The organism is Streptomyces sp. NBC_00878, assembly GCF_026341515.1.
In the GTDB taxonomy this organism is placed as follows: Bacteria; Actinomycetota; Actinomycetes; order Streptomycetales; family Streptomycetaceae; genus Streptomyces.
In genome coordinates, this window is the sequence record NZ_JAPEOK010000001.1 from 7,329,627 (window position 1) to 7,387,297 (window position 57,671).

Here is a 57,671-nt window from a genome sequence, read left to right on the forward strand (position 1 = left end):
GTCCCTCCTGGACCCCGCGAACCGGGCCAGCCCCTGGAACATGGCGCCCTGGGACGCGATCAGCCACCCCGACCACACCCGCTGACTCCGTACGCGAGAATGGGCCCATGAGTCTGTTCCGCGACGACGGCATCGTGCTGCGCACCCAGAAGCTGGGTGAGGCGGACCGGATCATTACCCTGCTCACTCGCGGTCACGGGCGCGTACGCGCTGTCGCCCGGGGTGTCCGGCGGACCAAGTCCAAGTTCGGGGCGCGGCTCGAACCCTTCTCCCACGTCGACGTGCAGTTCTTCGCGCGGGGGAGCGAGCTGATCGGGCGCGGGCTGCCGCTCTGCACACAGAGCGAGACGATCGCTCCGTACGGTGGCGGGATCGTCGCCGACTACGCGCGGTACACCGCCGGGACGGCCATGCTGGAGACCGCCGAGCGGTTCACCGATCACGAGGGCGAGCCGGCCGTGCAGCAGTATCTGCTGCTGGTCGGCGGGCTGCGCACGCTCGCCCAGGGCGAGCACGAGCCGCATCTGATCCTCGACGCCTTTCTCCTACGCTCCCTCGCCGTGAACGGCTACGCGCCGAGCTTCGGCGACTGTGCGAAATGCGGCATGGCCGGACCGAATCGGTTCTTCTCGGTCGCCGCGGGGGGTTCGGTCTGCGTCGACTGCCGGGTGCCCGGCAGCGTCGTACCCTCGGCGGGGGCCCTCGAACTGCTCGGCGCGCTGCTGACGGGAGACTGGGCGACCGCGGACGCGTGCGAGCCGCGGTATGTCAGGGAGGGCAGCGGTCTGGTGTCGGCCTACCTGCACTGGCACCTGGAGCGCGGACTGCGCTCGCTGCGTTACGTAGAGAAGTGACAAGAAGTAAGAAGAAGTAAGAAGAAGCAAGCGACCGGGCAGAGATCAGAGGGAGACGAGAAGCAGATGGTGGTACGCGGGATTCTGGGGCGCCAGCGCCGCGAGTACAAGACGCCGGAGCCGCACCCGTCCGGCGCCCGCTCGCCCAAGCTCCCCGGCGAGCTGATCCCGAACCACGTGGCGTGCGTGATGGACGGGAACGGCCGCTGGGCCAAGGAGCGCGGTCTCCCGCGCACCGAGGGGCACCGGGTCGGCGAGGGCGTCGTCATGGACGTCCTCAAGGGCTGCCTGGAGCTGGGCGTCAAGAACCTCTCGCTGTACGCCTTCTCGACGGAGAACTGGAAGCGGTCGCCCGAGGAGGTCCGCTTCCTGATGAACTTCAACAAGGACGTCATCCGGCGCCGCCGCGATGAGATGGACGACCTCGGCATCCGGATCCGCTGGGTCGGCCGCATGCCCAAGCTGTGGAAGTCCGTCGTCCAGGAACTCCAGATCGCCCAGGAGCAGACACAGAAGAACGACGCGCTGACCCTGTACTTCTGCGTCAACTACGGCGGTCGCGCCGAACTCGCCGACGCCGCGAAGGCGTTGGCCGCCGACGTCGCCGCCGGGAAGCTCGACCCCGCCAGGGTCACCGAGAAGACCATCCAGAAGTACCTCTACTACCCGGACATGCCGGACGTGGACCTGTTCCTGCGCCCGAGCGGCGAGCAGCGCACGTCCAACTACCTGATCTGGCAGTCCAGTTACGCGGAGATGGTCTTCCAGGACGTCCTGTGGCCCGACTTCGACCGCCGTGACCTGTGGCGTGCGTGTGTCGAGTACGCCTCCCGCGACCGCCGCTTCGGCGGAGCGGTCCCGAACGAGCAACTGCTGGAGATGGAACGGGACATGAAGGGCAACACCGAGGTCTGAGGGCAGCCCGTCCGAGGCAGCACAGCGGCACCCGGCGTTCCCACGCCGGGTGCCGCTGCAGTACCGGGAGGGATCAGCTGGTTGTCACCGCCGTGTCGTCGATCACGAAGCTCGTCTGGAGCGAGGAGTCCTCGACACCGGTGAACTTCAGCGCGACGGTCGTTCCGGCGTAGGCCGACAGGCTCAGCGACTTGGCGACATACCCGCTGGCCGCGTTCAGGTTCGAGTAGGTGGCCAGAGTCGTCGACCCGGCGGTCACCGTCAGCTTGTCGTACTGCGTGCTGGTGGTGGTCTCCGCCGTGTCGACGTGCAGGTAGAACGTGAACGTGGTGCCCGTGCAGCCGCTCGGGATCGTCACCGACTGGGACAGCGTGTCGGTGTGCGTCGAGCCGTAGCCGTCCAGCCATGCCTTGTACGAGCCGGTCCGGGCCGCCTGGTCGGTGTCACTGGTGATGACGCCGCTGGTGGCGGTCCAGGTGGTGTTCCCGGACTCGAAGCCGGCGTTGCCGAGCAGCTGGGCCGAGGTGCAGGAGCCGCCGGTCGCGCTGACCGTCCAGGTGAAGGACGCCGTGCCGGTGGCGCCCGTGCTGTCGGTCACCGTGACCGTGGTGCTGTAGGTGCCCGCCGTGGTCGGGGTGCCGGAGATGGTGCCCGTGGAGCTGCTGATCGACAGGCCGGTGGGCAGACCGGTCGCGGCGTACGTCAGCGTGCCGCTGTTGGTGCTGCTGGCCGTGATCGCCAGGCTCACCGCCGTGCCGACCGTGGACGACTGGCTGCCCGGGTTGGTGACCGTGACACCCGTGGTCGGCACGGTGATGTGGCTGCCGACGTTGATACCGGCGAAGGCGTTGCCGACCCCGGCATACTGGGTGGAACTGCTGCCGTAGAGCGCCGCGGCGGCGTTCAGCGCGGCGGTGCGGGCCTGGGCGTACGTGGTGCTGGACGTCATGTACGTCGTCAGCGCCTTGTACCAGATCTGCAGGGCGGCGGCCCGGCCGATGCCCGCGACGGCGACACCGTCGGAGGTCGGGCTGTTGTAGGTCACGCCGTTGATGGTCTTGGAGCCGCTGCCCTCGGAGAGCAGGTAGAACATGTGGTTCGCCGGGCCCGAGGAGTAGTGGACGTCCGCACTCCCGATGCCGGAGTACCAACTGTCGTAGGAGGAGCCGTCCTTGTCGGGCTCGTCCATGTAACGCAGCGGCGTGCCGTCGCCGTTGATGTCGATCTTCTCGCCGATGAGGTAGTCGCCGACGTCGGTGCTGTTGTTGGCGTAGAACTCCACACCGGTACCGAAGATGTCGGAGGTCGCCTCGTTCAACCCGCCGGACTCACCGGTGTAGTTGAGGCCCGCCGTGTTGGAGGTGACGCCGTGCGTCATCTCGTGCCCGGCCACGTCCAGCGAGGTGAGCGCGTGGGTGCTGCTCGTGCCGTCGCCGTACGTCATGCAGAAGCAGTCGTCGTCCCAGAACGCGTTGACGTACGCGGTGCTGTAGTGCACGCGCGAGTAGGCCGCCACCCCGTCGTTCTTGATGCCGCTGCGCCCGAAGGTGTTCTTGTAGAAGTCCCACGTCGTCTGCGCGCCGAAGTGGGCGTCGACACCGGCGGTCTGGGTGTTGGAGCCGGAGCCGGTGCCCCAGGTGTCGTCGGCGTCCGTCATCAGGGTGCCGGTGCCGGACGTGCCGTTGTTCAGGCTGTACGTCTTGTGGGTGCCGCGCGTGGTGTCGTTCAGCTGGTACGTCGAACCGGACAGCGTGGTGCCGATGGTGACCGTTCCGCTGTACTGGCTGTTGCCGGTACCGGTCTTGATGCCCTGGTACTGGTAGAGCTTCGCGCCGGTGGTGGCGTCGGTGATGACGTGCAGCCTGCTGGGCGTGCCGTCGTCCTGGAGACCGCCGATCACCGTCTCCCAGGCGAGCTTCGGGGTGCCGCTGCCGGCCCAGATCACCTTGCGGGCGCTGTCGGTGGTGGCCTTCTCGGCGTCCAGGGCCTTGGCCGCGCCGAGTGCCTTGGTCTCGGCGGACGCCTTGCTGAAGGTCGGGGTGACGGAATCGACCTTGATGGTCTGCTTGGTGTTGAAGGTGCTGCTCACCGTGCCCGAGGCCTGTGAGGCGGGCGGGGTGTGCACCACGACGTCGCCGCCGAGCACCGGCAGCCCGGACCAGGTGCGCTCGTAACGGGTGTGCAGCGTGCCGTCGTTGTCCTTGACGACATCCCTGACGACCAGCTTCTCCTTGGCGCCGAGGCCGAGCGTGGTGGCGGTCTGTGTGGTCTTCTGCGTCGCGCTCTTGATCAGCGCGGTGCGCTGGGTGGGCGTGAGCTTCGCTTCCTGGGCCCCGGGGCGCAGGGGACTGGGGCTCGGCGGCGTGGGCTTGGCGGCGGCCGGGACCGTCTGGACGCCGAGGGCAAGGAGGGCGGCGGTGGCGACCAGTGCGCCGGCCGCGGTGGCTCTGCGGGAGGGTCTCGCGGATCTGGCGGATCTGTGGGGGACGTTGCCGGTGGATCGTCTCACTCGGGACTCCTATGAGGGGCGGGGTGCGCGAGACGTGGGGGATGGCTGGGGGAAGACTGGCACTTTGATGAGGTCATGTCATTAGGGCCTGGAGAGGTCAAGGGTTATCCCTCTGTGACGGGACGTTACTTTACGTTGCCTTGGTGAGGGCTTGGCGTCCCTGAAACATGACCGAGCGCAGCTGGACATCACTCAGCCGGTCGACATCATGGATGTCGACCGGCTGCTTTGCTTTAGGGGCGCGGGGAACGGCGCAGTCTTTTAGGGGCGCGAGGAACTGCGCGACAAGCCCCCACCGGCCCGCACCCGAAAACGACCCGCAGACCCCTACCCCTTGGCGCGCGCAGCGCACTCCGCGCACGTGCCGAAGATCTCCACCGTGTGGGCGACGTTCACATAGCCGTGCTCGGCCGCGATCGCCTCCGCCCACTTCTCCACGGCGGGCCCCTCCACCTCCACGGCCTTGCCGCACACCCGGCACACGAGGTGGTGATGGTGATCGCCACTGGCACAGCGGCGGTACACCGACTCGCCGTCCGACGTGCGCAGCACGTCCACCTCACCGGCGTCGGCAAGGGACTGCAGCGTGCGGTACACCGTGGTCAGCCCGACGGAGTCGCCCTTGTGCTTGAGCATGTCGTGCAGGTCCTGGGCGCTGCGGAACTCGTCGACCTCGTCGAGCGCCGCCGCCACGGCGGCGCGCTGCCGGGTGGAACGGCCCCGAACGGGCGGTCCAGCGGTCGTCACCGTTGCCTCCAAACGTCTGCGGCTTGCCGGGCCATTGTGCCAGCCCGGACAGGGCGCGGTCAGACGCCGACCTTTCCGGTGGGTGGGCGCGTGGCCGGAATCGCGCACTCCGCCGGATCGACGGCCTCCTGCGCCGCGGCCTGCGCGGCGGCCCGCGCCCGGCGCCGGGCCAGTGGCGTCGCCAGCACCGTGAGCAGGATGAACATGCCGATCGTCAACAGGACAATCGTCGCACCGGGCGGCACATCCTGGTAGTACGAGGTCACCGTCCCCCCGGTGGTCACGCTCACCCCGATCGCCACCGAGATCGCGAACGTGGCGGCGAAACTACGGCTGAGCTGCTGCGCGGCGGCCACCGGGACCACCATCAGGGCCGAGACCAGCAGCAGGCCGACGACCCGCATGGCGACCGTGACGGTGACCGCCGCGGTGACCGCCGTGAGCAGGTTCAGGGCGCGCACCGGCAGCCCGGTCACCCGCGCGAACTCCTCGTCCTGGCTCACCGCGAACAGCTGCCGCCGCAGCCCGACCGTGACGAGGACGACGAAGGCCGCGAGCAGACAGATCGCCGTCACGTCCTCGTCGGAGACCGTGGAGAGCGAGCCGAAGAGGTACGAGGTCAGGTTGGCGTTGGAGCCGCCGGGCGCGAGGTTGATGAACATCACACCGCCCGCCATGCCCCCGTAGAAGAGCATCGCCAGCGCGATGTCGCCGCGCGTCTTGCCGTACCAGCGGATCAGCTCCATGAGCACCGCGCCGAGTACGGAGACGGCCGTCGCCATCCACACCGGGGACCAGGAGAGGAGGAAGCCGAGGCCGACGCCGGTCATCGCGACGTGGCCGATGCCGTCGCCCAGCAGGGCCTGGCGGCGCTGGACGAGGTAGATGCCGACGGCGGGCGCGGTGATGCCGACGAGGATGGCGGCGAGCAGGGCCCGCTGCATGAAGGCGTAGTCGAGGAATTCGAGATTCACGGCGATGTCCATGGAGATGTTCATGGCGATCAGCTCAGCAGTCCCGTCCGGATCGGTTCGGCGTCGTGAGCCGCGTGCGGGTGTACGTGGTCGTGACCGGGCAGGGCGTGCTGGCCGACCGCGTGCGGGGGCGGGCCGTCGTGCAGTACGCAGCCGTCGCGCAGGACGACCGCGCGGTTGATCAGCGGCTCCAGCGGGCCCAGTTCGTGCAGGACGAGCAGGACGGAGGCGCCCTGGACGACCACCTGCTCGCGCAGGGTCTCCGCGAGGACCTGCTGACTGGCCAGGTCCACCCCCGCCATCGGCTCGTCCATGATCAGCAGCTCGGGCCCTGCGGCGAGGGCGCGGGCGATGAGTACGCGCTGGTGCTGCCCGCCGGACAGCGCGTTCACCGAGTCCTTGGCACGGTCCGCGAGACCGACCAGGGCGATGGCCCGCTGGACCGCCTCGCGGTCGGCCTTGCGCAGGACGCCGAAGCGGGTGCGGGACAGCCGCCCGGAGGACACCACCTCGGTGATCGTCGCGGGCACCCCGCCGGCGGCGGTCGTGCGCTGCGGTACGTAGCCCACGCGCGACCAGTCGCGGAAGCGGCGCCGCGGGGTGCCGAACAGCTCGATCTCGCCGCCGGTGACCGGTACTTGGCCGATGATCGTGCGGACGGCCGTCGACTTGCCGGAGCCGTTGGCGCCGAGCAGCGCGACGACCTCACCGCGCTTCACGGTGAGGTCGATACCGCGCAGGACGGGGCGCGAGCCGAGCTCGGCCGTCACGCCCCGCAGGGAAATGACGCTCGATGCGCCGGCCTCGTCCCTCATACCGCCGTCCTTCATGCCGCCACCCTCCGGGGTTCGGTCACTTCGCGCCCAGTGCCGACTGCAGCGCCTTGAGGTTGGACTCCATGACCTGGAAGTAGTCGTCGCCGCGGGACTTCTCGGTGATGCCCTCGATCGGGTCGAGCACATCCGTCTTGAGGTTCGCGTCCGCGGCGATGGTCTTCGCGGTCTTGTCGCTGACGAGAGTCTCGTAGAAGACCGTGGAGACGCCGTCGGCCTTGGCCATCTTCTCAAGGTCCTTGACGCGGCCCGCGCTGGGCTCGCTCTCCGGGTCCAGGCCGTTGATGGCCTCCTCGGTGAGGCCGTAGCGCTCGGCGAGATAGCCGAAGGCGGCGTGCGTGGTGATGAAGACCTTCGTCCTCGTGTTCTTGAGGCCGTCCTCGAACTGCGTGCCGAGGGCGTCCAGTTGCTTGACCAGGGCCGCGGTGTTCTTCTTGTAGTCCGCCGCGTTGTCCGGGTCGGCCTTCTCGAAGGCCTTGCCCACACCCTCGGCGACCTCGGCGTACTTCACGGGGTCGAGCCAGATGTGCGGGTCCTCGCCGGAGCCTTCCTCGCCCTCGTGGCCGTCGTGCTCGGCCGCGTGGCCGCCGACCTCGTTGCCGTGCTTCTCCAGGCTGGTGAGGGTCGCCGCGTCGATCTTCGTCCCGATCTCGGACTGGCCGATCGCCTCGTCGACGGAGGGCTGGAGATTCTTGAGATAGAGGGCCACGTCCGACTCCTGGAGCTGCGCGGTCTGCTTGGCGCTGATCTCCAGGTCGTGCGGCTCCTGGCCGGGCTCGGTGAGTGTGGTCACTGCGACGTGGTTCGCGCCTATTCGCTCGGCGAGGAACTGCAACGGGTAGAACGACGCCACGACGTCGAGCTTCCCGCTGGTGCCGTCGGCCGCGGTGGACGCGGACGTGCAGGCGGAGAGCAGCCCGAGACCCAAGGCGGTGGCCGCGGCGACCGCGGTGCCGGATAGAAGACGTCGTCGTACGTTCATGACACCCATTTTCAACAACCTTGGAAACGGTTGTCAATAAGCCGCCTTGTGATCTGGACTTCATCCCGGTATGGGACGGGTGAAGGACAGGTCTAGGGGCAGGCGCGGCGACGAGCGGGCGAGGCCTGTGCGGTCCGGACCCCAACCGATTTGATCCGAGGGCAGGGACCGCCGGTAATCTGAAGCATTCGCTCTGAAGCAACCGCTGTGAAGCAACCGCCCGCCCGTCTCCCGACCACCACCCCCATCGAGGCTCCCCCAGAGCTGAACGCCTGGGGGCACCCCCATCGCACCGCAGCAGTCAAATTTCGCCCGTCGTCGTAATGAAGAGAGCACCGTGGCCGCCGACAAGATCGACACCATCGTCAGCCTGAGCAAGCGCCGTGGCTTCGTCTACCCGTGCAGTGAGATCTACGGCGGCCAGCGAGCCGCCTGGGACTACGGGCCGCTGGGTGTCGAGCTCAAGGAGAACATCAAGCGTCAGTGGTGGCGCTACATGGTGACGTCGCGCGAGGACGTGGTCGGTATCGACTCGTCCGTGATCCTTGCGACGGAGGTCTGGGTGGCCTCCGGTCACGTCGCCACTTTCACCGACCCGCTCACCGAGTGCACCTCGTGTCACAAGCGCTTCCGCGCCGACCACCTTGAAGAGGCGTACGAGGCCAAGCACGGCAAGCAGCCCGAGAACGGCCTCGCGGACGTCAACTGCCCGCACTGCGGCAACAAGGGCCAGTTCACCGAGCCCAAGCAGTTCTCCGGCCTGCTCTCCACGCACCTCGGCCCGACCCAGGACAGCGGCTCCGTCGCCTACCTGCGCCCCGAGACCGCGCAGGGTATTTTCACCAACTTCGCCCAGGTCCAGCAGACTTCGCGCCGCAAGCCGCCGTTCGGCATCGCGCAGATGGGCAAGTCCTTCCGCAACGAGATCACGCCCGGCAACTTCATCTTCCGTACCCGCGAGTTCGAGCAGATGGAGATGGAGTTCTTCGTCAAGCCGGGCGAGGACGAGAAGTGGCAGGAGTTCTGGATGCAGGAGCGCTGGAACTGGTACACCGGCCTGGGCCTGCGCGAGGAGAACATGCGCTGGTACGACCACCCGGCCGAGAAGCTCTCCCACTACTCCAAGCGCACCGCCGACATCGAGTACCGCTTCCAGTTCGGCGGCAACGAGTGGGGTGAGCTGGAGGGCGTCGCCAACCGCACGGACTACGACCTCTCCGCCCACTCCAAGGCCTCCGGCCAGGACCTCTCCTACTTCGACCAGGAGGCCGGCGAGCGCTGGACTCCGTACGTCATCGAGCCGGCGGCCGGTGTGGGGCGCGCGATGCTCGCGTTCCTCCTTGACGCGTACGTCGAGGACGAGGCGCCCAACGCCAAGGGCAAGATGGAGAAGCGGACCGTTCTGCGCCTCGACCCGCGTCTCTCGCCGGTGAAGGTCGCGGTGCTTCCGCTGTCGCGCAACCCGGAGCTGTCGCCGAAGGCGAAGGGGCTCGCCTCGGCGCTGCGCCAGCACTGGAACATCGACTTCGACGACGCCGGTGCCATCGGCCGCCGCTACCGCCGTCAGGACGAGATCGGTACGCCGTTCTGCGTGACGGTGGACTTCGACACGCTCGACGACAACGCGGTGACGGTGCGCGAGCGCGACTCGATGAAGCAGGAGCGGGTGTCTCTCGACCAGATCGAGGGCTACCTGGCCAGCCGCCTCATCGGCTGCTGACTGGTCGCACACAAGCGAAAGTGCCTTCCCGTCGCGGGAAGGCACTTTCGCTTTTCTGGCGGTGGCGAGGCTGAAGTCGAGCGCCGGGGTGTTGACTCCTTACTGCCGCCAGGCCGCGACGAGGTTCTGTACGGGGTCGCCGCCTTCGCGTGCGAGGTAGAGGGCGTGGGAGCTGACCCAGAGAACGGTCGGGCCGATGTGGTCGGGGTAGCGGTCGAGCATCGCCCGGAAGAACGCCTCCGGGGTGTCGTGCGCGGCCAGCGCGGCCTCGGCGTCGTCGAGGTACCGGCGGGTCTCGGCGAGGAGACGCGCGGCGTCGTCGTCGAGGTTCTTGTTCTGGTGGCTGGCCACGATGTGGCGCGGTGCCGGCGCGGCCACGGTGTCGATGGCCTTGCGCCAGGGGCCGAAGTCGCCGTCGGCGGACTCGCCGAGGTAGACGTGGACGCCGTTGTAGATGGCGTCGCCGGCCACCACGAGGTCCAGGTCCGGCACGTGCACGACCGCGCTGTCGTCGCTGTCCGCGTGCCCCACCTCCACGAGGTGGACGTCGTGGCCTTCGAGGGTGAGGCGGTTGCCGGGAGCCGCGACGGCCGTGACGGGGGACGGGGGGATCTGGCCCGGCCACAGGACGTCCCAGAGGACCTCCCGGGCGCCCACGTTGTTGTGCATCTGCGCGATGGCACCCGCGGTGGCGACCACCTGGGCGCCGAAGCGCTCGGCCAGCACCCCGGCGGTGAACCAGTGGTCACCGTGCCCATGGGTGACGACGATGTGCGTCAGCCGTTTCCCGCTCGCCCCGACCCGGTCGCCGACCGCCCGCGCCTGGTCGAGGGTGAGCGGCGGATCGACGAGTACGGCGTCCTGTGTGCCGTGGATCAGGGTGACCGCGATGGGCTGGAAGGCGCGGGGTGCTCCGTTCGGGAGCGGTCCGGGGCCGGCCATGGGCAGCGGGTCCGCGACGAACACGTCATAACCGAGGCCGGAGTTGGCGTTGGTGGACATGACTTCTCCTGTGAATCAGTGCATGTGGTGGGTTAGCTGGTGTTGTCGTCGGGTTGTTCACGCGCGGTCGAGGAGCTGCTCATGCGCGGTCGAGGAGCTGCTCATGCGCGGTCGAGGAGCTGCTCATGCGCGGTCGAGGAACTCCGTGACGTCACCCGCGAACTCCTCGTGGTGCTGGAAGAGGAAGCCGTGTGCCGCGTCCGGGTAGATCTTGATCTCCGCGTCGGGGATGAGCCCGGCGAGCAGGTGGGAGTAGCGGGGCAGGACCATCGGGTCGCTGTCGCCGTTCGCGACGAACACGGGTGCCTGGATCGCGCTCACCCGCTCCAGGAGCGCGATGTCGGGGATGCCCCAGGCGGTGATCGCGTCGTACTGCGCCTGGCGCGTCTGCCAGCTGGTGGGTGCGTCGAACTCGGCCCGGGTGAACATGCGTTGCATGGCCTTCTCGCCGGTGGACCGGCTCTCGGCCGAGCGGGTGTAGAAGACGTCGAGCACGAGTGACGGGACGACCTCGGGCTCGCCCACCGCGTCGATGACCCACTTCGCCCACCCGTGCATACCGGGGGCGCCCTGGGGTGCTGCCGAGGCGAGCACGAGGCGCCGTACCAGCGAGGGCCGGATCAGCGCGATCTCCTGGGCCACGAAGGAGCCCAGGGAGAAGCCGAGGATGTCGGCCCGCGCCAGCTCCAGGGCGTCGAGGAAGGCGATGGCGTCCAGCGCCATCTGCGCCACCGTGCTGGGCGTGGTGCCGCTGGATCCGCCGACGCCGGTGTTGTCGAAGGCGATGACGCGCCGGCCCTGGGCCAGGGCATCGGCCAGAGCGGGATCCCAGAAGTCGAGGTTGCCCCGGAAGTGCATGAGCAGCACCAGCGGCACCCCGCCCTGGCTGCCCCCGCTGCCCTCGCTGCCCCCGCTGCCCTCGCCGATCTCGCGGTACGCGTACTCGATGCCGTTGCCGGCGGACACCGTCTTGACGGGTGCCTCCGCGTAGAGCTGTGTCATCGGGCTCTCCCTTCGGGGCCGGCCCCACGGGGCCGGGATGGATGCCTGTCCGGCGGTCGATGCATGCGATGATGTATAGCGATCGCTTTACTTCGATGACGCCGAAGCTACTCCCTCCCCCGGCGGATGTAAAGCGGTCGCTATACTTGCGGCCATGGAGACTGGGGCAACGACCACCGGAGCCGCCCGCGGCGGACGCGGCGCGCGGGAGCGCATCCTGCGGGCGGCGGGAGAGCTCTTCTATACGCGCGGTATCCACGCCACCGGCGTGGCGGCGCTCATCGAGGCCGCACACGTCTCGCCGCGGACCTTCTATGTGCACTTCCCGACCAAGAACGCGCTGGTGGAGGAGTATCTGCGCCGGTTCGAAGGGGAGACGCCGCTCTTCGCCGAAACCGAGCTGGAGCGCACCGATCTGCCCCCGGTTCAGCGGCTGCTGGCGGTCTTCGCGCCGATCGACGGGGGCCCGGGGGCGGTCATCCGTGGCTGCCCGTTCCACAACGCGGTCGTCGAAGGTGCCGGGGCACTGCCCGAGATCGCCCAGCTCGCGCAGCGGCACAAGCGGGCCTTCCGCGACCGCCTCGTGGCCACCGCCGCGGAGGCCGGAGCAGCCGACCCGGAGGCCCTGGGCCGGCAACTGGCCGTGCTCTTCGAGGGCGCCAACGCGCTCGCGGCCTCCTGCGACGACGCGGAGGCATTCACGGACGCCCGGCATGCGGCGGAGGCACTGCTGGACCTGGCGTTGGCGAGACAGGGAGGCCGGCGGGGCGCAGTCCCGTCCGAATAACTCGGTTCCGTCACGTACGTAACGGATGTAATGGAACCGGGGTTTTTGCAATCCGGGGGGCCGGGCGTTCCGAAGGAGGGGCAGGCGGCCCGCAGGGGGTGGGCCGGCACCTTCTACGGGGGTACGGATGCGCAAGCAGGCAGTCATGGGCGTACTGGCGATGGCGGTGGCGATCGCGACCGTCGGGGCCGTCGGCGCCGGGGCGCTGGGCGGGTTGTCGGAGAACGGGGCCTCCGGGGCCGGGGTCGAGGCCAAGGGCGGCGGGGGCGGGCTGCCGGGGGCGCTCGCGCCGAGCGGGCTGCGGGCCGTCGGGCTCACCGCGGACCAGCGGCTGGTGGCGTTCCGCGTCGACCGGCCGGGAGCCGTGGTGCCGCTCGGGAAGGTCGGCGGACTCAAGGGCGACAGGACGCTGGTCGGCATCGACTACCGCGTCCAGAACAACAAGCTGTACGCCGTCGGGGACCGGGGCGGTATCTACACGATCCGTGCGGCGGGCGCCCGCGCCACCAAGGTCTCGCAGCTCAGCGTGGCCCTCCAGGGCAAGGCCTTCGGTGTCGACTTCAACCCGGCCGCCAACCGGCTCCGCGTCATCAGCGACACCGGCCAGAACCTCCGCCACAACCTCGACGACCAGGCGGGCGCACCGGCTCCGGGCACCACCGCCGTCGACGGCACCCTCACCAACCCGCCGGTGCCGCCGAACCCGGGTGCCACCGCGCTCGGCGTGACCGGGGCCGCGTACACGAACAACGACCTCGACGCGACGACGGCCACCACCCTCTTCGACCTCGACACCACGCTGGACCAGGTGTCGGTCCAGTCGCCCGCCAACGCCGGCAACCTCGCGCCGACGGGCAAACTGGGCGTGGACGCGCCTCTGAACTCCGGCTTCGACATCTACAGTTCGGCGCGGAACGGGACGAACACCGGGTACGCGGTGACGGGCGGCGAGTCGTTCCGGGTCAACCTGCTGACGGGGAAGCTGAGTTCGCTGGGCTCGTTCCCGCACGGGCGGCAGGTGGTGGACCTGGCGATTGGGCTGCGGCAGGGCTGAGCCGGGTCGGTCGCGTGAAGGGTGAGGGGCACCCGCCCTCGGCTTGGCGGGTGCCCCTCACCCTTCACGCAGTTGTTCTCAACGGCCTTGCAGCGCCTTGACGTTGTCGCCGAACGTCCAGTTCTTCGAGCCGTCCCAGTTGATGGACCAGGTCATCAGGCCCTTGAGGGAGGTGCCGTAGTTCCGCCATGCCTGGGAGACGAGGCTCGGGGCCATGTAGCCGCCACCGGCGCCCGACTGGGCCGGGAGACCGGGGACCTGCTTGTCGTACGGCACCCTGATGGTGGTGCCCTGGACGACAAGTCCCCTGTTCAGGCAGTCGGTCTGGGCGGTGAAGCCCTGGACGGTGCCCGCGGAGTACGAGTCGGCGGAGCAGCCGTACATGCTGCCGTTGTAGTACTGCATGTTCAGCCACCACAGGCGCCCGTTGTCCGCGTACTTCTTCACGATCGGCAGGTACGAGCCCCAGATCGAGCCGTACGCGACGCTGCCGCCGGTGACGTAGGCGGTCTCGGGGGCCATGGTGAGCCCGAAGTTCGACGGCATCTGGGCCAGCACGCCGTCGATGATGCGGATCAGGTTGGCCTGCGAGGCGGAGAGCGTGTTGATGTTGCCGCTGCCGACCAGGCCGGTCTCGATGTCGATGTCGATACCGTCGAAGTTGTACTGCTTGAGGATCGGCACGATCGTCGCCACGAACCTGTCGGCGACCGTGGAGGAACTGAGGTCGATCCCGGCCGTCGCCCCGCCGATGGACAGCAGGATCGTCTGCCCGGCCGCCTTGGCCGCGCACATCTCGGCCGGCGTCGCGACCTTCACGCCCGTGTCCATCCCGTCCTCCCACAGCGCGGTGCCGTCGGAACGGATCACCGGGAACGCCGCGTTGATCACGTTGTAGCCGTGCGCCGCGATGCGGGAGTCGGTGATCGGGGTCCAGCCGAAGGGCGGGTGAACGCCGTTGGACGAGCCGTCCCAGTTCTCCCAGTAGCCCTGGAGAACCTTGCCGGACGGGCGGGACTTCACGGCGCAGACCTCGGCCGCGGATGCCTCGGGGGCGGCGGCGATCGACAGTTGGGTGAGGCATGCCGTGGCGAGCGCGGCGGCCACCAGGCGCAACTTCCGGCGGATCATGCGGGGCCTCCTGAGGTGGGGGACACGGGAGGTGTCATAGGCATGGGTGTCATAGACGTGGGGTGTCGTAGACATGACAGTGCGCTTGGTCCAGACCTTTAGTCAAGAGGTCTGGACCAAATGCGATGCCCGGGAGTGCTACCCCTCCGTCGGATCCACCGTCGCCTGATGCGCCTCCGTCAGGTGTTCCTCCGCCTTCAGCCAAGGCAGGAACTGCGCCGCCTGGCGCCACCCGCACGTCTCGCAACTGATCGTGCGCTGTACGCCGGTTCGCTGGACGTGTACGACGTGTTCGCGGCCGTGCTGATCCCAGCGGCTTACCTTGCTCGTGTTGATCTGGGGCATGCCACCTCCTGGCGGTCGCGCTCCGCTTGCGCGCGGTAAGGAGTGTGCAGCAAGAACAACATCAACAGGGAGTCAAGTGTGGTGAGTTGTGTGCGAATTCCGCGTACTGCGGGCTGCGCAACTGGTGCGCCAAGGCGTATAGGGGACATTCGGGGGCCGCTGCGGGAGTGGTCCGAAGACCGGGTGCGCCAATCGGATCGACGAACTCGCCTAGCACCGGCCGGACAGGCCCTAGACCTTGCCCTAGACCACGGTTCGCGGCAGTCGCAGGCTCAGGCCCGTCGTCAGTGCCACGATCGTCAGCTGGACCAGGAGCGTCGTCACCAGCGCGTACTGCATTCCGTGGCCCGGGACGAGGGACAGGAAGAGGGAACCCAGGGTGGCCACGCCCAGGGCGAGGGCCGACTGCTGGGTGGTGACCATGACGCCGCTGCCGACACCGGCCCGGGCGGGCGGGACCTCGGAGAGGACGATCCGGAAGAGGACGGGGAGTTGGAGGGCCTGGCCCGCACCCGCGACCGCCGCGCCCGGCGCCAGTTCCCAGATACTCAGGTCCGGCCAGGACCGCCACGCGGCCAGCGCCATCAGAGCCACACCCACGCCCTGGATCAGCCCGCCGGCGGTGACGACCCGGGTGCCGAAACGCGCGATCAGCCGCGGGCCGCACAGCGAGACGGCGAAGAAGACCAGCGCCATCGGTGCGAGGGCCAGCCCCGCCCGGACCGGACCGAGCCCGGCACCCTCCTGCAACGCCACCGCGATCACGAACATGAACCCGCTGAAGCCGATCGAGAACGGCACCATCATCACCAGGCCGCGGCGCAACGACTTCAGCGCGAACAGACTCGGCGGGACCAGCGGCGTACGGCCGTGACGGTCCTCCCGGCGTTCGACGAAGTAGAACGCGGCCACCGCGAGCGGGAACAGGGCGAGCGACAGCCAGGTCCACAGCGGCCAGCCCGCCGCCCTGCCCTCCGTCAGCGGGGCCAGCAGCGCGAGCAGCGCCACGGCGAGCAGCACCGTGCCGGGGCCGTCGACCGGCTCCGGGTGCTGCGAGCGCGTCTCGGGGACGGCACGCGCGGCCAGGATCAGGCCGACGATCACCACGGGCACGTTCACGAGGAACACCGAGCGCCAGCCGGTACCCGCGACGTCGGCGGCGACGAGTACGCCGCCGAGGATCTGCCCGGCCACCATGGAGAGCCCCGCCGTGGCGCCGTACAGGCTCATCGCCTTGGCGCGGCGCGGACCGGCGGTCGCCGACTGGATCGTGGCGAGCACCTGCGGCAGCATCGCCGCCGACGCCGCGCCCTGCGCGACGCGCGCCGCCACCAGCGTCCAGGCGCTCGGCGCGAGCCCGCACGCCAGCGAGGCCAGGCCGAAGGCCGCCATACCGCCGAGGAAGAGCCGCCGCCGGCCGAAGAGGTCGCCGAGTCGGCCACCGAGGACGAGGAGGACGGCGTACGAGACTCCGTACCCGGCGATGACGAGTTCGAGGACGGACTCGCTCGCGTGCAGGTCCTGGCCCATGGTCGGCAGGGCCACGTTCACGATGAAGAAGTCGATGAGGGGCAGGGCCGCGCCGAGCAGCACGGTGAACAGTCCGAGCCCGCCGAGCACGGGTGGGACGACGGGCGAACGGGCAGTACGGGAAGCCAGGGTTTCGGTCACGCAGTCGAGAGTGCTCCCCCTCTCAGGCTGGTACCAGAGTCTCCTTATCCTGGTAGAAGGACTACCTGGCAACAGGGTCGGGGCGGCGGCAGGCTGGAGGCATGACGACCATGGCCGAGGAGACCGCGACAGCAGTACGGGAGACGGCGACAGCGGTTCGGGAGACGGCGACAGCGGTTCGGGAGACGGTGGTGTCGGAGGCGGGGGTACCGGAGACGGCCGTACGGGAGGACGGGGCCACCGGCGTACATGGGGCCACCGGCGTACATGGGGCCACCGGCGTACATGGGGCCACCGGTGTGCACGGGGCCACCGGCGAGCGGACGCCGGGGGCGGAGAGCCAGACCTCGCCGGAGCCGGAGAGCCTGACCTCGCGGGAGTCCGACATCCGGCGGCACGAACTCGCCGCCTTCCTTCGGCACCGTCGCGAGCACCTCACCCCCGAGCAGGTGGGCCTGCCCCGCGGCCGGCGCCGGCGCACGCCTGGACTGCGCCGGGAAGAGGTCGCGCACCTCTCCTCGGTGGGCGTCACCTGGTACACGTGGCTCGAACAGGCCCGGGACATCCAGGTCTCCGTCCAGGTCCTCGACGCCCTCGCCCGCACGCTGATGCTCGACTCGAACGAGCGCGCCCACCTCTTCCAGCTCGCCGGTGCCGTCGACCCCACCCCGGCCTCGCGCTGCGCGACGATCACTCCGGCGCTGTTGCAGATGCTGGAGCAACTGGAGCCGCTCCCGGCCTGCATCCAGAACAGCCGGTACGACATCCTCGCGTTCAACCGCACGTACGGCCGTCTGCTCTGCGACCTCGACGAGGTGCCGGCCGAGGACCGCAACTGCATGGTCCTCATCACGACGAACGAGCAGTGGCGTTCGTCGATCGTGCTGCTCGGCGAGACGATGCGGCTGATGGCCGCCAAGTTCCGCGGGTCGATGGCCGGGCATCTCGCCGACCCCGCCTGGAAGATGCTGCTCAAGCGGCTGCGCGCGGAGTCGGAGGAGTTCCGCGAGGTCTGGGAGCGGCACGAGGTGGTCGGCTCGCGCAACAAGACCAAGATCTTCGACAACCGGTACGTGGGGCGGGTGAGCCTGGTCCACACGGACCTGTGGCTCGGCCCGGCCGAGGGGCCGCGCATGGTCACGTACGTGCCCGCCGACGACGAGTCGCGCGAGCGGCTGGAGAAGCTCCTTGCGATCGCTGTGGAGCGTGGGTGAGTGGGTGAGTGGGTGAGTGGGTTCGAGGAGGTCGGTCGCTGATCGGCTCACGGACTCACGGGCTCACGGACTCACGGGCTCACGGGCTCACGGGCTCACGGGCTCACGGGCTCACGGGCCTGGAGCAGGCAGCGTCGTCGCGGACGTAGACGGTGATACGCGCCCCGGTGACACGCGTTGTTCCGCACTCTCGGAAATAGCGCTTCAAGGTCGTCGTTTTCGCCTCGTCCCGCGGGTTCGTTTCCGAGTGCGCGCCCTCGGGATCGCGGACCGCGACGATCCGGCCGAATGTCGGAATGCGTGCAGATATGTCGTGGGCGGGAAGCTCGATTCCGGCGAGCGTGTTCGAGGAAGCGGGGTCCTGCGCCAGGGCCAGATCCGTCAGGAAACGCGTGTCTTCGGGGGTGGCTTCCGTCCAGACTCGGTGGCGGCCGGAGAGAAAGAGCAGTCCGTCGCCGGGACGACCCGCATTCCGTACGGCGTTGCCGATGGCGATGACGTCATCGTGCCGACTCTCGGGAGTCCTCAGGTAAAGGCTCGGTGGGAGGAGTGCGGTCAGTACCGCGAGGGCCGCGATCCACGAAGTCCGGGAGGACGGCTGCCGTCGGGAGAAATGATCGATCCCGGCGCCCAGCAGCAAGGCGAAGCCGATGGTGCCGTAGAGCACGTACCGGTCGACGAAAAGGGGCTTGACCGGTGAGAAGAGGAGCAGCAGGAGCCCGGGAAGTACGAGAATCGGCAGGGCCAGGGCGGGCAATGGTATTGGTCCCCTGACCTTCAGGGGATATCGGGCACAGCCGATGCCCACGACGGCCATCGCCAGGAACCCCAGAAACTGCACCGGATCGGGCCAGGTGATCCAGGACACCTGTCCCGACTGCCCCGAACTGCGGATGATCAGCGGCGACAGCCCGGCCACGACGCACGCGGCGGTCACGCTCCACGCTCTCAGCACCGGGCGTGGAACGCCGGAGACGAGCAACGTGACGCCGTGCGCGGCGAGGGCGAGGACGGCGAACTCATGGAGCAGCCCGGCGATCAGCAGGGTGGAGCCATAGGCCGTCCATTGCCATTGCCATTGCCATTGGCATTGCCACCGTCTGTGCTGCGGGACGCGCGTGACGAGTACGACGAGCGCATAGGTCGCCCAGGTGACGAGGGCACACACCATGGCGTAGGAACGGCCTTCTTGCGTGTACCGCTGGACCTGGGGAATCAGGGGAAATACCAGTCCGGCCAGGAGTCCGGCACGAGGGCCCGCGAGGCGTAGCCCCAAAAGGCCGACGCCTGCCGCCGCCGCGGACATCGCCAGCACCGACGGCAGTCGCAAGGTCAGCAGACCGCCGCCGAAAAGGCCGTAGAGCTCGTGCATCACGGCGTAGTAGAAGGCGTGGACCAGATCGACTTCCTGGGTGGTACGCCATATCCGGGACAGATCGCGGTGCGCGAGCTGATAGGTGACGGACTCGTCGCCCCACATGCTGTTCTGCCTGCGGATTCCCCAGAGTCCAAGAGCGAGCGTCAATATCATGGGCGCGATCGCGACACATGCCTTGATGCGGAATGGGGAGAGGCCGCCGGAGAAGACGCCTGAGAAGCCGCCGAAGAAGTCGGCGAACGAGGCGGTCTTTTCCGGCTTCGGTGCTTGTTGACGGACCGTACTGGGCATCGGCGGCTGGGCCTTTCCAAGGCGACGAAAGCGCCGTCAGCGTGCCTGGCCCCTGCTGACCGGATGCTGACCCAACCTGATCACGGCGTCAGGAAGCCGTGCGGGGACTGTGCGACGCTGCACGTCATGCGCATCCTGGTGATCGAAGACGAGGTGGACCTCGCTCAGACCCTGCACACCGGGCTGACCGCCGAGGGCTACAGCGTCGATCTCGCTCACGACGGCCGACAGGGCCTGTGGATGGCCCGTACCGGGGAATACGCGCTTGTCGTCCTGGACTTGATGCTGCCCGGACTCAACGGCTACAAGGTGTGCGCCCAGTTGCGCCGCGAGGGCAACGCGACTCCCATCCTGGTGCTCACCGCGAAGGACGGCGAGTGGGACCAGGCCGAGGCCCTGGACACCGGCGCCGACGACTACCTGGCCAAACCCTTCTCGTACGTGGTGCTCGTCGCGCGCCTGCGGGCTCTGGTGCGACGGGGTTCCGCGACCACACCGCCCGTCCTTGCCGTGGGCGACCTGTCGGTGGATGTCGCCACCCGCATCTGTCGCCGTGCCGGTACCCGGGTGGACCTCACGCCCCGGGAGTTCGCGGTGCTGGAACTGCTGGTCCGCCGGGCGGGACAGGCGGTCTCGAAAGCGGACCTGCTGCATCACGCGTGGCCCGACGAGGCATGGGATCCCAACCTGGTGGAGGCACGCGTCAGCGCTCTCCGCAAGAAGGTGGACGCCGCGTTCGACCGGCGGTCCCTGCAGACGGTGCGGGGTACCGGCTACCGGCTGGTGGACGACCGTGAACGCGACTGAGCCGGGGCTCCGTTGGCGGCTGCCGCTCAGGGCGGGGCGCCGTTGGTGGCGGCGGCGCAGGCCGGGGCAGCGCCGCTGGTCTGGGCACGGGCCGCGGCGCCGCTGGTGGCCGCGTTCCGTACGGGCCCGCTCGGCGCTGGCCGCCGCCTCGGCCGCCGCCGTGGTCCTGGTCGGCATCGGCTGGTGGGTCCACCGGGACGTCTACCGCCAGAGCATGGACACCACCGAAGTACAGGCCCAGGAACAGCTCTGGGCTCTCTACGGCCAGCTGGATCAGGGGGTCGCTCCTGGCAGCAGAAGTGCCCTGCCCTACGAGATCGTCGCCGACGGCCGACGCTCTTCGGTAGCCCGCAGCTCCGACATCGGTGGCTTCGGTTCCGAGACGCGACACGTGCTGCCTGCTCCGCCGGCAGCCGGGCCGTTCGAGCCGTATGCCTTCCGCACCGTCCGTATGCCCACGCGGCACGACGGCAGTTACGGGAGTGACGACCTGGCCGGCCGGACCTTCCGGGCACTGACCGTGGACATCAAGGCCCGCGAATTCGGCCACGCCAAGGCCGCCGCCCTGGGCATCGCCGATGACGCCAGGCTACGGGTCTATGTCGTCCTGGCCCCGCAGGCCGCCGAGGCGGTCGTCACGACCACCGACGGCCTGCTGCTGCGCGCCGGGCTCGCCGGTCTCGTCCTGATCGCCGCCGTCGCCTACACCGCCACCCGGCTCGCCCTGCGGCCGGTCGAGGCCATCCGCGCCCGCACCGCCTCGGTCACCGCGGCCGACCCGCGCGAACGTGTCGACGTACCCGACACGGGAGACGAGATCGCCGCCCTGGCCACCACCATCAACGCCACCCTTCAGCGCCTCGACGACGCCGCCGCCCAGCAGCGGCGCTTCGTCGCGGACGCCGCCCACGAACTGCGCAGTCCCCTCACCACGTTGCTGGCCAGCCTGGAAGTCGCGCTCGCCTATCCCGAGCGCACCGACTGGCCCGCCGCGGCCACCACCGCCGCACGACAGACCCGCCGCCTGCAGGCGCTCGCCGAGGATCTCCTGCTGCTCGCGCGTCTTGACGCCCGCGCCCCGGTGGCCAGGCCCGCGACCGTCGACCTGGCGGCTCTCGCCTCCCGGCTGACCGAGCAATACCCGCTCGCCGAGCGGAAGTTGTCCCTCGCCTGTGACAGCACCGGCCCCGCCCTCGTGCACGGCAACCGGAACGAACTGGAGCGGCTGCTGCGCAACCTCGTCGACAACGCCGTCCGCCATGCCGCACGCGATATCCGGATCACTGTCGGCAATCAGGACGGCTGGGTCGTCACCACGGTGCGCGACGACGGACCGGGCGTGCCCGCCGCGGACGCCGAGCGGATCTTCGAACGCTTCACCCGCCTCGACGACGCCCGCTCACGCGATGCCGGCGGCACCGGCCTGGGCCTCGCCATCGCCCGCGACATCGCCCGCCTGCACCACGGCACCCTCGCCCTCACGGAGGACACCCCCGGCGCGTGCTTTCTGCTGCGCCTGCCTCAGGCTGCCGCTGCCGCCGCGGATACGGACAAGCCGCACACCCAGCCATAGGAGGAGCCCCAACCGAGCACGTCCGCCAGCCCCGAGGCTGCTATATCGCGTCAAGCCGCTTGGTCGAGATTCTCGGAGTTCGTGACGGCGTTCTCTCGGCCGGAATGCTCGAGGATCTTGAAGAGCTGACGGCAGATTGCTCGCTTGAGGCAGCGTTGCGCGTCGCGAGAGGTCTTCCCCTCGGCGACTCTGCGGGCGACGTACGCCTTCGTGGTCGGGTCGAGCCGCATACGGATCAGCGAGATGGTGTGCAGAGCCCGGTTGAGCTGCCGGTCGCCGCTGCGGTTGAGCCGGTGCCGGTTGGTCAGCCCGGAGGAGGCGGGTATCGGCGATACTCCGGCGAAGGACGCGAAGGCGGCCTCGGACCTGAACCGGCCGGGATGGGACCAGCTGACCAGGATCTGGGTCGCTGTGATCGGCCCGACGCCGAGCAGGTCCAGGAGCTCCGGCGCAACCCCGCGGACCAGGATGAGCATTTCGTTCTCGAGCTCTTTGGCCTCGGCCTGCAGGGCTTGGATGCGTTGTGCGGTGGATCGCAGGGCCCGCGCGGTCATGCGATGCTCGACGTCCTGTGCCGGGCGGTCTCGCAGCTGAGCACAGCGGGCAATCTGGACCGGCCGCTTGAGTTTCCGCAGCTCGGCGCGGAGCTCGTCCGGCGCGGACACGATCAGCGACTTGAGCTGATTGATCGCGGCGGTGGAGGCGAGGACGGCACTGTGGCGGGTGGCGAGCAGGACGCGCAGGGCCTCGCGCCAGCCGCGGAGCCGGGGCTGGATCAGATGTTCGGTGGCCAGGGCTTCCTTGGCCGCGCGGATCGCATCGATCATGTCGGTCTTGCGCCCGCCACGGACAGCGGGGCGCTTGGGCCGGCAGACTTCCACGACCTGTTCACCGGCTTGATTGAGGAAGATGGCCAGACCGGCGCCGTAGCTGCCAATGCCTTCCAGGGCCCAGCAACGACGGCCGGGGATGTGCTGGCGGGCGAAGTCCAGCAGCCGCCGGTAGCCACGGGCGTTGGTGGGGGCATCAGTGCTGGCCAGGACGGCGCCAATGGGGCTGACGGCCGCAGCGGCGAGGGTGTCACGGTGGGTGTCGACGCCGATGACGCCGTCGACCTGTTCTGCGAGCATGGTCACGTGGTTGTTCTCCTTCGTGGGCGGGACGGCCGTGGTCGGCGTCGGCCTGGGTGGAGTCACCGCGTGGCAGAACTGTGATGAGTCACGTCGAAATGGCGGACAAGCTGCTGATCAAGCCAACGGGGTGGGCCAGGCCGACGCCGACGTCCAGCAGACATCTCGGGGGCACGACAAGCTCTGACGAGCCGTCAGTTACCTTGTGAGTCATGCCGGAACGTCGGCGTCGATCCTGACAGCAGCCCAACCCGGGCCGCAGCTCTACTCTCACAGTTACCTTCTAGATGGCCCCGATCTTGGGGCTCCCGGCCTTCTGGCCCGGCATGACTTTTGCCCCCTGTCGACCATGACCCGGGGGGTGGTGTCACCGGGTCGGGAGGCGCCGGTAGATCGCTGATAGGGGCAGGAGCGCCGGTCCGCCGGCAACGCTCTTCGTAACGTGGTTGCCGGATGTCGGCGCCGTGCCTTGGCCGGGAAGACAAGACCCTCCCAGGAGGAGTGAAGTGATCGACATCCGTGACGTGGCCGTCTTCCTCGGCCTCGACGTCGGCAAGGGCGAGCACCACGCCACCGGCCTCATGCCGGACGGCAGGAGCGTTGTCGACAAGCCGCTGCCGAACAGCGAGCCGAAGATGCGGGCCATGCTCGACAAGCTCACGGCCAAGTACGGCCGGGTCCTGGTCGTCGTGGACCAGCCCGCCTCGATCGGTGCTCTGCCACTGGCCGTAGCCCGCGACGCGGGCTGCGAGGTGGCGTATCTGCCGGGCCTGACGATGCGGCGGATCGCGGACCTCTATCCCGGTGAGGGCAAGACCGACGCCCGCGACGCGGCGATCATCGCGGACGCCGCCCGCACCATGCCCCACACGCTCCGCTCGATCGAGCTGACGGACGAGACCATCGCCGAACTCCACATGATCGTCGGGTTCGACGACGACCTCGCGGGCGAGGTCACCAGGGTCGCGAACCGGCTCCGCGGCCTGCTCACCCAGATCCACCCGCACCTCGAACGGGTCCTGGGGCCACGCATCCAGCACCCGGCCGTGCTCACGCTGCTGGAACAGTTCGGCTCGCCCAAGGCGATCCGCAAGGCCGGACGACGGCGCCTGATCACGCTGCTGCGGCCGAAGGCGCCCAGGATGGCCGAGCGGCTGGTCGAGGACATCTTCACCGCACTCGACGAGCAGACCGTCGTCGTCACGGGGACCGACGCGGCCGCGGTGATCGTGCCCAAGCTCGCGAAGAACCTGGCCAGCCTGCTCGACCAGCGCAAGGAACTGGCCTCGGACATCGAGGAGTTGCTCAAGTCGCACCCTCTTTCCGAGCTCCTGACGTCGATGCCGGGGATAGGCGTCAGGACCGGAGCCAGGATCCTCATCGACGTCGGTGACGGCACCGCCTTCCCGACCGCAGGCCACCTCGCCGCCTATGCCGGGCTCGCTCCGGTGACCAGGCGGTCGGGGTCCTCGATCCGCGGCGAGAGCCCGTCCCGCAGAGGCAACAAGCACCTGAAACGGGCCTTCTTCCTCGCCGCGTTCGCCTCGCTGTCCGACCCGGCCTCCCGGGCCTACTACGAGCGGAAGAAGGCCGAGGGCAAGCGGCACAAGCAGGCCCTGATGTGTCTCGCACGCCGCCGCGTCGACGTGCTCTTCGCGATGCTCCGCGACGGGACGTTCTTCGAACCTCAAGCCGTCCCCCAAACCGCCTGAAACATCACCAATCAACCGACCCGCCCCTTGACGAAAGAGATAGGGGCACCCCCCCACACACACGCACACTGCGCGTTGTTCAGACGACCGTTCCTAAACAGTGTCCAGGAGTGAGTCTTGGACCCACGTCCCGGAACTGCGCGCATCCCAAACGGTGTTGGATGCGCTGGTCGCCCGCGTTCTTGTTCCCTTCGTCCGGGGACGTGCATCGCGTGCACGTTCCGTGACGGGGTGGCGAGGTTCCTCGCGCCCTCGGGTACCACGGCCGGCCTGGATGGTCCGATGCCCAGCACCATCACTCTGGTGATGCTGGGGCGGTGCCGTCCGTCGCCGGATCGGGTGCCCGAGGGCGCGTCTGCCAATCGCCACCGAAGCGGCGTCATGGCGAGTCATGTTGCGAGTCTTGCTGGTGAGGGGCTTGCGCCAGTGCTGGTCGCCCCACATGGAGGTGTATGCCGGGTCCACGGCGACGATGGCGAGGCCGTGTTCGGCGGCCATGGACACGATGCGGGCCTTGAGCTTGCCGGTGGGCATGCCCGAGATCAGCTGCCGGAACTGCTTCCTGCGGCCGTGCTTCTCGCGGGTCTTCTCGGCGGCGAAGTCCAGGTTCTCGATACCGATCGCGGTTGCGCCGGTCTGCTTGGTCCAGTGCAGGAGCCGGGTGAGGGCGTGCCGGATCTGGGCGTCGCGGTGGTCGGCCGACCCGGTCAGGTCGTAGGAGAAGCGGCGCGGGTCGCCGACCGGGTTGCCGTGCGGGTCGAGCCGGTAGGCGGCGAAGTGGTCGGCATTGGTGTCCACGCCAACCATGCCGCCTGCGCGGGCCGCATCCAGCGGCACGGTCTTGACCGCCGGCCTGGTCCACGACGCGGTGAGGTACCAGCGGCCCCGCTCAATGTCGAGGTGGATGCGGTAGGCGACAGCCCGGTTGCCGTCGATGCGATCCCGCCACTCCTGCCCACGGTGTGTGAACGCGACCTTGGAACAGAGCACGTAGCGGCCATGCCGGGCGTTCGCGTGGTGCGCGAGCGGGGCGGGCAGCTTGATGCTGACCTCGCCGTCCGGCGTGACGCGGATCGTCTCGTTACCGAACCGCTTCCCCGGCTCTCCATCGGCGGCGAGGAACCAGCGTTCGGCCTCCCAGCGCTGCCGCCATCGGGCTTGGGTCAGATGGGCTGCTTGCAGGTTGTGCCGGTTCTTCAGCAGGCGTCGGCCGCCGCGCACCACACGGACACGGCCGGCAGACCAGTCAGCGCGGGCTGTTTCGAGCCGGTGTTCCAGGGTGGCCAGTCGGCGGGACTTGTTGAACCACTCGCCCTTGCTGCGGTAGCCGCCCGGAGCCTGTTTCGAGCCGCGTTCGCCGATCGGCAGCGACAAGCGGTGCCGCAGCGTGCGGATACCGGCATCAAGGCTGTGGATGTGCGCGAGCAGGCACCTGCGGGCCAAGCCGTACTGGTCGTGGGTGGACTTGGTGATCGTCCCGGCGATGCGGGAGGAGGACTGCTCGGTCAGCTCTCGCTTGCGGGCCGCCCACGCGTCGTTGTCGTGGTCGTGTCCGGACTTGCAGCGTGCCTTGAGATCAGCCGAGGCCAGGCGGCCTTGGTGCTCGCCCACCAGGCGAAGAATCGTCTCGTCTTCGGGCATGAGGTGCTTGAGCCGGTCGCGTATCGCCACACCGGACGGCCCCAGGGCGACGAACGGGGCGTCGATGGTGCGGAGCTGCTTCCTGTCAGTCATCGGCCGCAGCCGCCTCAAGGGCCTTCCTGGCGCGGTTCTTCGCCGAGCGGCGGCCGTACAGGCGGGCGCAGAACGAGGTCAGTACTTCCACCATGTCGCGCACCAGGTCGTCTTCGACCTCGCCGTCATCGAGGACGACGAGTCGGCGGCCGGTGGCAGACAGAGCGGATTCGACGAGTTCGACGTTCATACGGCCGAGGCGGTCTTTGTGCTCCACCACCACAGTGGTCACTGCCGGATCAGCCAGCAAGCGACGTGCCTTCGTACGGGCACCGTTCATGCCAGAGGCGATCTCCGACTCCACGCGCACTACGCGATGCCCGGCCTTCGCGGCCCACTCCGACAAGCGCGCGGTCTGCCGTTCCAAGTCGGCCTTCTGGTCGTGCGAGGAGACGCGGGCATACAGACCCACACCTCCGGTCACCGAGGATGAGGTGTTCGCGTCGATGTTCACCAGGATCGTGCGCGGCCCCACCCGCTCCGCGGGGACCGGCAACGTGCCCTCACGGAACCAGCGGTACGCAGTACGCGGGGCGATCCCCTGCGCACGCGCCCATTCCGTCAGGTTCATACACGAGAGCATACGACACTCATAACATCTAAAAGACACTCATTGACACTTATTCGAGAACAGTTCCTACCCCCGCCGCCTCCTTGATCTCCGCCGATTCCAGTCGCCGCGCCGTGCGCTCGGCCGTCCCGCGGGCCCAGCGGCCGCTCGTCAGGGCGCCCAGGATCAGGACCGCCAGACCGCAGGCGGTGATGATCCACCAGGCGGGGCGGGCCGCGGCGACGAAGGTGTCCCGGTAGGAGGAGGACCCGACCCCGGAGGCCAGGACCGCGCCGATCACGGCGACGCCCAGCGTCTGGCCGATCTGGCGGCTGGTGGAGGCGATGGCGGCGGCCACCCCGGCCTGGGCGCGGGGCATGCCGGAGACGGCGGTGTTGGTGATGGGGGCGTTCACGAAGCCGAAGCCGAGGCCGAACAGGAAGTACCCGATGACGAGGGTCACGTTCGCCGTCTCGGCCTCGAAGGCGGCGAAGAGCACACCGCTCGCGGTCATCGCCGTCCCCGCGATGAGAAGCGACAGTCGGGGGCCGCGGTTGCCGACCAGTCGGCCGGACACGGGCGCGCAGACGAAGGCCATGATCGCCATGGGGAGCATCCACATGCCCGCGTGGAGGGCGTCCAGGCCGCGTACGTTCTGGAGGTAGAGCGTCGAGAGGAAGAGGAAGCCGCCGAGTGCCGCGAACGCGCTGACCGCCACCACCGTGGCCCCGCTGAACGGAGCCGAGCGGAAGAAGCGCAGGTCGATGAGGGGTTCGTCGCGGCGAGGCTCGTAGAGGAGGAGGGCGGCGAGCGCGGCCGCCGCGATACCGCCGAAGGCGAGGGTCTGGCCGGCGGCGGAGGAGGGCGCCTCGATGATCGCGTACGTGAGGGAGCCGAGCAGCGCGATCACCAGGAACTGGCCGACCGGGTCCGGGCGGCGGGCCTTCGGGGCGCGGGACTCGGGTACGTACCGGAGTGTGAGCAGGAGCGCGGTCAGGCCCACCGGCAGGTTGATCCAGAAGATCGAGCGCCAGCCGACCGAGTCCACGAGGAGGCCGCCGACCAGGGGGCCCGCGGCCATGGATATGCCGACCACCGCGCTCCAGACACCGATCGCGCGGGCCCGCTCGCGGGGGTTCGTGAAGGTGTTGGTGATGATCGACATGGCGACCGGGTTGAGCATCGAGCCGCCGACCGCCTGGATCATGCGGAAGACGATGAGCGAATCGAGGCTGGGCGCGATCGAGCAGAGGACCGAGCCGATCGTGAAGACGACCAGACCGGCCATGAAGACCTTCCGGCGGCCGATGCGGTCGGCGGTCGAACCGGCGAGCATCAGCAGCGAGGCGAGGACCAGGGTGTACGCGTCGATCGTCCACTGCATGCCCGCAAGGCTCGCGTCGAGGTCCTTCTGCATGGCGGGCAGGGCGACATTGAGGATGGTGACGTCGAGGCTCACGATCAGCAGGCTCATGCAGCAGATCGCGAGCACCAGCATGCGGCGGCGATGGCTGAGCTCGGGCATGCGCACCAGAGTACGCCCACTTCGGTAGTGTGCCTAACTAATGACCGCACCTTCCTCGGCACCGGTCGGCGTGCGCGACAATGGGGGAATGTCCACGCCCACATCCACGGTGAACTCCGCCCTGCGGATCGGCCCGCACACCGTCCAGCCGCCCGTCGTCCTCGCACCCATGGCGGGGATCACGAACGCGCCGTTCCGCACGCTGTGCAGGGAGTTCAGCGGGGGCAAGGGCCTGTTCGTCAGCGAGATGATCACCACGCGGGCGCTGGTCGAGCGCAACGAGAAGACGATGCAGCTGATCCACTTCGACGCGTCGGAGACCCCGCGCTCGATCCAGCTGTACGGGGTCGACCCCGCGACCGTCGGCAAGGCCGTCCGCATGATCGCGGAGGAGGGCCTGGCCGACCATATCGACCTGAACTTTGGCTGCCCGGTCCCGAAGGTCACGCGGAAGGGCGGCGGCTCGGCGCTGCCGTACAAGCGGCCCCTGCTGCGGGCGATCCTTCGCGAGGCGGTGTCCGGGGCGGGCGACCTCCCCGTCACGATGAAGATGCGCAAGGGCATCGACGACGACCACATCACGTACCTCGACGCCGGCCGCATCGCCGTCGAGGAGGGCGTGACCTCGATCGCGCTGCACGGCCGCACGGCCGCCCAGCACTACGGCGGCACCGCCGACTGGGAGGCCATCGCCCGCCTCAAGGAGCATGTGCCGGAGATCCCCGTCCTCGGCAACGGCGACATCTGGTCGGCGGACGACGCGCTGAGGATGGTCCGGGAGACCGGCTGCGACGGTGTCGTGGTCGGGCGGGGATGCCTCGGGCGGCCGTGGCTGTTCGCCGACCTGGTGGCCGCGTTCGAGGGGCGCGGGGGTGAGTATGCGCGTCCGACGCTGCGTGAGGTCGCGGGTGTCATGGTCCGCCATGCCACCCTGCTCGGGGAGTGGATCGGTGACGAGGCGCGCGGAGTCATCGACTTCCGCAAGCACGTGGCCTGGTACCTGAAGGGTTTCGCGGTCGGTTCCGAGATGCGGAAGCGCCTTGCGATCACTTCGTCACTGGCCGAACTCTCCGAGGGGCTGGACGAGTTGGACCTCGACCAGCCCTGGCCGACCGGCGCCGACGGGCCCCGTGGCCGCACGTCCGGCAACAACAGGGTTGTCCTGCCGGACGGTTGGCTCAAGGACCCGAATGACTGCGCGGGCATCAGCGAGGACGCGGAGCTGGACACGTCCGGGGGTTGAGTGTTCCCTGCGGGTGGGTGGGGAGACGAAAGATCAGGGGCGCAGCCCCATCTTTCAGGGGCGCGGGGAACTGCGCGACCAGCCCCCACCCACCCGCAGCCGGCAGCATGCCTCACGCACCCCCCACGGCGGTGAGCAACGCAAGTGGCGCCGCGGCGGACCGCGATTCGCGCACGCACGCATGCGGATACGGCACCGGCTCCGCATGCGTGTCCCGGCCATACCCCGCAAGAACCTCCGGCAGCCGATGCCCGGCCGCCGTCGCCGCATCCACCAGTGCGTGGGCCACCGTACGGGCCTCGTCATGGAGCCCGTACCGCGCAAGGCCCAACGTGATCAGCGCGTTGTCGTGGGGCCACACCGAACCCCGGTGGTAGGACAGCGGATGGTAAGCGGGCTGGCCCGAGGCGACCGTCCGTACGCCCCAGCCGGAGAAGAAGTCCGGCTCCAGCAACCGCCGCCCCACCAGCTCCCCGTACTCCTTGTCCAGTAACCCGGACCACAACAAGTGCCCCGCGTCGGACGCGAGCGCGTCGACGTGGTTGCCGTCGCCGTCGAGGGCGAGCGCCGGGAAGGAGTGGTCCGCCATCCAGAAGTCCCGCTGGAAACGGTCACGCAGATCCCCCGCGGCCTGCTCCAGCAACGCCGCGTACACCTCGTCGTCCCATACCGTCCGGGCCAGATGCGCGGTCCGGCGCAGCGCGTCGTACGCGTACCCCTGCGCGCCCGCGGCCATCACCGGGCCGGTCGGCCGGCTGCCGTCGCCGGAGCAGATGGCGCCGGGGGAGTCCTTCCAGTTCTGGTTGGCGAGGCCGCCCTCGTCCGCGCGGTATACGAGGTATCCGCGTGAGGTCAGCCCGCCGTGGTCCAGCATCCAGCCGATCGCCGCCCGGGCGTTGGGCTCCAGGCGGCGGGCCAGCGCCACGTCCCCGGTCTGCTCCACGTACGCGCCGAGGAGGACCAGGAAGAGCGGGGTCGCGTCGACCGAGCCGTAGTAACGCCCGTACGGCACCTGCCCGAAGTGGGCCAGTTCCCCGTGCCGCATCTCGTGCACGATCTTGCCGGGCTGGGCCACCGCGCCCACGCCGACCTCGGTCGCCTGGGCCGCGGCGAGCGCGGGCAGGGTGGCGGCGGCCAGCTGGGGACGGTAGGGGAGCGCGAAGAGGGAGGTGAGGAGGGCGTCGCGGCCCAACAGGGTCAGGAACCACGGGACTCCGGCCGCCGGGACGCGAAGTTCCTCTCCGTCGGGGCCCGTTGCGGGCACCTGGAGCACGGCCAGGTCGGACAGGCCCCGCGCACAGGCCGCGGCCAGCTCGGGCCAGCCCGTCGGGAAGGGCACGCCCTCCGCGAACTCCCCTTCCAGCGCGAGGAGTCGGGCGTTGGCTGCGGCCGGAGTGGGGGGCACCTCCGGGTGCGGCATACCGTGCGGGCGCGCCGCCACCCGGAGGGCCAGCTCGGCCGATGCGTGCGGCTGGAGTTCGAGCGTCCAGACGAGGCGGCGCGCGCCCGTGCCGGTCTCCTCCACGCCGTCCGGCGCGGGTTCGGAGGTCACGGTCGTACAGGACCGCCACTCGCCGCGCTGGTAGGCGAACTCCACACCGTCGTCGAGGACTTGACGGGAGCGGACCACACCGATCTTCGTGTACGTCCGGTGGTCGGAGCGCAGCTCGAACTGGTCCGTGAAGTCGGCGTCCGCGGTGACCGCGATCCGGACCGTCGTCGGCGCCGAGCGGTTGCTGGTGACGCGCAGCGACTCGACGAACGCGCCGTCCGCCACGGCCTGTTCACGGAAGATCGTGTACGCGGGCGGCTCCTGCCGGCCACCGCGCGGTACGAGTACACAGCGGGCCGTGTCGCCGTCCGCGACCGGTGTCAGTGCCTCGGGCACCGCTCCGTCGACGGTCAGCTGCCAGCGGCTCAGGTGCCGGGCGTCACGCACGAACAGCCCGTGGGGCGAACTGGCGCCGCGTACTCCGTTGATGTCCCCGCCGTCGCCCACGGCCGCGAACGTCCCACCGTGCACGAGCAGATGATGCCGGTCCGTCATCGCCGGTCCTCTCCCTTGGCACCCATGCCGAACTCTTCCCTTGCGCCGTGCGCCGTGTCGGACAGCTCGTGTGCGCTTCCGTGCGTCGCGTCGGACAGCTCGTATGCGCTGCCGTGCGCCGTGTCGGACGGCTCGTGCAGCAGATCGAGCGTCAGTGCGGCGGTCCAGCTGAAACCGAGCGCTCCGCACGCCTCGCCGGTGTACGGATCCACGTACTCCGCGAACCCGGACGTGTCCGCGGTGTCCAGCAGCGCGCTCCGCAGCGACCGCGCGCGTGCGTGCTCTCCGTGCAGCCTGAGCCCGCGCTCCACCAGCCAGTTGGTGTTGAACCAGGCCGGACCGCGCCAGTACCGGTGCGGATCGAAGGCGTGCCCGGTCAGGTCGTAGCTCGGGACGAGGCGGGTCGTGTCGCCGAGCCCGAAGTGCGGCCCGCGCAGGGTCCGTACGAGCGTGGCGGCCGTGTCGCGGGGGAGCGCGGGGAGCAGCAGCGGGACGAGGCCGGAGACGCCGCGCTCGGGGATCAGCTCGTCCGTGCGCACGTCCCGGCAGAAGAACATGCCCTCGGCCGGGTCCCACAGCCGGTCGACGAGCGCCGCGGTCAGGCGCTCCGCGCGCGCGTGCCGGGCCGTGCCCGTCGCGCCCAGCTCCCGCGCGATCCGCGCCAGCGCGTGCTCGGAGGCGATCAGAAGCGCGTTGAAGGCAGGGTCCTCCACCGCGAAGCCCGCAGTGCTGTCGGTGCCGTCGGCGTACCCGCCGTCCCGGTAGTCCGTCGCCAGCCGCACGTACCGTCCGTAGTCCAGGTCCGTCGGCCGGTCCTCCGCGGCGCCGTGGTCGAGGTCAGCGCGGCGGAAGGAGCGGGCCGGGGCGGGCGTCACGCGGGAGAGCGGGGCGTCCCAGCTCGGCGCGTTGTCCATGCCCTGCTCCCACGGGTGGACCACCGAGGCGAGGCCCCCGCCGCCCAGGTCCCGGCGGTGCAGCAGATAGCGGTGCCAGGCCGCCAGGCGCGGGTAGATCCGGGACAGGAAGGACCGCGCCCGGGACAGACCGGGGTCGGAGACGTGTACCAGCCAGGCGGCGAGCGCGTGCACCGGGGGCTGCACGATGCCCGACGTCTGTACGGTGCGCGGGGCGCCCGCGGCGTCGCCCGCGGTCGAGGAGCGCCAGAAGTCGGGGCTCGGGAAGTACGCGTCGAGCGGGACGGAGGGGTTGAACACGATGTGCGGGATCCGGCCGTCGCCCCACTGCGCGTCGAGCAGCGTCTCCAGCTCGACCTGCGCCCGCAGCGGCGACAGATGGCGCAGACCGATCGCGATGAACGCGGAGTCCCAGGACCACTGGTGGGGGTACAGACCGTGCGAGGGCACCGTCGACGAACCGGTCCAGTTGCCCTGCAGCACCTCGGCAGCCCTGAGATGCAGCGATCCCGCCGGGAGACGCAGCGATCCGTCGCATCGGGCCGGATCGTATACGGCCACCCCGGAAGGGTCGATCTCACCATGGCCGGAAAACGGCGGTGAGGTCGCGGTGCGTACGGGATCCACGTTCCCCGTGCGACGGGCGGTGAGCTGGGTTGTGCGGTCCACTCAGGTCTCCCCGAAGACATGCGGCCGACCAGTTCGGCAGTAGCTACCGTAGGGTTACGTCTATTTAACACGCAAAACTCAATATGTAATGCAGAGTTGGTGAGCGCAAGGGGTCCGCGTGACCGGAACCACAGGGAGGAGCGGGATGGCGACAAGGGCCGGGAGGACCGGGCGAACCGGGAGCCAGGCGAGCTCCGGCGACCTGCTGGAGCTGGTCCGCAGCGGGCGCGCGACGACGCGCGGGGCCTTGCAGCAGGTCACTGGGCTGTCGCGGGCCACCGTCGGACAGCGCCTCGACCGCCTCTTCCGGGCCGGCTGGCTGCGTGAGGGCGCCGCGGGCCCGGTGGACTCGCCGCTCGGCGGCCGTCCCTCGGTCCGCCTGGAGTTCGACGACGCCCACGCCGTCGTCCTCGCCGCCGACCTCGACACCCGGCACGCCCGCGCCGCCGTGCTGTCCCTGACCGGCGAGCTGCTGGCCGAGCACACGGGAGCACTGCTGATCGAGGAGGGCCCGGACGCGGTCCTCGGCGAGCTGGGCCGCTGGTTCGCGGAGCTGCTTGAGAAAGCCGGGCACCGGGCGGACGAGGTGTGCGGCATCGGGCTCGCCGTGCCGGGGCCCGTCGACAGCGACACCGGCCGGGTCGTCCAGCCGCCGATCATGCCCGGCTGGGACGGCTACGACATAAGGGGCCGCCTCACCCGCGCCTTCGCCGAGCACACCGGCGCCGAGGCCGTCCCGGTGCTCGTCGACAACGACGCCAACCTCATGGCGTACGGGGAACAGCGCACGGGCCACCCCGACTGCTCGGCCTTCGTACTGGTGAAGGTCTCCACCGGTATCGGGGCCGGTGTGGTCGTCGGCGGCTCGATCTACCGGGGCATCGACGGCGGCGCCGGGGACATCGGGCACATCCGGGTCCCGGAGGGCGCCGACGCGCTGTGCAGATGCGGGTCGTACGGGTGCCTCGCCGCCGTCGCGAGCGGTGGCGCTGTCGCGCGCAGGCTTGCGGAGAAGGGCGTTCCGGCGGCGTCGGGCTCAGATGTGCGCGATCTGCTGGCCTCCGGGCACCCCGGCGCCGCCGCGCTCGCCCGCGAGGCCGGGCGGCACGTCGGTGACGTACTGGCGACCGTGGTGACGCTGCTCAACCCCGGCGTCCTGATGATCGCCGGGGACCTGGCCGGAACACCGTTCCTCACGGGCGTCCGCGAACTGCTCTACCAGCGGGCCCTGCCCCGCTCCACCGCCCGCCTGGACGTGGTCACGTCACGGCTCGGCGAGCGGGCGGGCCTGGTCGGGGCGGGTGCCCTGGTCGTGGAGCATCTGTACGCGCCCGAACGGGTCGAGGAGCGGCTGCGCGCCATGGGCGTGTGATGGTCACGCGCCATGAGTGTGTGATGGTCACGCGCCATGGGTGTGTGACGGTCACGTTTCCTTCTGTGTACCGGTCCGTATGGTGAAATCCGGGCGCCGAAAACTGCGTGATTCTCACCACGCCTGATCGAGGTTTCGCTCAGATGAGCGGATCTTGAGCGACCGCACTTCTCTAAAGAGTGGCACTCAGTGCCATCGATTGATCATTTATGACGTGAACTCAGACGTGTCGATAGCCGCTCAAGTGAGCAAGTAGAGGGGATCTATGCGCGTTGACACGTTCAAGAGGTGAACGATGTCCGGCCACCCGCCTTACCTTCCCTTGACTTTCGATCTGCTGGCGGACGAGTGGTTACGACCGTATGACGCGCAAGTGGACGTACCCAGGCGCCTTTGATCTGGGTATGTTCCCCGTCGTCAGGGCAGCCACCGCGTCCTCGAGGAGTCGAGACCCGTGTCGGAAAACAAAGATCCCCACGTAGCTGAGAGCGGCGACAGCGGCGACAGTGGCGTCGACGGAGCGAAGTTCGTCTACGACTTCACCGAGGGCAACAAGGACCTCAAGGACCTCCTTGGTGGCAAGGGTGCCAACCTCGCCGAGATGACCAACCTCGGCCTCCCCGTCCCTCCCGGCTTCACCATCACCACCGAGGCCTGCAAGACCTACCTCGACAGTGGCGACGAGCCGGCGGCACTGCGTGACGAGGTGAGCGCGCATCTCGTCGCCCTCGAAGCGAAGATGGGCAAGAAGCTCGGCCAGGCCGACGACCCCCTCCTCGTCTCGGTCCGTTCCGGGGCGAAGTTCTCCATGCCGGGCATGATGGACACCGTCCTGAACATCGGCCTCTCGGACAAGTCCGTACTGGGTCTCGCCCAGCAGGCCGGTGACGACCGCTTCGCGTGGGACTCGTACCGCAGGCTGATCCAGATGTTCGGCAAGACGGTCCTCGGCGTGGAGGGCGAGCTCTTCGAGGACGCGCTGGAGGCGGCCAAGGCCGCCAAGAAGGTCACCGTCGACACGGACCTCGAAGCGGCCGACCTCAAGAAGCTCGTCACCAAGTTCAAGAAGATCGTCAAGACCGAGGCCGGGCGGGACTTCCCGCAGGACCCGCGCGAACAGATGGACCTCGCCATCCATGCGGTCTTCGACTCCTGGAACACCGACCGGGCGAAGCTCTACCGCCGCCAGGAGCGCATCCCGGGCGACCTCGGCACGGCGGTCAACGTCTGCTCGATGGTCTTCGGCAACCTGGGCCCCGACTCGGGCACGGGAGTCGCGTTCACCCGCGACCCGGCCTCAGGCCACCGGGGCGTCTACGGCGACTACCTCCAGAACGCGCAGGGCGAGGACGTCGTCGCGGGCATCCGCAACACGGTCCCGCTCGCCGAACTGGAGCAGATCGACAAGAAGTCGTACGACCAGCTGATGCAGATCATGGGGACCCTGGAGAACCACTACAAGGACCTCTGCGACATCGAGTTCACCATCGAGCGCGGGCAGCTGTGGATGCTCCAGACGCGGGTGGGCAAGCGGACGGCGGGCGCCGCCTTCCGGATCGCCACGCAGCTGGTCGACCAGGGCCTGATCGACGAGGCCGAGGCACTCCAGCGCGTCACGGGTGCCCAGCTGGCCCAGCTGATGTTCCCGCGCTTCGACGACGAGGCGAAGGTGTCGCAGGTCGGCCGGGGCATCGCCGCCTCGCCGGGCGCGGCGGTCGGCAAGGCGGTCTTCGACTCGTACACGGCCGTGAAGTGGTCGCGTTCGGGCGAGAAGGTCATCCTGGTCCGCCGTGAGACGAACCCCGACGACCTGGACGGCATGATCGCCGCCGAGGGCATCCTCACCTCCCGCGGCGGCAAGACCTCCCACGCGGCTGTCGTCGCGCGCGGCATGGGCAAGACGTGTGTGTGCGGCGCGGAGGAGCTGGAGGTCGACACCAAGCGACGCCGGATGACGGTGCCGGGCGGACACGTCGTCGAGGAGGGCGACGTGATCTCCATCGACGGCTCCAGCGGCAAGGTGTACCTGGGCGAGGTCCCGGTCGTGCCGTCCCCCGTCGTGGAGTACTTCGAGGGCCGGATGCACGCGGGCGCCCACGACGCCGACGAACTGGTCGAGGCCGTGCACCGGATCATGGCGTTCGCCGACCGCAAGCGCCGCCTGCGGGTGCGCGCCAACGCGGACAACGCCGAGGACGCCATGCGCGCCCGCCGCTTCGGCGCCCAGGGCATCGGTCTGTGCCGTACGGAGCACATGTTCCTCGGCGACCGTCGTGAGCTGGTCGAGCGCCTGATCCTCGCGGACACGGACGCCGAGCGCGAGGAGTCGCTGAAGGCGCTCCTTCCGCTCCAGAAGCAGGACTTCGTGGAGCTGTTCTCGGCGATGGACGGCCTCCCGGTCACGGTCCGTCTCCTGGACCCGCCGCTGCACGAGTTCCTGCCGGACATCACGGAGCTGTCGGTCCGGGTCGCGCTCGCCGAGTCCCGAAGGGACGCCAACGAGAACGATCTGCGGCTCCTCCAGGCGGTGCACCGCCTGCACGAGCAGAACCCGATGCTCGGCCTGCGCGGCGTACGCCTCGGCCTGGTGATCCCCGGTCTCTTCACCATGCAGGTACGGGCGATCGCCGAGGCCGCCGCCGAACGGAAGGCCGCCAAGGGCGACCCGCGGGCGGAGGTCATGATTCCGCTGGTGGGCACGGTCCAGGAACTGGAGATCGTGCGCGAGGAGGCCGACCAGGTCATCGCGGAGGTCCAGGCGGCGACGGGCACGGACCTGAAGCTGGCCATCGGCACGATGATCGAGCTGCCGCGAGCCGCCCTGACGGCGGGCCAGATCGCGGAGGCGGCGGAGTTCTTCTCCTTCGGCACGAACGACCTGACCCAGACGGTGTGGGGCTTCAGCCGGGACGACGTGGAGGCCTCGTTCTTCACGGCGTACCTGGAGAAGGGCATCTTCGGCGTCAGCCCCTTCGAGACGATCGACCGGGACGGCGTGGGCTCGCTGGTCGAGCTGGCGGTGAAGGCGGGCCGCGCGACCCGCCCCGACCTGAAGCTCGGCGTCTGCGGCGAACACGGCGGCGACCCGGAGTCGGTCCACTTCTTCCACGAGGTGGGCCTCGACTACGTCTCCTGCTCCCCGTTCCGCATCCCGGTGGCCCGCCTGGAGGCGGGCCGGGCGGCGTCTTCGGCACGGGGGAGCGACCACCGGTAGGCGCGCCGGGCTCGCATGGCCTGACTTACCTGTAGGCGGGCCCGCAGGACCTGGCCACTGGTTGGCCGGGCCGCAGGACCTGACTGCAGGTAGCGGGCGCCCGCAGGACCCCGGGGTCGTGATCCGTCATCCCACCCTCACCGGCGGATCGCGGCTCCGGTGCACGAAAGCGAAGGGGCGGCACCTTGTGCGGAGGTGCCGCCCCGTCGTGCCCGCTTCCTAGTTCTTCCACGGACCGCCCATATCGCGCCATGCGTCGTACAGGGCGTCGGCCGTTTCGCAGTAGCCCTCCCGGCACGTCTGGCAACTGGTGCCGTGCTCCAAGAGCGCCGCGTACGCCTGCCGCACCACGCTGAACGTGCTGGAGTCGGCGGCTACTTGCATGGGTCCGGAGCCGTAGCCTCCGTCGTGCTGCTCCCACCGGACACCGCTCACTTCCGGTCCCCGTGGGGGTGGTTGCGGATCTCGACGTTGCAGTCCGAGACCTTGGACAGGTCGAGCTTGCGCCGAGCGTCTTCCCGCTGTCTGCCCAATGCTTCGCAGACTCCGCAGCCTTCTTCGGGTACGGGCTCGGGGCGGGGGATGCCCAGATGTACGGCCGCTGCCATCGTCGTCTCCATGCGACGAAGCTAGACACGGCGCTGCTCAGCTCTCCACGGTCTTGCATGAGCTTGCACGCCAACTTTCCTGGCAGGTCCCACCGTTGACGGCAAGTAGGCATTGCAGGACGCTTGTGCAAGTCTGAGCAAGTCATCGACAGGGGAGACGTCATGTCCGTTGAGTTCATCGGCATCGATCCCGACACCGATCGCGATCACTGCCCGACCGTGTGGGCCGACACGGAAGCCCGGGAACTGTTGTTGCAGGGTTGGAAGCCTGACGAGCAGACGCACGCCGAGTGCGAGGCGACTAGTCCGGCGAACGGACCGGTCCCCGATAGCGAAGCGATCGTCCGGATTCCGGCCCGGATGATTCCGATGATCCGGGAGGCGTGCCCAGCTTCGCTGAGCTGCTGGGTGCCTGCCAGCACTCCGCCGTACACCTGGAGATACGCGACTCGTACGCGCCGACGCCACGCTTCGAGGCGTGGCAGCGGGGCGAACGCGTCAACTGGCAGGACCGGGCGTCGTGGTGGCATCCGTACGACCAGCTCATCTCGGACACGGTGGCGCGTGGAGTGGTGATCCGGCGTGCCCGCATCGTCTCCGAGCCGGTCTCGGAGTACATCCGCTGGGAGCACTACGTCACGCACGCCAACGTCACGGCAGGGGAGCAGGTGCGTTGGCTGCCCCGACGGCAGGCAACCGGCCTCGCTCTCCCGGGCAATGACTTCTGGGCCTTCGACGAGACGCTGTTGCGGGTGCACCACTTCTCAGGTGACGGAGCCGTCGTGGAGGACGAGATCACGGACGATCCCGCCCTCGTGAAGCTCTCTGTCACCGCATTCGAGAGCGTGTGGGAGCGAGCCGTACCGCACGCGGACTACCAGATCTGAGGAACGGCCGGCTCATGTCTTCGCACCCCTCGTCCGCAGTCCAACAGGCACGCGAAGCGCTCGCCGCTCGCTTGCGGGACATCCGTTTGGACGCGGGGATCACGAAGCGTGAGCTGGCTGCCCGATGCGGGTGGCACGAGGCGAAGTCCTCGCGGATCGAGAACGCCCGTACGCCACCGTCGGACGCGGACATCCGGGCATGGTGCGCAGCGTGCGGCGCGGACGACCAGGCCCCGGACCTGACCGCGGCCAACCGGCAATCCACGGAGATGCACGTCGAGTGGCGCCGTCTTCAGCGCAGCGGGCTGCGGCAGTTGCAGGAGTCCGGGGCGACGCTGTATGAGCGCACAAGGCAGTTCCGGGTGTACTGCTCCGACGTCGTACCCGGCTTTCTTCAGACGCCCGGGTACGCCTCGGCGCTGCTGTCCTCGATCGCCGCGTTCCGGGGGACACCCGATGACGTGAGCCGGGCCGTCGAGGCGAGGATGAGGCGAAACAGCGTTGTACACGAGGGTGACCACCGCTTTGCCCTCGTCATCGAGGAGTCCGTCCTGCGGCACAGGATGGGCGACGCCGACACGATGGCCGGACAGCTTGGGCATCTGCTGTCGTCGATGACCCTGCCGAGCGTCGCCCTGGGCGTGATCCCGTTCGCTTTGCAGCGCACGGTGTGGCCGATGGCGACGTTCACCGTCTTCGACGACGAGCGCGTCCACGCCGACTCCCTGGACGCTGCCACGACCCTGACACAGCCGAGTCAGATAGCGCTGTACGTCAAGGCGTTCGACGGCCTCGCGCAGAACGCGGTGTACGGAGCCGCTGCCCGTGCACTGATCACAAGTGCCCTGACGACTCTCGATGCGTGAGCGCGCTGGGCGGCACCGAGTTCTGCCCTCCGGCCATGCGAACTGAGTGCTTCACTCGGTTGTGACCGTTCTCCGGGCTGCGGGTCCCGGAGCTCCGGGACCCGCAGCCCGGAGAACCCGCCGGACGCCTACCGGCCGAAGCTGCCCACCAGTGCCTCCGGCCTGTCGCGCCTGCTGTACAGCTCCCAGAACTTTTCCGCGAACACGTCCGGGTGGATGACCTCGGGCTCGAAGTCCAGCGGGCCCGGCGCCGACGTGATCGCCCGGTGCGGCACGCTGCCCTCGATCAGTGCGCCGACGTTGACCGCGCCGACGTACACGCCCTTGTCCGCGAGCGCACTGTTGAGGTTGTGGAAGTAGTTGCGCAGCGCCGCCTGGGCCATGCCCGCGTTGCCGAGGAAGGGCATGGGGTGGATGCCGGACTGCCCCGCCGTGAACAGGATCGCACCGTCGGCGCGTTCGGTCATGGCCGGCAGTACGGCCCGCACCAGGGCGACGCCCGACAGCAGGAAGCGGTCGAGGATCAGCTGGAGGTTGTCCGGGGTCACGTCCAGTACGGACGCGATGCCCTCGCCCATGTTGCCGCCGCCGGGGCTGAACTCCACGGCGTCGATCTGGCCGTACTCCTTGGTGATGGCCGCGACGGCGGCCGCGATCTGCTCCCCGTCGTAGACGTCGGCGGTGAAACCGGCCGCCTCGATGCCGTCGCCCGCGAGCTCGGTGACGAGCTTGTCCAGGTTTTCCCGGGTCCGGGCGACGAGGGCGACACGGAAGCCTTCCCGCCCGAAGCGGCGGGCGAGGGACAGCCCGAGGACGGGGCCGGCACCGAAGATGGCAAGGGTTTTGGGCATGCGAGCGTCAGCTCCTTCATGGATCCCATAAGTTGAGGTGCTCCTCAACTTACGGAGGAGCGTACGCACAAGTTGAGGGCTTCTTCAACTTGGATAGGGTGCTGCCATGCCCCCTCGCGCCAAGCCGCTCCGCAGAGACGCCCAGCGCAATCGCGACCAGTTGGTTCAAGCCGCCCGGCAGCTGTTCGCGGTACACGGGCTCGACGTCGCCCTCGACGAGATCGCCCGCACGGCCGGGGTGAGCATCGGCACGCTGTACAACCGCTTCCCCAACCGCGCGGACCTGGTGAGCGCCGTGTTCGCCGACCGGGCCGAGACGGTCGTGCGGATCGCCGAGCACGCCCTGTCGATCCCCGACCCATGGGTGGGCCTGGTGCACTTCCTGGAGCGGATCTGCGAGTTGCAGGCCGCCGACCGCGGTTACAACGAACTGGTCTCCCGGCACCTGCCGCAGACCACCCCGACCGAGGGCCATCTGCGCGGGTACGAGTTGATGACGCAGATCGTCGAGCGGGCCAAGCAGGGGAGCGCGCTGCGGGCCGACTTCACCCTGGAGGACATGGCGTTCGTGACCTGGGGGACCGCCCGCACGGTCGAGGCGACCGCGGGCGTCCGGCCCGAGGTGTGGCGGCGCCACCTCGCCATGATGCTCGACGGGATGCGCGCCTCAGCAGCCCATCCGCTGCCCGAACCGCCCATGCAGCCCGAGGAGTTGGCCCGCGTCATGGGGGCGGCCTGCGACTGAGATCCGCCTGCGGCCGACTCCGCCGACGATCGGCAAGTACGCCCTTCGTGTCCAACTCAACGCAGATCCAAGGGACTTGAGCATGGTCGGTCCATCGTCGGTAATTGGGGGTTCTCCCCCCATGCGCCCCCACCGCTCCGTTCCTAGGGTCGATCACGGCAAGACCAGCCCGTGTTCATCAGGGGGAAGAGGAGGAGCATTGAAGACCTCAATGCGCAGAGCGGTACAGGCCGGCGTGACGACCGTGGTTCTCGGCGCGGCGACGGTGCTGTCGGCCGGACAGGCGCACGCGGCGACCGGTGTGAGTGTGAGCACCGTTCGCATCTTCGTCACCGCCGTGGCGGGGAAGGCGAACGATCTTTCCATCACCCGGTCCCTCGACACCGTCACCATCAGCGACTCGGGCGACACCGTCAACGCGGGATCCGGCTGCACCCAGGTGGACGTCGACACGGTCCGCTGCCCGTACGGCGGCCGCACCCTCACCCTCGAAAGCGGGGACCTGGGTGACATAGTCACCGTGACGGGCGGAGTGCCCGCCATCATCAACGGCGGCACGGGCAACGACATCATCTCGATCGACTTCGCCGCCACCGCGGGGACCACCCTGAACGGTCAGGGCGGGCACGACACGATCTTCGGCGGTGGAGGGGTCGACGCGATCACCGGTGGCGCCGGAGACGACGTCATGTTCGGCAGAAACGGCAACGACCGCCTGGACGCCCTCGACTCCACGCAGGCCAACGACCGCTCCTTCGGGGACGCCGGTACGGACACCTGCACGAGTGACCTCAACGACCTGAAGGACAGCTGCGAGAGCTGAGCCCTTCGCGCCTCGGTCATGGACGCGGCGGGGACCTGTGGAGGGTCCCCGCCGCGTCATCTGTGTCCATCGACGTGCCCGCCGAAGGGTTCGTCGAAGTGTTCGCCGACGTATCAGCGGGCGTGTCAGCGGGCGTCGCGGCGCTTGCGCACCGTGAACAGCACCCCGCCTCCGGCGAGCAGGACGACCGCGCCGCCGGCCGCGATGTACGGGGTGGCGCCGCTGCCTCCGGTCTTCGCCAGGTCGGTTGCCTTCTGTCCCGTGTCCTGCCCCTCGTCGTCCGAGGAGGTGTCCTCGGTGCCCCCGTCGCCCGTGCCCTGGTCCTCCGCGGGGACGAAGTCCGCCGGTGGCTGGTCGCAGCCGATGCCGTCCTGGTCGCGGTCCAGGTCGTCGGCGTAGTGCTCGTCACCCTTGGAGATGTCGGAGTACCCGTTCTCGTACGCCTCGGTGCAGTTCTTGAACGGGTGTTCGCCGTCGTGGGCCTGGGCGGTGGTGGCCGACAGGGCGGTGAGCGCCAGCGCGGCGACGGCCACGGCGGCGGGCTTGCGGAGCAACTTCACGGGAGCACCTCAGATTTGGGTCGATATCCGTATGCATCCGTATGCATGATCACGGAGGGCGATCAGTCGGATTTGAGGTGATGAAGGTATTAGGGGGCCGGTGGTGCGGTGGCGGAATGACGGACCCGTGATGCGAACGTTACGTGATCGGATGGTAGCTCTCCGCTCATGGGTCCGTCGTCGACGGGCCGTTACGAGCGGAACGGGCCCCTCACCTCGTACGTGATCCCACCGGACGAACTGCCGCTGGTGCCGCGCTGGCTGGAGAAGTAGAGGCGGGTTCCGTCGGGGGAGAAGGCGGGGCCGGTGATCTCCGAGCCGGACTGGCCGTCGATGCGCAGGAACGGGGCGATCACGTCGTTCGGCGTGATCACGCAGATCTCCATGTTGCCGCCGTCCTCCGCGACGAACAGGTCGCCCGAAGCGCTGCCGGTGATGTTGTCGACGCCGGTCAGCGGGGCCGTACCGGAGGTCACGAGCGAGTCGTCGTACGCCAACTCGTATGTGTTGCTTGCCAGGTTGAGCTGCCAGACGCGGTTGTCGCCCTTGGTGGTGAACCAGACCGTGTCGTCGGCGTAGTGGCAGCCCTCGCCGCCGTTGAACTTCTTCGAGCCGGAGACCTGCGTACGGGTCGTAGTGGGGGAGCCGTCCGGGTCGGGCACGTTCGCCCAGGTGAAAGAGCCGGAGGTGGCCGTCCCGGCGACCATGACCTGAAGGGTGCCGGCGGACAGGTTGCCCCAGGTGGTGGGGACGAAGCGGTAGAGGCAGCCGTTGGTCTCGTCCTCCGTCAGGTACACCACCCGGCGCACCGGGTCGGCGGCCGCCGCCTCGTGTTTGAAGCGGCCCATCGCGTCCCGGCGCACGGCCGCGTTCACACCCCACGGGTCCGTCTCGTACACGTACCCGAGGGACACCTCCTCGCAGGACAGCCAGGTGTTCCACGGCGTCTTCCCGCCCGCGCAGTTCTGCCGGGTGCCGGACAGGATGCGGTACGCGCCCGTGATGGCGCCCGCCGACGAGAACTTCACCGCGCTCGCGCCGCCGGAGGGGTTGATCTCCGAGTTGGATACGTAGATCCAGCCGGCGCCATCCGCGTAACAGGCCCCGCCATCAGGGGCGTTGTGCCAGGTGTAGGACGTGCCGGTGACCGTCTGGCCGGACCGGGCTATCACCCGGCTGGTGAAACCGCTCGGCAGCCTGACGCCGTTCGCGTCCGCCGCGCCGAGTGCCCCGTACGGGCCGGTGCCGGGCTGGGCGGGTGCGGCGTACGCGGCGCCGCGCCACAGGGTTCCACCGAAGACGGCGGACGAACCGCCGAGGACGGCCGCACGCAGGAGAGTACGACGTTCCACTGTCGCTCCAAGGGGGTGCCGTGACCGCCCCGTCCGCCGGTCGGCGACGGGGTCGCGCACCGCCGGAGCCTAGGAGTGCGGGGTGGACGCGCCATGGCCGGGCGGTGACGTGTACGCATCACTGGCTGGCCGGGTGCCCCGTACGCGCATACGCGCATACGCCCTTGCGTCATGCCTTCAGGGCGTCGTACGCGATGCCCGTCAGCCGCTCCGACTCCTCCCAAAGTCGTTGCCCCGCCGTGTCGTTGAGGGTCCACTTGGCGCGCCACGACTTCGCGGGGGAGCCGCGCCAGGCAAGGATGGAAGGGCCGGTGAAGGAGTCCGGGCCCGCTTCGGGGGCGGTCGCCGCGTACAGGCTGGGGAGGGCGCCCGCCTCCGCGGACTGGGCGAAGAGTCGGTTGCCGATCTCCATGAACCGTACGGAGGCCTTGCGGCCCTGCATCTTCGGGGCCGCGGTCTGGAGGTTGGTGGCGGCGTAGCCGGGGTGCGCGGCAGCCGCCACGACATCGGAGCCGATGGCGGCGAGCCGGCGCGCCAACTCGTGGACGAACAGCAGGTTCGCCGTCTTCGAGCGCGCGTACGCGGTCCAACGCCCGTACTTGCGCTCGCTGTTGAGGTCGTTGATGTCGATGTTGGCCTGCGCGTGCATGAAGCTGGACACGCTCACCACACGGGCGCCGGGCGCCCCGGACGCACCGGACGTGGCGAGCAGCGTCGGCAGGAGCAGCCCGGTGAGCGCGAAGTGGCCGAGGTGGTTGACCCCGAACTGCGTCTCGAAGCCGTCCGCCGTGCGGCCCTGCGGCAGCGCCATCACGCCCGCGTTGTTGACGAGCAGGTCGAGACGGTCGTACCGCCGCGCGTACGCCGCCGCGAACTCCCGTACGGAGTCCAGGTCCCCGAGATCCAGCCGTACGAACTCCGCGTCCGCGTCGGGGACTTCGATGGCCAGGCGGTCGGCCGCCTCGGTGCCGCGCGCCTCACTGCGACAGGCGAGGACGACGCGCGCCCCGCGCCGGGCCAGTTCGCGGGCGGTGACGTACCCGATCCCGCTGTTCGCCCCGGTGACGACGGCCGTACGGCCGCTCTGGTCGGGGATGTCCTGCGCAGTCCAGCCGCTCATGGCTTGACTCCCTCTGCGTAGTCACATGTCCGGCTGTGCATCCATCCCGACAAGGGGCTGGCAAGGGGCAGAGTCTACCGCTCCGATGGCCCGTTGGGCCATCCTGTGGGGCTGACGAACATGCAGGTCAGACTGGATGTGGCAGGCGTTTCGGACACATGTCGCGGAGGGCAACGACACGGCCGGACCGCTGGGATGACAGCACCCCTCGGGACGGGTGTCGAGCTCTCGCGCAACACCCGCCCCTCACAGCGGAGTTCAGGACGTGGGGTAGCAGGACTCCGTGATGCCGGGCGGCGAGTCGGTGCCGAACGCCGCCGTCGTGCACGGTGGTCCGGTCAGGGATACGAGGTCACCATGGACGGCACCGTGTCCGATCCCGAGGTCGGCGAGCCCGTCTCGTTGATCACGCGCTCGTACTGCCCCTTGCCGCCGAGCGAGATGACCATCACATGGTGGAACTTCACGCCCGAGGTGTTCGGAACGGCGAATCCGTTGTGCTGGACGATCGTCGGATCGACGTTGAAGAAGCAGTAGCTGCCGAGCCCCCACGCCTCGTGCGTGGTCACGGTGTCGGCGACCTTGTAGGCCGCGTACCCCTTGATGTTGCCGTTCTGGATGGCGGCCTGGTTCGGGGCGTCGTACGCCTTCTCGTTCTGGAAGAAGATCGTGCGGCCGCCCTGGCCGTACCACTGGACGTCGTACTTGTTGAAGTGCTCGACGAACAGCCCGGTGGCCAGCACGTCGTTGCCGTTGACGCGGACGCCGTAGTCGGCCCGGTTGGTCTCCCAGCCGACTCCGGCGCCGTGGTCGGCGCGCCAGACCCAGGTGTGGTCGATGATCGTGTGGCGGCTGTTGATCACCATGCTGGTGGTGGCCTTGCCGGCGCCCGCGCCGCCGATGCGGATGAAGACGTCCTGCACCGTGGTCGGGTTGACGGAGTGGTCGGCCGAAGCGCCGGTGGGACCGACCTCAAGGAGCGTGGCGGAGTTGACGGGCCCGGCGTCGATGAGGAAGCCCGCGAGGCGGACGCCGTCGACATCGGCCACCTTGAGCGCGGTGACACCGTTGTCAGGGATCAGGGTGGCGTAACCGAGGCCGAGGACCACGGTGTTGGCACGGTTGACCTGGATCGGCTGGTCGAGGTGGTAGATCCCCGGCGTCAGCAGCAGATGGAGGCCTTGCGTGAGTGCCTCGTTGAGGGTGGCGGCGGTGACGCCGGGCTTCGCCACGTAGAACTGCGTCAGCGCCAGTGACGTACCGCGAGGCGTGCCGGCTCCCCAGGTGGTGCCGCGTGCGTTGACCCGCTTCTCCGGCAGGAAGACGCGGTATTCCGTGCCGTTGAGGTAGAGGAACGGCTTCTCGCGGGAGATCGGCGTGGTGTTGAGCGTGGTGTACGGCGGGTTCGGGAAGGTCTGCGCCGGGGCGCCCTCGACGCCCGAGAACACCATGTTCCAGACGGCGTTGAGCCAGCCGCCCACAAAGCTGTCGCGGGTGTACCACTGCTGCTGCGAGTACGGACCGACCGTGCCGTCGATGCGGCTGTCGGCGATGTAGCCGCCGCTGGCCCAGCCGTAGCCGTTGGGGGAGAGGTTGAGACCGCCCCGGACGTGCATCCGCCGGAAGGGGGCGGCCTGTGCGACGGCCCACCGGTTGGTGCCGTTGACGGGAGTGATCGCGAGGTTCTCCGCCGAACGCCAGAAGTTCTGGGTGGCGTTGCCGTTGAACCAGCCCGCGTCGACGGTTATGTCACCGTTGATCGAGGTGTCGTCCGGGGACAGACCGAGGCCCGAGATCGAGGTGTAGAAGCCGAGTTGGGCGTTGAGCCCGTTGTACGTGCCCGGCTTGAACAGCAGCTGATAGCGGCCCGTGCCGAACTGCGCCGTCTCCTGCTGGGCGAATATCTGGTCCAACTTGGCCTGGATACCTGAGGTGGACGGGTCGAAGACGATGACGTTCGGGCCGAGATCACCACCTCCCGGCAGGGCCCGGGCGCGGTCGGGAGCGGCGGATGCCGCCGACGACGACAGGGCGAGCAGCCCTGGCGCGGCCGCCGCCGCGGCCACGGCGCCGAGAACCGACCGGCGGGCGAGGGGAGTTCTGCCGGAGGACGAGGAATCTGTGGGGGAAGGAGACATGGGGGCGACTCTCCTGGTTCAGGAAATGAACGGTGGGGGGTTTTGGGAGCGCTCTCTCGCCGATGAATGCTTCATCTGCGCGAGCCACACGTCAAGAGTTGTGACCGGAGTCCGTACTTGTTGTTGCTGAGTGAACATCAACTGATCTCGCTGGGCGGCTTCGGCTTCATCCGCTGGTGTGTGCCCTCGCGAACACCGGCGAGGCCGTGGCCGGCCGACCGCGGCCCCGCTCACCGGGAGGCGTACTCCTCGGGTACGGGCCGCGTGTCGAGGTAGAACCACTCGGCGGTGGGCCCGGGCCCCCGCGTCGGGCCCGTGGTCGTGGGTGCGTACGGGTGCCTGGGGAGCGCGGCCCCGGTCGGGTGCGCCTGCTCACCGACAGCCGGGTCCGCCACGGACGCCGGCTTTGCCGGACCCGGCATCAGCAACTCCACCCGCAGGCCGAGCCCCCGCTGCTGGGCGACGAACTCCTCCACCTGGTTGCGACAGGCGTGATCGAGGTGGGTCACACCGGTCAGGTCGAGCCGGATGCGCGGCTTGCCCGCCTCGGCGGCGGCCTCCAGGGCCTCGATCAGCTGGGGCAGCCGCAGGAACGTGGCGTTGCCCGCCATGACGACCTTGGCGGTGTCCTCCTCCAGGTGCTGCTTGATGACGGTCTGCGACATGCGAAGGGCCGCGAGGACGATGCCGGCGGCCAGGCCGAAGAGGACGCCTTCGAGGAGCGCGGTCGCCACGATGACCAGCGTGGTGAGGGTCATCACCGCGAACTCGCCCCGGTCCTGGCGCCACATCTTCGGGAACTCCTCGGGGGCGAAGAGCTTCCAGCCGCTGTGGACGAGGACGCCCGCGAGGACGGCGATCGGGATCAGGGCGAGGACCTGGGGCAGGAGCAGCGCGAAGGCCAGCAGCCACAGGCCGTGCAGCGTACGGGACAGGCGGGTCTTGGCGCCCGCCTGGACGTTCGCGGAACTGCGGGCCACGACCGCAGTGATGGGCAGCGCGCCGAGGAGGCCCGCCACGGTGTTTCCGGCGCCCTGGGCGATGAGTTCGGGGTTGTAGCGGGTGCGCGGGCCGCTGTGCATACGGTCCACTGCGGCGGCCGTGAACAGGCTCTCCGCCGAGGCGATCACCGTGAAGGTGAGGATGGCGGTGATGATCCCGACGTCGGCGAGTCCCGCGAACTCGGCCGGGCCGGGGACGTCCACGGACGCGAGCAGATTGCCCACCTGGAGCGTCTTCACGTCCACGCCCGGCAGCGAGGCGACCGCGATACCGATCCCGACGGCCACGAGCGCGGCCGGGACCTTCTTCACCGGGCCCGGCATCTTCTTCCACAGGAAGCTGAGCGCGATGGTGGCGATGCCGAGTCCTGCGGCGATCAGCGCCTGGGGGTTGGCGGAGGTGTCGGCGATCAGACCGGGGAGGCCCGCCATGTTCTCGATCGGCGTGCCCGGGGCCTTGGAGTCGGACATCGGGTACAACTGGCTGAACATCAGCGGCAGTCCGATGCCCGCGAGCATGCCCTGGACGACGGCCAGCGAGATCGCCTGGAAGATCCGGCCGAGGCGGACCAGGCCCAGGACGATCTGCAGGATGCCCGAGCCGAGGACGATCACGCCGAGCATGGCGACGCCGTACTCGACGACGGTCTCCGCCACGAGGGCCGCCAACCCGGCCGCCGGACCGCTGACTTGGAGGGTGCTGCCGCGCGCGGCGCCGACCACCAGGCCGCCGATGACACCGGAGATGATGCCCAACTCGGCGGGGACACCGGAGGCGACGGCCACGCCGATGCACAGGGGGAGCGCGACGAGGAAGACGACGAGGGAGGCGGTGATCTCGGTCGCGAGGTCGGCCTTCGGCCCCTTGGTGCTCTTGCTGGTTCCGGCGGTCTTGTTCGTCCTTGCGGTCCTTGCGGTCCTGGCGGTCTTGGTCGGCGGGGTGGCGCCCGTCGAAGTGGCTGCCGATGTGGCTGCCGAAGTGGGGGCCGAAGTGGGGGCCGGCGGGGAGATGTCCGGGGCGTAGGCGGGTGCGGTCGGGGCGGGGAAGTCCGGGACCGGCGGGGCGTCCGGCATCCTGGCGTGCGCCGGTACGCGTCCGCGTGCGTGCAGCCCGCTCATGCGGCGTGCACCCGGAAGCTGCCGTCCTCGTCCAACTCGTGGACCTGGCCGGTGTCGACCTCGTAGTACCAGCCGTGCAGCCGCAGCCGTCCCGCGTCGAGCCGTGGCTTGGTCACCGGGTAACTCCGCAGAGCCGCAAGCTGGTTGACGACGTTGAGCTGGGCCACGGCGGGCATCGACGGGTCCTCGAATGCTCCGTCGAGCAACGGCGCGAGCTCCGGGCGGGCCAGGTCCAGCCAGGCGTCCACACCGGGCAGCGCGGACAGGTCGTCGCCGGACTTCAGAGCGCCCATCGCGCCGCAGTGGGAATGGCCGCACACGACGATGTCCTGAACGCCGAGCACCTCCAGTGCGTACTCGATGGTGGCGGCCTCGCCGGAGGCGCCCTGCCGCCCGTGCGGTGGAACGATATTGCCCGCGTTCCGCAGCTCGAATATCTCTCCGGGCCGTGCGCCCGTGATCAGGGCGGGTATGACCCGTGAGTCCGAGCAGGTAATGAACAATGCCTCCGGATATTGGCCTTCGGCCAGTTTCCGGTATTCGCCGCTCTCGAAATCGACGCGCCTCTTGAACGAGCGGGCGCGGTCCAGCAGTGCCTTCACGGTTCCTCCCGGCAGGGGGTTCGACCAGGGCTTTCCCGTCGTGCTCTCACCGTAGAGGGGCTACTGCCAGGCGAAGGTTAAGAGAACACTAGAGCAGGGCCAGGGATGGCCCATATTTCGTCCCGGCGGCCTGAATCCTCGTCGCCTACAAGCCATCCAGGGGCGGTTTTGAGCGGCCGGTCACATTGCCTTGGGTATAGGAGACGTGCCTATGACTGCTCTTGTAGCGTGTGCCCTCCACGGCACGGAATTCGTGCTGTCCGGATTCATGGGGAGACAGGGCGTATGGGCGTACGAGTGCTGCTCATCGAGGACGACGAGACGATCGCCGAGCCGCTCGCCGAGGGTCTGGGTCACTTCGGGCTGACGGTCGACCACGTCTCGACCGGGGCCGCCGGGCTGAGAGGGCCGTACGGCGATGTCGTCCTGCTCGACCTGGGGTTGCCCGACATGGACGGCATCGACGTCTGCCGTGGGATCCGGCAGTACTCCGACGTGCCCGTCATCATCCTCAGCGCGCGCGGCGAGGAGGCCGACCGCGTCCTGGGTCTGGAACTCGGCGCCGACGACTACCTGGCGAAGCCCTTCAGCCTGCGTGAACTGGTGGCCCGGATCAGGGCGGTCACGCGCCGTACCCAGCCGGGCCGCGGCCTGCAACAGGGCCTGCAACAGGGCCTGACGGAGGGTGAGTTCATGGCGACGCCGCCCGGTGGGACACCTGTGGTGGGCCCGTTCGGTGCGGGTCCGCTCGGCACGGGCGCGTTCGGAATGGGTCCGCTCGGATCGGGTCCGATCGGTACGGGGACCCTCGGCTCGGGTCCGATCGGTACGGGTCCGATCGGCACAGGGACCCTTGGTGCGGGCGTGCGGGTGACCGGCCTGCTCGGTGACGGGTCGACCACCGCCGGGTCGCTCGGTGCCGGGTCTGCGGATTCCGGCCCTTCGGATTCCGGCCCTTCGGGCGTCGGCTCTTCGGGAGTTGGCCCTTCGGGCGTCGGCTCTTCGGGCGTCGGCTCTTCGGGCGTCGGGCCTTCGGGTGTGGGGCCTTCGGGTGTGGGGCCTTCGGGTGTCGGGCCTTCGGGTGTCGGCTCGTCCGACTGGCGGTCTCGTTCCGAGGGGGCGTACGAGTCGGCGTCCTCGCCGAGTGCCGGATCCTCCGCCGCCCGGCTTCGCGCCGCGGAACCGCGGGACGAGAAGCCGTTCAGGGGCGAGTCGTTCAGCGCCGAGCCGTTCGCGGGTGAGTCGTTCTCCGCGGGGCCGGACACGGCTGGGCGCGACACCGCGCGGCGGGACGCCGCAGGGTGGGGTGGTTCCGGGCGAGGCGGCTCCGGGCGGGGCAAATCCCGGCGGGGCATTGGCAGTCGGGGCATTGCCGGTTCGGACGAACCGGGGCCGGCTGTCGCGGGGGCGGATGCCACATCGCCCGCGCGGCCGTCGTACGACCGGTTCGACGGCACCGGCGCACGGTCTTTGTACGACCCGTCCGACGGCATCCGCACGCCGTCTTCGTACGACCCCACCGACGGCAACGGCACGCCGTCTTCGTACGACCCGTCCGCAGCGACTCGCACGCCGGACCCGTACGACTCCGCCGACTCCGGCGAGTCCGCCGGGCGCACCCGCGCATCGACCTCGTACGAACTTCCCGGAGACACCCGGGCCGTCGACCCGTACGACCTGTCGTCCGGCGCCGCCCGTTCCTCCGGCCCGTACGACTCCTACGACCAGCCGTCCGGTGTTGGACCTTCCGGTATGGGGCGGCGCTTCGAGGAGTCCTCGCGTTCCTTCGACGCCGGGCCGGCCTTCGAGTTCGCGCCGCCGGTCCCGGCCGGGCGGCCGCGGCGGGAGCCGTCGGCGGGGCTTGCCGAGAGCGCACCTGATGCCGAGCCGGGGGCGGAGTCGGCCGCCGAGGAGCCGTCCGCCCCCGGCCCCCTCGTCGTCGACCGCCGCACCCGGCAGGTCTGGGTGGGTGACGCACCGGTCTCGCTGACGCCGAAGGAGTTCGAACTGCTCGCGCTGCTCACCGAGGACCCCGGAGCGGTCTACTCGCGGCAGCAGATCCTGGACCGGGTGTGGGACCCGCACTACCAGGGACCGACCAAGACGCTGGACGTCCATGTCGCCACGCTGCGAAGGAAGTTGGGGAACTCGGCGTGGATCCAGACCCTGCGCGGGGTCGGATTCAGACTCGCCGTGCAGAACCGGCCGCCCTCGGCGGGCGGAACCGTGAGTGGGGCGACGGGCGGCTCGTACGGGGAGCAGCCCGGCAGACGGAACGACTCATCCGGCACGCCCGGCACGCCCGGCACGCCCGGCACGCCCGGCACGCCCGGCTCGTACGGATCGTTCGAGTCGTTCGAGTCGTTCGGGTCGAGTGGCGCGCACGACGACCTTCCGGGCGGCGGATCCCAAGGAGCCCGGCCGGCGGCCTTCCGGTGACGCGTCGGCTCCTGCTCAGTTACCTGAGCCTCGCCGTGTTGCTCCTGCTCTGCCTGGAGATCCCGTTGGGCTTCGTCTACTCCCGCGGCGAGCGCGAGCGGGTCACCAACCTGGCGAAGGAGGAGGCGGAGTCGGTCTCCGCGTACGCGTCGCTGGCCCTCTCCATGGGCGGCCGCGCGGGACGGGACCTGCCCGGCAGGGTGAGCCGCTGCGCGGACCGCATCGACGGCAAGGTGGTGGTCGTCGACCGTTCCGGCGCGTTGGTCACCAGTTCGCACACCCTGTCGGCGGCGGAGACGCAGGGCCTCGCCACCCGTCCCGGGATCGCGGCGGCGCTGCGGGGAGCGGCCACGCAGGACGTCCGTACCTCCACCATCGGCGGCGTCCAGTACCTGTCGGTCGCGGCCCCGATCGCGCAGGGCTCGTACGAACAGGGCGCCGTGTGGATCACGTTGCCCACGCGGATGGTGCAGGCCCGGGTGCACCATGTCTGGCTGCTGCTGGCGCTCGGCGGGCTCGCGGCCCTCACCGCCGTCGCGGTCATCGGCTTCGCCATCGCCCGCTGGACCGGCCGCCCCATCCGTGAACTGGAGCGCGCCACGCACGAGTTGGCCGAGGGCGGCCCGTCCACACCGGTGGCGATCACCAAGGGACCGCCGGAGGTACGGAGCCTCGCGGCCACCTTCAACCGCACCGCGGCCCGCCTCGAACACCTCCTCGCCTCCCAGCGCGCCTTCGCGGGCGAGGCCTCGCACCAGCTCAAGACGCCCCTCGCCGCGCTGCGACTGCGCCTGGAGAACCTGGAGTCCGACATCGCCCTGCACGCCCGGGGCAACCTGACCGCCGCGATGACCGAGACCGACCGGCTCGCCAGGATGGTCGAGGGGCTGCTGGCGATGGCCCGGCTCGACGAGAGCGCGGCGGTGCGCGAGCCGGTTGACCTGGACCGGGTCTGCGCGGAGCGGCACCGGGCCTGGGCGCCGATGTTCGAGCAGTACGGCGTACAGCTCGTGCTGCTCGGCGACTACGGCGGACCGGTCCTCGCCCTGCCCGGCGCGGTCGAGCAGATCCTGGACAACCTGCTGTCCAACGCACTGCGCGTGGCGCCCCGTCACTCCACGGTGTCCATCGACCTGCGCAGGCCCGAGACCCACGAACGCCGCTTCCACCACCGCCCGGCGGGCCCGGACCGCGTCGAACTGCACGTCACGGACGAGGGCCCCGGCATGACCGAGGAACAGCGCCGCCGCGCCTTCGACCGCTTCTGGCGCGCTCCCGACGCGCCGAAGGGCGGTACGGGGCTGGGTCTGGCCCTCGTCCAGCGGCTTGCCCATGCGAGCGGAGGTGACGTCCTGCTCCGTGCCGGTGCCTCCGGCGGTTTGGACGCGGTGGTCCGGCTGGCGCCGGGCGGTGGTGGCTCGGCGGCTTCCCCGAGACCGTTGGAGAGCGCGGCTCAACGGGTGTTCTGAGGCTCGCGCGGTAGGGCATGAAGGCCTGCGGGTTTGTTGTGGCTGGTCGCGCCCACGATGGGGGTCCCCCCGCTCGAGCGAAGCCGAGAGTGGGGGAGGAGCCGCCTATCGACACAGCCCCGCGCCCAGAAAGACGGGGCCGCGCCCCTGCCTTTCGTCGACGTCATCGCGTGTCACCCACTACAGCGACGAACCCCCGTCGATCACCAGGTCCGTGCCGATCACGGACGCCGCGGCGTCGGAGGCCAGGTACAGAACGGCCTCGGCCACCTCCTCCGTCGACGAGACGCGGCCGAGCGGCGACTCCTCCTTCATCCGCGCGGCGCGGTCGGCGTCGGTCTCGCCGGGCCGCAGCGACATGGTGGTCGCGGAGGCGCCGGGGCTCACGGCGTTGATACGGATGCCGTCGGAGACGTGGTCGAGGGCGGCGCCGGCGGTGAGCGCGGAGACGGCGGCCTTGGAGGCGGCGTACGCGGTGGTGTTGGGCCACTGCATGTGCGCGCCCAGGTTGGAGGAGACGTTGACGATCGCCCCGCCGCCCGGCTGGGTCCGCATCTGCAGGACCTCGGCCCGCAGGGCGAGGAGTACACCGGTGACGTTGATGTCGAGCAGCGTCCGCCAGTCCTCCTCGGGGAGGTCGGCGATGGGCTGTCCGCCGCGGAAGACGCCCGCGTTGTTCACGGCGACGTCGAGAGAGCCGAAGCGGTCGACCGCCGTGCGGACGAGCGCCGCCATGTCCGCGGCGCTTGCCACGTCGGCGACCTGCGCGACCGCCGTGCCACCGGCCCGTTCGGCGAGAGCGACGGTCTCGTCGAGCGTCTCCCGGGTACGGCCCGCCACGACGACGGAGGCGCCCTCGGCGGCGAACGCGAGCGCGACGGCCCGCCCGATCCCGGTTCCGCCCCCGGTGACGAGGACGGTGCGCTGCGAGAAGCGGATGCGGTTCATGAGTAACTCCCTTTCGGAGAAAGCTGGTTGGGGAACCGGACAAGGTGAGTTGGGGAACGTGGACGTGTGGGATCAGCGACGCGCGAGGCGTAGGGCCAGGGCGGCGGTGCCGAAGAGGACCGCTGTCACCGCGAGACTCGCCGCGTCGCCGCCGACGGCGAGCAACAGGGCGAAGACGACGGTCGGCCCGGTCTCCATCGCCGTGTTGTGCACACCGCCCGCGAGCCCGGTCCGCTCCGCGGGCACCCGGTCGGTGGCCAGCACGGCGGCCCCGGCGAAGGAGGCGGCGACCCCGGCGGCCAGCAGGACGAAGCCGGGAAGAAGCCCGTACGCGTACGGGATGTCACCACCGAATCCACCGGAACCACCAAATCCACCGGAACCACCAAATCCACCGGAACCACCAAATCCGCTGAATCCGCCGAATCCCGTGAGCGCGAGCAGCGTGAGGCCCACCGCACCGACGGCCAGCCCGAAGCCGGTGACGACGGCCGCTCCGTACCGCCCGACGAGCCGCCCCGCCACTCGGCCGGACGCGAGGAGCGCCACGGCGAACGGTACGAACGCGGCCGACGTCCGCAACGCCGACCAACCGCGGTCGTCCTGCAGATGGAGCGAGAACACTACGAAGACGGTCGAGGTCCCGGCCGCGGTCAGCGCGGTGGCGGCGAGCCCGAGCGCGCGCCGCCCGTCGAGCAGGAAGCGCGGCGGCAGCAGCGGATCACGCGCCCGCCGCTCGACCTGGACGAACACGACCAGCAGGACGACTCCGGCGGCCAGTGGCCCGAGCACCCGGCCCGATGTCCAGGGCCACGCGTCGGTGAGGACGAGCCCGTAGCTGGCGGAGGCCAGCCCGGCTGTGGCCAAGAGGGCGCCGGGGACGTCGAGTTGGGGGCGGGCGGGGTGCGCGGACCCGCTGTTCCCGGAGTGCGCTCGGGTCGCCTCGGGCGGCAGCACCCGGGGCGGCAGCACCCGGGGCGCCAGCGCGAGCGCCGCCACCGTCGCGGCGAGCGGTACGGCGAAGGCCCAACGCCAGGACAAAAGCGCCGAGATGACGCCGGAGAGCAGATTGCCCGCCGTGGCACCGAGGACCGAAAGCCCGCCCCAGGTCGCCATCGCGCCCCGGTACGCGGCGGGGGAGGGGAACACCGTCCGCAGCACCGCCATCGCGGCCGGCGCGATCAGGGCCGCGCCCGCGCCCTGGGCGAACCGGGCCGCGAGCAGCGTGCCGTAACCGGGAGCGAGCGGGGCGGCGACCGACGCGACCCCGAACACCAGCAGCCCAGCGGTGAGCGTCCGATGCCCGCCGTACCGGTCGGCGAGCCGCCCCCCGAACAGCAACAGCCCGGCGAACGTCAGCCCGTACGCCGCACTGAGCAGAATCAACTCCTCGCGCCGCACCCCGAATTCGTCCCCGATCCCCGGCAGCGGCACGGCCACGGCGGCCAACGTGAAGATCAGCATGACCTGCACGCCACCGAGCAGTACGAACGCGGCTCGGCTGGAGCGGGATGTGATCACGGCAACGGCCACGAGTTCCCCCTAACTAGACCGATCGTTTCAAAAAGAGGGCAGCAATTCAGGGGTGCGGGGAACTGTGCAATCTTTTAGGGGCGCGAGGCTCTGGCATGTGCGGCTCCTCCCCCACTCTCGGCTTCGCTCGAGCGGGGGAACCCCCATCGTGGGCGCGACCAGCCCCCACCGGCCCGCCGATGGCAACGTGCATGGGGCGGGCGGTGTCAGTCGAGCAAGGTGAGAGCCTGCTCAGCCGCATCCCGAACCCGCCCGGGCTCCGCCGATGCCTTGCCGACCACCCGCAACCCCTGCATCAACACCAGCAACATCCGAGCCAGCGCCCGAGGATCCCGATCCTCCGCAAGCTCCCCCTGCGCCTGCGCACGCACCAGCGCCGAGTGCATCAGGGTCTCGATGTGGTCCCAGCTGAGCTCGACCCGCCGGGCCGCCGAAGTGTCGTGAGGCGCCAGCTCGGCCGCCGTGTTGGTGACGAAACAGCCGTTGAGGCGGCAGGACTCGTCCGCCGCCTCGGCCGCGAACCGCCGTACCAGCGCACGCACGGCGGGCAACGCCGCCCCCGCCTGCGACAGTTCGCGCAACATCAGCGCATCGCTCGACTCCCCGTACCGGTCCAGTGCCTTCAGGTACAGCTCGTGCTTGTTGCCGAAGGTCGCGTAGATGCTGGCGCGCCCGACGCCGAGGTGCTCGACGAGGTCCGCCATCGACGTC

47 protein-coding genes and 3 pseudogenes (2 of these 50 cut by a window edge) are annotated in these 57,671 nt (G+C 69.7%); 21 read left to right on the forward strand and 29 right to left on the reverse strand.

The window, feature by feature from the left end; all coding sequences use genetic code 11:
- From OHA11_RS31775 to OHA11_RS31785, 3 genes are all read left to right on the forward strand, one after another.
- Positions 1 to 85, forward strand: the 3' end of a protein-coding gene (locus OHA11_RS31775) for a DUF1266 domain-containing protein (RefSeq protein ID WP_266502258.1). It extends 572 nt beyond the left edge of the window; only the last 85 of its 657 coding nucleotides appear in the window; the start codon falls outside the window, past its left edge; its stop codon occupies positions 83 to 85.
- A 22-nt stretch (positions 86 to 107) separates the two neighbouring features.
- Positions 108 to 854: a DNA repair protein RecO gene (recO, locus tag OHA11_RS31780; protein WP_266502259.1), complete on the forward strand. Its 747-nt coding sequence runs from the start codon at positions 108 to 110 to the stop codon at positions 852 to 854.
- 66 nt (positions 855 to 920) lie between these two features.
- Entirely contained in the window at positions 921 to 1,769 is an 849-nt protein-coding gene (locus OHA11_RS31785) for an isoprenyl transferase (RefSeq protein WP_266502261.1), read from the forward strand.
- Between the two features lie 73 nt (positions 1,770 to 1,842).
- Here OHA11_RS31785 and OHA11_RS31790 read toward each other — a convergent pair whose 3' ends face one another.
- The 5 genes from OHA11_RS31790 to OHA11_RS31810 form a co-directional block, all read right to left on the reverse strand.
- Entirely contained in the window at positions 1,843 to 4,197 is a 2,355-nt protein-coding gene (locus OHA11_RS31790) for a M4 family metallopeptidase (protein WP_266507605.1), read from the reverse strand.
- Between the two features lie 408 nt (positions 4,198 to 4,605).
- Positions 4,606 to 5,025 (reverse strand): Fur family transcriptional regulator, encoded by a 420-nt coding sequence (locus tag OHA11_RS31795; RefSeq protein WP_266502263.1) that lies wholly within the window; start codon positions 5,023 to 5,025, stop codon positions 4,606 to 4,608.
- A gap of 59 nt (positions 5,026 to 5,084) precedes the next feature.
- On the reverse strand, positions 5,085 to 6,023 hold the full coding sequence (locus OHA11_RS31800; RefSeq protein WP_266502264.1) for a metal ABC transporter permease: 939 nt from the start codon (positions 6,021 to 6,023) through the stop codon (positions 5,085 to 5,087).
- A gap of 5 nt (positions 6,024 to 6,028) precedes the next feature.
- Complete coding sequence (locus tag OHA11_RS31805; protein WP_266502265.1) at positions 6,029 to 6,814, reverse strand: metal ABC transporter ATP-binding protein; 786 nt, start codon at positions 6,812 to 6,814, stop codon at positions 6,029 to 6,031.
- Between the two features lie 37 nt (positions 6,815 to 6,851).
- Positions 6,852 to 7,814, reverse strand: a complete 963-nt coding sequence (locus OHA11_RS31810; protein ID WP_266502266.1) for a metal ABC transporter substrate-binding protein — start codon at positions 7,812 to 7,814, stop codon at positions 6,852 to 6,854.
- 337 nt (positions 7,815 to 8,151) lie between these two features.
- On the opposite strand from OHA11_RS31810, the gene OHA11_RS31815 reads away from it, so the two are divergent.
- Complete coding sequence (locus OHA11_RS31815) at positions 8,152 to 9,534, forward strand: glycine--tRNA ligase (protein ID WP_266502267.1); 1,383 nt, start codon at positions 8,152 to 8,154, stop codon at positions 9,532 to 9,534.
- 99 nt (positions 9,535 to 9,633) lie between these two features.
- Here OHA11_RS31815 and OHA11_RS31820 read toward each other — a convergent pair whose 3' ends face one another.
- Positions 9,634 to 10,536 carry an MBL fold metallo-hydrolase gene (locus OHA11_RS31820; protein WP_266502269.1) on the reverse strand — a complete coding sequence of 301 codons (903 nt, stop codon included), beginning with the start codon at positions 10,534 to 10,536 and terminating at the stop codon, positions 9,634 to 9,636.
- A 123-nt stretch (positions 10,537 to 10,659) separates the two neighbouring features.
- Positions 10,660 to 11,538, reverse strand: a complete 879-nt coding sequence (locus OHA11_RS31825; RefSeq protein ID WP_266502270.1) for an alpha/beta fold hydrolase — start codon at positions 11,536 to 11,538, stop codon at positions 10,660 to 10,662.
- Between the two features lie 154 nt (positions 11,539 to 11,692).
- On the opposite strand from OHA11_RS31825, the gene OHA11_RS31830 reads away from it, so the two are divergent.
- Together OHA11_RS31830 and OHA11_RS31835 are read left to right on the forward strand one after the other, a co-directional pair.
- Complete coding sequence (locus OHA11_RS31830) at positions 11,693 to 12,325, forward strand: TetR/AcrR family transcriptional regulator (protein WP_266502271.1); 633 nt, start codon at positions 11,693 to 11,695, stop codon at positions 12,323 to 12,325.
- Positions 12,326 to 12,452: 127 nt separating this feature from the next.
- Complete coding sequence (locus OHA11_RS31835; protein WP_266502273.1) at positions 12,453 to 13,379, forward strand: DUF4394 domain-containing protein; 927 nt, start codon at positions 12,453 to 12,455, stop codon at positions 13,377 to 13,379.
- A 78-nt stretch (positions 13,380 to 13,457) separates the two neighbouring features.
- Here OHA11_RS31835 and OHA11_RS31840 read toward each other — a convergent pair whose 3' ends face one another.
- The 3 genes from OHA11_RS31840 to OHA11_RS31850 form a co-directional block, all read right to left on the reverse strand.
- Positions 13,458 to 14,510, reverse strand: a complete 1,053-nt coding sequence (locus OHA11_RS31840; RefSeq protein WP_266502274.1) for a chitinase — start codon at positions 14,508 to 14,510, stop codon at positions 13,458 to 13,460.
- Between the two features lie 138 nt (positions 14,511 to 14,648).
- Positions 14,649 to 14,855, reverse strand: coding sequence for a hypothetical protein (locus OHA11_RS31845; protein ID WP_266502275.1), 207 nt, complete (start codon positions 14,853 to 14,855; stop codon positions 14,649 to 14,651).
- 243 nt (positions 14,856 to 15,098) lie between these two features.
- Positions 15,099 to 16,526, reverse strand: coding sequence for an MFS transporter (locus tag OHA11_RS31850; protein WP_266502277.1), 1,428 nt, complete (start codon positions 16,524 to 16,526; stop codon positions 15,099 to 15,101).
- 101 nt (positions 16,527 to 16,627) lie between these two features.
- On the opposite strand from OHA11_RS31850, the gene OHA11_RS31855 reads away from it, so the two are divergent.
- The gene (locus tag OHA11_RS31855; protein WP_266502279.1) at positions 16,628 to 17,740 is read left to right on the forward strand and encodes a helix-turn-helix transcriptional regulator; all 1,113 of its coding nucleotides are present in this window, start codon (positions 16,628 to 16,630) and stop codon (positions 17,738 to 17,740) included.
- A 103-nt stretch (positions 17,741 to 17,843) separates the two neighbouring features.
- Here the strand turns inward: OHA11_RS31855 and OHA11_RS31860 are convergent, their stop codons facing one another.
- On the reverse strand, positions 17,844 to 19,409 hold the full coding sequence (locus OHA11_RS31860; RefSeq protein ID WP_266502280.1) for a hypothetical protein: 1,566 nt from the start codon (positions 19,407 to 19,409) through the stop codon (positions 17,844 to 17,846).
- Between the two features lie 126 nt (positions 19,410 to 19,535).
- On the opposite strand from OHA11_RS31860, the gene OHA11_RS31865 reads away from it, so the two are divergent.
- Both OHA11_RS31865 and OHA11_RS31870 read left to right on the forward strand, forming a co-directional pair.
- Positions 19,536 to 20,216, forward strand: a complete 681-nt coding sequence (locus OHA11_RS31865; protein ID WP_266502282.1) for a response regulator transcription factor — start codon at positions 19,536 to 19,538, stop codon at positions 20,214 to 20,216.
- Between the two features lie 214 nt (positions 20,217 to 20,430).
- Positions 20,431 to 21,789, forward strand: a complete 1,359-nt coding sequence (locus OHA11_RS31870) for a cell wall metabolism sensor histidine kinase WalK (RefSeq protein WP_266507607.1) — start codon at positions 20,431 to 20,433, stop codon at positions 21,787 to 21,789.
- Between the two features lie 50 nt (positions 21,790 to 21,839).
- Here the strand turns inward: OHA11_RS31870 and OHA11_RS31875 are convergent, their stop codons facing one another.
- The gene (locus OHA11_RS31875) at positions 21,840 to 22,919 is read right to left on the reverse strand and encodes an IS110 family transposase (protein WP_266506901.1); all 1,080 of its coding nucleotides are present in this window, start codon (positions 22,917 to 22,919) and stop codon (positions 21,840 to 21,842) included.
- 506 nt (positions 22,920 to 23,425) lie between these two features.
- Between OHA11_RS31875 and OHA11_RS31880 the strand changes: the two genes are divergently transcribed.
- Positions 23,426 to 24,631: an IS110 family transposase gene (locus OHA11_RS31880; protein WP_266502283.1), complete on the forward strand. Its 1,206-nt coding sequence runs from the start codon at positions 23,426 to 23,428 to the stop codon at positions 24,629 to 24,631.
- A 93-nt stretch (positions 24,632 to 24,724) separates the two neighbouring features.
- Here the strand turns inward: OHA11_RS31880 and OHA11_RS31885 are convergent, their stop codons facing one another.
- From OHA11_RS31885 to OHA11_RS31895, 3 genes are read right to left on the reverse strand one after another with little or no spacing between them, the layout of a single operon-like run.
- Complete coding sequence (locus tag OHA11_RS31885) at positions 24,725 to 26,365, reverse strand: transposase (protein ID WP_266502285.1); 1,641 nt, start codon at positions 26,363 to 26,365, stop codon at positions 24,725 to 24,727.
- On the reverse strand, positions 26,358 to 26,936 hold the full coding sequence (locus OHA11_RS31890; protein WP_266497055.1) for an IS607 family transposase: 579 nt from the start codon (positions 26,934 to 26,936) through the stop codon (positions 26,358 to 26,360). The genes OHA11_RS31885 and OHA11_RS31890 overlap by 8 nt, the downstream gene beginning before the upstream one ends.
- A 49-nt stretch (positions 26,937 to 26,985) precedes the next feature.
- Positions 26,986 to 28,440, reverse strand: coding sequence for an MFS transporter (locus OHA11_RS31895; protein ID WP_266502286.1), 1,455 nt, complete (start codon positions 28,438 to 28,440; stop codon positions 26,986 to 26,988).
- 88 nt (positions 28,441 to 28,528) lie between these two features.
- On the opposite strand from OHA11_RS31895, the gene dusB reads away from it, so the two are divergent.
- Positions 28,529 to 29,683, forward strand: coding sequence for a tRNA dihydrouridine synthase DusB (dusB, locus tag OHA11_RS31900; protein WP_266502288.1), 1,155 nt, complete (start codon positions 28,529 to 28,531; stop codon positions 29,681 to 29,683).
- A 112-nt stretch (positions 29,684 to 29,795) separates the two neighbouring features.
- Here dusB and OHA11_RS31905 read toward each other — a convergent pair whose 3' ends face one another.
- Both OHA11_RS31905 and OHA11_RS31910 read right to left on the reverse strand, forming a co-directional pair.
- Positions 29,796 to 31,730, reverse strand: coding sequence for a glycogen debranching N-terminal domain-containing protein (locus tag OHA11_RS31905; protein ID WP_266502290.1), 1,935 nt, complete (start codon positions 31,728 to 31,730; stop codon positions 29,796 to 29,798).
- Complete coding sequence (locus tag OHA11_RS31910) at positions 31,727 to 33,169, reverse strand: trehalase family glycosidase (protein ID WP_266507609.1); 1,443 nt, start codon at positions 33,167 to 33,169, stop codon at positions 31,727 to 31,729. Before OHA11_RS31910 ends, OHA11_RS31905 begins: the two co-directional genes overlap by 4 nt.
- A 289-nt stretch (positions 33,170 to 33,458) precedes the next feature.
- Here OHA11_RS31910 and OHA11_RS31915 point away from each other — a divergent pair, with 289 nt between their 5' ends.
- Complete coding sequence (locus OHA11_RS31915; RefSeq protein WP_266502292.1) at positions 33,459 to 34,685, forward strand: ROK family protein; 1,227 nt, start codon at positions 33,459 to 33,461, stop codon at positions 34,683 to 34,685.
- Between the two features lie 454 nt (positions 34,686 to 35,139).
- The gene (ppdK, locus tag OHA11_RS31920) at positions 35,140 to 37,899 is read left to right on the forward strand and encodes a pyruvate, phosphate dikinase (RefSeq protein WP_266502294.1); all 2,760 of its coding nucleotides are present in this window, start codon (positions 35,140 to 35,142) and stop codon (positions 37,897 to 37,899) included.
- 219 nt (positions 37,900 to 38,118) lie between these two features.
- Here ppdK and OHA11_RS31925 read toward each other — a convergent pair whose 3' ends face one another.
- Complete coding sequence (locus OHA11_RS31925) at positions 38,119 to 38,334, reverse strand: hypothetical protein (RefSeq protein ID WP_266502296.1); 216 nt, start codon at positions 38,332 to 38,334, stop codon at positions 38,119 to 38,121.
- Complete coding sequence (locus OHA11_RS31930) at positions 38,331 to 38,519, reverse strand: hypothetical protein (protein WP_266502298.1); 189 nt, start codon at positions 38,517 to 38,519, stop codon at positions 38,331 to 38,333. The genes OHA11_RS31925 and OHA11_RS31930 overlap by 4 nt, the downstream gene beginning before the upstream one ends.
- A 150-nt stretch (positions 38,520 to 38,669) precedes the next feature.
- Between OHA11_RS31930 and OHA11_RS31935 the strand changes: the two are divergent.
- The 3 genes and pseudogenes from OHA11_RS31935 to OHA11_RS31945 form a co-directional block, all read left to right on the forward strand.
- Positions 38,670 to 38,894, forward strand: a pseudogene (locus OHA11_RS31935) (hypothetical protein); the annotation flags it as partial.
- A complete protein-coding gene (locus OHA11_RS31940) occupies positions 38,891 to 39,394 on the forward strand; it encodes a DUF6879 family protein (protein ID WP_266502300.1) in 504 nt (167 codons plus the stop codon). The pseudogene OHA11_RS31935 and the gene OHA11_RS31940, both read left to right, overlap by 4 nt.
- A 14-nt stretch (positions 39,395 to 39,408) precedes the next feature.
- Positions 39,409 to 40,260, forward strand: coding sequence for a helix-turn-helix transcriptional regulator (locus tag OHA11_RS31945; RefSeq protein ID WP_266502301.1), 852 nt, complete (start codon positions 39,409 to 39,411; stop codon positions 40,258 to 40,260).
- A gap of 128 nt (positions 40,261 to 40,388) precedes the next feature.
- Here OHA11_RS31945 and OHA11_RS31950 read toward each other — a convergent pair whose 3' ends face one another.
- Entirely contained in the window at positions 40,389 to 41,111 is a 723-nt protein-coding gene (locus OHA11_RS31950; protein WP_266502302.1) for an SDR family oxidoreductase, read from the reverse strand.
- 106 nt (positions 41,112 to 41,217) lie between these two features.
- Here OHA11_RS31950 and OHA11_RS31955 point away from each other — a divergent pair, with 106 nt between their 5' ends.
- Positions 41,218 to 41,856: a TetR/AcrR family transcriptional regulator gene (locus tag OHA11_RS31955; RefSeq protein WP_266502308.1), complete on the forward strand. Its 639-nt coding sequence runs from the start codon at positions 41,218 to 41,220 to the stop codon at positions 41,854 to 41,856.
- Between the two features lie 211 nt (positions 41,857 to 42,067).
- On the forward strand, positions 42,068 to 42,679 hold the full coding sequence (locus OHA11_RS31960) for a calcium-binding protein (RefSeq protein ID WP_266502309.1): 612 nt from the start codon (positions 42,068 to 42,070) through the stop codon (positions 42,677 to 42,679).
- A 125-nt stretch (positions 42,680 to 42,804) separates the two neighbouring features.
- Here OHA11_RS31960 and OHA11_RS31965 read toward each other — a convergent pair whose 3' ends face one another.
- From OHA11_RS31965 to OHA11_RS31990, 6 genes are all read right to left on the reverse strand, one after another.
- Positions 42,805 to 43,239 (reverse strand): LAETG motif-containing sortase-dependent surface protein, encoded by a 435-nt coding sequence (locus tag OHA11_RS31965; RefSeq protein ID WP_266502311.1) that lies wholly within the window; start codon positions 43,237 to 43,239, stop codon positions 42,805 to 42,807.
- 191 nt (positions 43,240 to 43,430) lie between these two features.
- Positions 43,431 to 44,591 carry an alkaline phosphatase PhoX gene (locus OHA11_RS31970; RefSeq protein WP_266502313.1) on the reverse strand — a complete coding sequence of 387 codons (1,161 nt, stop codon included), beginning with the start codon at positions 44,589 to 44,591 and terminating at the stop codon, positions 43,431 to 43,433.
- Between the two features lie 169 nt (positions 44,592 to 44,760).
- Entirely contained in the window at positions 44,761 to 45,711 is a 951-nt protein-coding gene (locus OHA11_RS31975; RefSeq protein ID WP_266502314.1) for an oxidoreductase, read from the reverse strand.
- A gap of 338 nt (positions 45,712 to 46,049) precedes the next feature.
- The gene (locus tag OHA11_RS31980) at positions 46,050 to 47,849 is read right to left on the reverse strand and encodes a coagulation factor 5/8 type domain-containing protein (RefSeq protein ID WP_266502315.1); all 1,800 of its coding nucleotides are present in this window, start codon (positions 47,847 to 47,849) and stop codon (positions 46,050 to 46,052) included.
- Between the two features lie 230 nt (positions 47,850 to 48,079).
- On the reverse strand, positions 48,080 to 49,969 hold the full coding sequence (locus OHA11_RS31985; RefSeq protein WP_266502316.1) for a SulP family inorganic anion transporter: 1,890 nt from the start codon (positions 49,967 to 49,969) through the stop codon (positions 48,080 to 48,082).
- The gene (locus tag OHA11_RS31990; RefSeq protein ID WP_266502317.1) at positions 49,966 to 50,571 is read right to left on the reverse strand and encodes a carbonic anhydrase; all 606 of its coding nucleotides are present in this window, start codon (positions 50,569 to 50,571) and stop codon (positions 49,966 to 49,968) included. Before OHA11_RS31990 ends, OHA11_RS31985 begins: the two co-directional genes overlap by 4 nt.
- 285 nt (positions 50,572 to 50,856) lie before the next feature.
- Here OHA11_RS31990 and OHA11_RS31995 point away from each other — a divergent pair.
- From OHA11_RS31995 to OHA11_RS32005, 3 genes and pseudogenes are all read left to right on the forward strand, one after another.
- Positions 50,857 to 51,210, forward strand: a pseudogene (locus OHA11_RS31995) (response regulator transcription factor); the annotation flags it as partial.
- Between the two features lie 1,284 nt (positions 51,211 to 52,494).
- A pseudogene (locus OHA11_RS32000) lies at positions 52,495 to 52,767 on the forward strand (winged helix-turn-helix domain-containing protein); the annotation flags it as partial.
- Positions 52,768 to 53,006: 239 nt separating this feature from the next.
- A complete protein-coding gene (locus OHA11_RS32005) occupies positions 53,007 to 54,479 on the forward strand; it encodes a HAMP domain-containing sensor histidine kinase (RefSeq protein ID WP_266502318.1) in 1,473 nt (490 codons plus the stop codon).
- Between the two features lie 180 nt (positions 54,480 to 54,659).
- Here the strand turns inward: OHA11_RS32005 and OHA11_RS32010 are convergent, their stop codons facing one another.
- From OHA11_RS32010 to OHA11_RS32020, 3 genes are all read right to left on the reverse strand, one after another.
- Positions 54,660 to 55,427, reverse strand: coding sequence for an SDR family NAD(P)-dependent oxidoreductase (locus OHA11_RS32010; RefSeq protein WP_266502319.1), 768 nt, complete (start codon positions 55,425 to 55,427; stop codon positions 54,660 to 54,662).
- Positions 55,428 to 55,499: 72 nt separating this feature from the next.
- Complete coding sequence (locus OHA11_RS32015; RefSeq protein ID WP_266502320.1) at positions 55,500 to 56,960, reverse strand: MFS transporter; 1,461 nt, start codon at positions 56,958 to 56,960, stop codon at positions 55,500 to 55,502.
- Positions 56,961 to 57,166: 206 nt separating this feature from the next.
- On the reverse strand, positions 57,167 to 57,671 hold the 3' portion of the coding sequence (locus OHA11_RS32020; RefSeq protein WP_266502321.1) for a TetR/AcrR family transcriptional regulator. The gene runs 80 nt beyond the window's last position; the window shows 505 of its 585 coding nt (coding positions 81-585); its start codon lies off the right edge, out of view; its stop codon occupies positions 57,167 to 57,169.

Bases quoted from the DNA above. Each gene is read 5' to 3' on its own strand.
- recO (WP_266502259.1), top strand. From the start codon at position 108: ATGAGTCTGTTCCGCGACGACGGCATCGTGCTGCGCACCCAGAAGCTG.
- OHA11_RS31785 (WP_266502261.1), top strand. From the start codon at position 921: ATGGTGGTACGCGGGATTCTGGGGCGCCAGCGCCGCGAGTACAAGACG.
- OHA11_RS31800 (WP_266502264.1), bottom strand. From the start codon at position 6,023: ATGAACATCTCCATGGACATCGCCGTGAATCTCGAATTCCTCGACTAC.
- OHA11_RS31805 (WP_266502265.1), bottom strand. From the start codon at position 6,814: ATGAGGGACGAGGCCGGCGCATCGAGCGTCATTTCCCTGCGGGGCGTG.
- OHA11_RS31810 (WP_266502266.1), bottom strand. From the start codon at position 7,814: ATGAACGTACGACGACGTCTTCTATCCGGCACCGCGGTCGCCGCGGCC.
- OHA11_RS31820 (WP_266502269.1), bottom strand. From the start codon at position 10,536: ATGTCCACCAACGCCAACTCCGGCCTCGGTTATGACGTGTTCGTCGCG.
- OHA11_RS31825 (WP_266502270.1), bottom strand. From the start codon at position 11,538: ATGACACAGCTCTACGCGGAGGCACCCGTCAAGACGGTGTCCGCCGGC.
- OHA11_RS31830 (WP_266502271.1), top strand. From the start codon at position 11,693: ATGGAGACTGGGGCAACGACCACCGGAGCCGCCCGCGGCGGACGCGGC.
- OHA11_RS31835 (WP_266502273.1), top strand. From the start codon at position 12,453: ATGCGCAAGCAGGCAGTCATGGGCGTACTGGCGATGGCGGTGGCGATC.
- OHA11_RS31840 (WP_266502274.1), bottom strand. From the start codon at position 14,510: ATGATCCGCCGGAAGTTGCGCCTGGTGGCCGCCGCGCTCGCCACGGCA.
- OHA11_RS31845 (WP_266502275.1), bottom strand. From the start codon at position 14,855: ATGCCCCAGATCAACACGAGCAAGGTAAGCCGCTGGGATCAGCACGGC.
- OHA11_RS31855 (WP_266502279.1), top strand. From the start codon at position 16,628: ATGACGACCATGGCCGAGGAGACCGCGACAGCAGTACGGGAGACGGCG.
- OHA11_RS31860 (WP_266502280.1), bottom strand. From the start codon at position 19,409: ATGCCCAGTACGGTCCGTCAACAAGCACCGAAGCCGGAAAAGACCGCC.
- OHA11_RS31865 (WP_266502282.1), top strand. From the start codon at position 19,536: ATGCGCATCCTGGTGATCGAAGACGAGGTGGACCTCGCTCAGACCCTG.
- OHA11_RS31870 (WP_266507607.1), top strand. From the start codon at position 20,431: ATGGACACCACCGAAGTACAGGCCCAGGAACAGCTCTGGGCTCTCTAC.
- OHA11_RS31875 (WP_266506901.1), bottom strand. From the start codon at position 22,919: ATGCTCGCAGAACAGGTCGACGGCGTCATCGGCGTCGACACCCACCGT.
- OHA11_RS31885 (WP_266502285.1), bottom strand. From the start codon at position 26,365: ATGACTGACAGGAAGCAGCTCCGCACCATCGACGCCCCGTTCGTCGCC.
- OHA11_RS31890 (WP_266497055.1), bottom strand. From the start codon at position 26,936: ATGAACCTGACGGAATGGGCGCGTGCGCAGGGGATCGCCCCGCGTACT.
- OHA11_RS31895 (WP_266502286.1), bottom strand. From the start codon at position 28,440: ATGCCCGAGCTCAGCCATCGCCGCCGCATGCTGGTGCTCGCGATCTGC.
- dusB (WP_266502288.1), top strand. From the start codon at position 28,529: ATGTCCACGCCCACATCCACGGTGAACTCCGCCCTGCGGATCGGCCCG.
- OHA11_RS31905 (WP_266502290.1), bottom strand. From the start codon at position 31,730: ATGACGGACCGGCATCATCTGCTCGTGCACGGTGGGACGTTCGCGGCC.
- OHA11_RS31915 (WP_266502292.1), top strand. From the start codon at position 33,459: ATGGCGACAAGGGCCGGGAGGACCGGGCGAACCGGGAGCCAGGCGAGC.
- OHA11_RS31930 (WP_266502298.1), bottom strand. From the start codon at position 38,519: ATGGAGACGACGATGGCAGCGGCCGTACATCTGGGCATCCCCCGCCCC.
- OHA11_RS31945 (WP_266502301.1), top strand. From the start codon at position 39,409: ATGTCTTCGCACCCCTCGTCCGCAGTCCAACAGGCACGCGAAGCGCTC.
- OHA11_RS31950 (WP_266502302.1), bottom strand. From the start codon at position 41,111: ATGCCCAAAACCCTTGCCATCTTCGGTGCCGGCCCCGTCCTCGGGCTG.
- OHA11_RS31955 (WP_266502308.1), top strand. From the start codon at position 41,218: ATGCCCCCTCGCGCCAAGCCGCTCCGCAGAGACGCCCAGCGCAATCGC.
- OHA11_RS31960 (WP_266502309.1), top strand. From the start codon at position 42,068: ATGCGCAGAGCGGTACAGGCCGGCGTGACGACCGTGGTTCTCGGCGCG.
- OHA11_RS31975 (WP_266502314.1), bottom strand. From the start codon at position 45,711: ATGAGCGGCTGGACTGCGCAGGACATCCCCGACCAGAGCGGCCGTACG.
- OHA11_RS31980 (WP_266502315.1), bottom strand. From the start codon at position 47,849: ATGTCTCCTTCCCCCACAGATTCCTCGTCCTCCGGCAGAACTCCCCTC.
- OHA11_RS31985 (WP_266502316.1), bottom strand. From the start codon at position 49,969: ATGAGCGGGCTGCACGCACGCGGACGCGTACCGGCGCACGCCAGGATG.
- OHA11_RS32010 (WP_266502319.1), bottom strand. From the start codon at position 55,427: ATGAACCGCATCCGCTTCTCGCAGCGCACCGTCCTCGTCACCGGGGGC.